Source organism: Microbulbifer sp. TB1203 (genome assembly GCF_030997045.1).
In the GTDB taxonomy this organism is placed as follows: Bacteria; Pseudomonadota; Gammaproteobacteria; order Pseudomonadales; family Cellvibrionaceae; genus Microbulbifer.
This window is the reverse complement of record NZ_CP116899.1, coordinates 5,130,162-5,187,832: the sequence shown is the minus strand read 5'-3', so window position 1 is coordinate 5,187,832 and position 57,671 is coordinate 5,130,162. Positions and strand designations below refer to the sequence as shown.

At 61.3% G+C, this 57,671-nt stretch carries 38 protein-coding genes and 1 tRNA gene (2 of these 39 cut by a window edge); 16 read left to right on the top strand and 23 right to left on the bottom strand.

Annotated features, from left to right (window positions below; translation table 11 throughout):
- Together PP263_RS21980 and PP263_RS21975 are read left to right on the top strand one after the other, a co-directional pair.
- Positions 1–494 carry the end of a trypsin-like peptidase domain-containing protein gene (locus tag PP263_RS21980; protein WP_308366218.1) on the top strand. It extends 559 nt beyond the left edge of the window, so the window shows 494 of its 1,053 coding nt (coding positions 560–1,053); its start codon lies off the left edge, out of view; the stop codon is at positions 492–494.
- Positions 495–542: 48 nt separating this feature from the next.
- Positions 543–899: a Rieske (2Fe-2S) protein gene (locus tag PP263_RS21975; protein WP_308366217.1), complete on the top strand. Its 357-nt coding sequence runs from the start codon at positions 543–545 to the stop codon at positions 897–899.
- A 43-nt stretch (positions 900–942) separates the two neighbouring features.
- Here PP263_RS21975 and sfsA read toward each other — a convergent pair whose 3' ends face one another.
- Positions 943–1,641, bottom strand: a complete 699-nt coding sequence (sfsA, locus tag PP263_RS21970) for a DNA/RNA nuclease SfsA (RefSeq protein ID WP_308366216.1) — start codon at positions 1,639–1,641, stop codon at positions 943–945.
- Positions 1,642–1,911: 270 nt separating this feature from the next.
- Between sfsA and dksA the strand changes: the two genes are divergently transcribed.
- From dksA to PP263_RS21915, 11 genes are all read left to right on the top strand, one after another.
- Positions 1,912–2,349 carry an RNA polymerase-binding protein DksA gene (dksA, locus tag PP263_RS21965; RefSeq protein WP_183456181.1) on the top strand — a complete coding sequence of 146 codons (438 nt, stop codon included), beginning with the start codon at positions 1,912–1,914 and terminating at the stop codon, positions 2,347–2,349.
- Between the two features lie 196 nt (positions 2,350–2,545).
- Entirely contained in the window at positions 2,546–3,415 is an 870-nt protein-coding gene (gene gluQRS, locus PP263_RS21960) for a tRNA glutamyl-Q(34) synthetase GluQRS (RefSeq protein WP_308366215.1), read from the top strand.
- A 198-nt stretch (positions 3,416–3,613) separates the two neighbouring features.
- Complete coding sequence (locus PP263_RS21955) at positions 3,614–3,790, top strand: hypothetical protein (RefSeq protein WP_308366214.1); 177 nt, start codon at positions 3,614–3,616, stop codon at positions 3,788–3,790.
- The gene (locus PP263_RS21950; RefSeq protein ID WP_308366213.1) at positions 3,780–6,758 is read left to right on the top strand and encodes an ATP-binding protein; all 2,979 of its coding nucleotides are present in this window, start codon (positions 3,780–3,782) and stop codon (positions 6,756–6,758) included. Before PP263_RS21955 ends, PP263_RS21950 begins: the two co-directional genes overlap by 11 nt.
- Positions 6,759–6,922: 164 nt before the next feature.
- Positions 6,923–8,308 (top strand): sigma-54 dependent transcriptional regulator, encoded by a 1,386-nt coding sequence (locus PP263_RS21945; protein WP_308366212.1) that lies wholly within the window; start codon positions 6,923–6,925, stop codon positions 8,306–8,308.
- Positions 8,309–8,947: 639 nt separating this feature from the next.
- The gene (locus PP263_RS21940; RefSeq protein WP_308366211.1) at positions 8,948–9,139 is read left to right on the top strand and encodes a hypothetical protein; all 192 of its coding nucleotides are present in this window, start codon (positions 8,948–8,950) and stop codon (positions 9,137–9,139) included.
- A gap of 112 nt (positions 9,140–9,251) precedes the next feature.
- On the top strand, positions 9,252–10,601 hold the full coding sequence (gene pcnB, locus PP263_RS21935) for a polynucleotide adenylyltransferase PcnB (protein ID WP_308366210.1): 1,350 nt from the start codon (positions 9,252–9,254) through the stop codon (positions 10,599–10,601).
- A complete protein-coding gene (gene folK / locus PP263_RS21930; protein ID WP_308366209.1) occupies positions 10,602–11,078 on the top strand; it encodes a 2-amino-4-hydroxy-6-hydroxymethyldihydropteridine diphosphokinase in 477 nt (158 codons plus the stop codon).
- Positions 11,079–11,187: 109 nt separating this feature from the next.
- Positions 11,188–11,874 (top strand): deoxynucleoside kinase, encoded by a 687-nt coding sequence (locus PP263_RS21925; protein ID WP_308366208.1) that lies wholly within the window; start codon positions 11,188–11,190, stop codon positions 11,872–11,874.
- 1 nt (position 11,875) lies between these two features.
- Positions 11,876–12,691 carry a 3-methyl-2-oxobutanoate hydroxymethyltransferase gene (panB, locus tag PP263_RS21920; RefSeq protein ID WP_308366207.1) on the top strand — a complete coding sequence of 272 codons (816 nt, stop codon included), beginning with the start codon at positions 11,876–11,878 and terminating at the stop codon, positions 12,689–12,691.
- 33 nt (positions 12,692–12,724) lie between these two features.
- A complete protein-coding gene (locus PP263_RS21915; RefSeq protein WP_308366206.1) occupies positions 12,725–13,516 on the top strand; it encodes a thioesterase family protein in 792 nt (263 codons plus the stop codon).
- Between the two features lie 28 nt (positions 13,517–13,544).
- Here the strand turns inward: PP263_RS21915 and PP263_RS21910 are convergent, their stop codons facing one another.
- The 12 genes from PP263_RS21910 to PP263_RS21855 form a co-directional block, all read right to left on the bottom strand.
- Entirely contained in the window at positions 13,545–14,009 is a 465-nt protein-coding gene (locus tag PP263_RS21910) for a DUF3291 domain-containing protein (RefSeq protein ID WP_308366205.1), read from the bottom strand.
- Between the two features lie 85 nt (positions 14,010–14,094).
- A complete protein-coding gene (locus PP263_RS21905; protein WP_308366204.1) occupies positions 14,095–14,847 on the bottom strand; it encodes a methyltransferase domain-containing protein in 753 nt (250 codons plus the stop codon).
- A gap of 285 nt (positions 14,848–15,132) precedes the next feature.
- Positions 15,133–16,005, bottom strand: coding sequence for a D-hexose-6-phosphate mutarotase (locus tag PP263_RS21900; RefSeq protein ID WP_308366203.1), 873 nt, complete (start codon positions 16,003–16,005; stop codon positions 15,133–15,135).
- A gap of 101 nt (positions 16,006–16,106) precedes the next feature.
- Entirely contained in the window at positions 16,107–16,751 is a 645-nt protein-coding gene (locus PP263_RS21895) for a hypothetical protein (protein WP_308366202.1), read from the bottom strand.
- 168 nt (positions 16,752–16,919) lie between these two features.
- Positions 16,920–19,043 carry a polyribonucleotide nucleotidyltransferase gene (gene pnp / locus PP263_RS21890; protein WP_183456207.1) on the bottom strand — a complete coding sequence of 708 codons (2,124 nt, stop codon included), beginning with the start codon at positions 19,041–19,043 and terminating at the stop codon, positions 16,920–16,922.
- Between the two features lie 157 nt (positions 19,044–19,200).
- A complete protein-coding gene (gene rpsO / locus PP263_RS21885) occupies positions 19,201–19,470 on the bottom strand; it encodes a 30S ribosomal protein S15 (protein WP_183456209.1) in 270 nt (89 codons plus the stop codon).
- 134 nt (positions 19,471–19,604) lie between these two features.
- A complete protein-coding gene (gene truB, locus PP263_RS21880; protein ID WP_308366201.1) occupies positions 19,605–20,546 on the bottom strand; it encodes a tRNA pseudouridine(55) synthase TruB in 942 nt (313 codons plus the stop codon).
- 3 nt (positions 20,547–20,549) lie between these two features.
- Positions 20,550–21,008: a 30S ribosome-binding factor RbfA gene (gene rbfA / locus PP263_RS21875; RefSeq protein WP_308366200.1), complete on the bottom strand. Its 459-nt coding sequence runs from the start codon at positions 21,006–21,008 to the stop codon at positions 20,550–20,552.
- Between the two features lie 175 nt (positions 21,009–21,183).
- Positions 21,184–23,922: a translation initiation factor IF-2 gene (gene infB, locus PP263_RS21870; protein WP_308366199.1), complete on the bottom strand. Its 2,739-nt coding sequence runs from the start codon at positions 23,920–23,922 to the stop codon at positions 21,184–21,186.
- 70 nt (positions 23,923–23,992) lie between these two features.
- Positions 23,993–25,495: a transcription termination factor NusA gene (gene nusA / locus PP263_RS21865; RefSeq protein ID WP_308366198.1), complete on the bottom strand. Its 1,503-nt coding sequence runs from the start codon at positions 25,493–25,495 to the stop codon at positions 23,993–23,995.
- A gap of 37 nt (positions 25,496–25,532) precedes the next feature.
- Entirely contained in the window at positions 25,533–25,997 is a 465-nt protein-coding gene (gene rimP, locus PP263_RS21860; RefSeq protein ID WP_183456233.1) for a ribosome maturation factor RimP, read from the bottom strand.
- 323 nt (positions 25,998–26,320) lie between these two features.
- A tRNA-Met gene (locus PP263_RS21855) sits at positions 26,321–26,397 on the bottom strand.
- A 302-nt stretch (positions 26,398–26,699) separates the two neighbouring features.
- Here PP263_RS21855 and PP263_RS21850 point away from each other — a divergent pair.
- From PP263_RS21850 to PP263_RS21840, 3 genes are all read left to right on the top strand, one after another.
- Positions 26,700–28,796 (top strand): TonB-dependent receptor, encoded by a 2,097-nt coding sequence (locus PP263_RS21850; protein WP_308366197.1) that lies wholly within the window; start codon positions 26,700–26,702, stop codon positions 28,794–28,796.
- 112 nt (positions 28,797–28,908) lie between these two features.
- Positions 28,909–30,069, top strand: coding sequence for a PepSY-associated TM helix domain-containing protein (locus tag PP263_RS21845; protein WP_308366196.1), 1,161 nt, complete (start codon positions 28,909–28,911; stop codon positions 30,067–30,069).
- A 36-nt stretch (positions 30,070–30,105) separates the two neighbouring features.
- A complete protein-coding gene (locus PP263_RS21840) occupies positions 30,106–30,630 on the top strand; it encodes a transposase (protein WP_308366195.1) in 525 nt (174 codons plus the stop codon).
- 132 nt (positions 30,631–30,762) lie between these two features.
- Here PP263_RS21840 and PP263_RS21835 read toward each other — a convergent pair whose 3' ends face one another.
- The 10 genes from PP263_RS21835 to PP263_RS21790 all read right to left on the bottom strand — a co-directional run.
- The gene (locus tag PP263_RS21835; protein ID WP_308366194.1) at positions 30,763–35,856 is read right to left on the bottom strand and encodes an OmpA family protein; all 5,094 of its coding nucleotides are present in this window, start codon (positions 35,854–35,856) and stop codon (positions 30,763–30,765) included.
- Positions 35,857–36,065: 209 nt separating this feature from the next.
- A complete protein-coding gene (locus tag PP263_RS21830; protein ID WP_308366193.1) occupies positions 36,066–48,986 on the bottom strand; it encodes an isopeptide-forming domain-containing fimbrial protein in 12,921 nt (4,306 codons plus the stop codon).
- A 512-nt stretch (positions 48,987–49,498) separates the two neighbouring features.
- Positions 49,499–50,872, bottom strand: a complete 1,374-nt coding sequence (locus tag PP263_RS21825; protein ID WP_308366192.1) for an AgmX/PglI C-terminal domain-containing protein — start codon at positions 50,870–50,872, stop codon at positions 49,499–49,501.
- Positions 50,873–50,881: 9 nt separating this feature from the next.
- Positions 50,882–51,421 (bottom strand): biopolymer transporter ExbD, encoded by a 540-nt coding sequence (locus PP263_RS21820; RefSeq protein ID WP_308366191.1) that lies wholly within the window; start codon positions 51,419–51,421, stop codon positions 50,882–50,884.
- Complete coding sequence (locus PP263_RS21815) at positions 51,418–51,999, bottom strand: biopolymer transporter ExbD (protein ID WP_308366190.1); 582 nt, start codon at positions 51,997–51,999, stop codon at positions 51,418–51,420. Before PP263_RS21815 ends, PP263_RS21820 begins: the two co-directional genes overlap by 4 nt.
- Complete coding sequence (locus tag PP263_RS21810; RefSeq protein ID WP_308366189.1) at positions 51,999–52,769, bottom strand: MotA/TolQ/ExbB proton channel family protein; 771 nt, start codon at positions 52,767–52,769, stop codon at positions 51,999–52,001. The genes PP263_RS21815 and PP263_RS21810 overlap by 1 nt, the downstream gene beginning before the upstream one ends.
- A gap of 120 nt (positions 52,770–52,889) precedes the next feature.
- Complete coding sequence (locus PP263_RS21805; protein ID WP_246394327.1) at positions 52,890–53,171, bottom strand: hypothetical protein; 282 nt, start codon at positions 53,169–53,171, stop codon at positions 52,890–52,892.
- A gap of 11 nt (positions 53,172–53,182) precedes the next feature.
- Positions 53,183–53,779, bottom strand: coding sequence for a tetratricopeptide repeat protein (locus PP263_RS21800; protein WP_308366188.1), 597 nt, complete (start codon positions 53,777–53,779; stop codon positions 53,183–53,185).
- Between the two features lie 48 nt (positions 53,780–53,827).
- The gene (locus PP263_RS21795; RefSeq protein WP_308366187.1) at positions 53,828–57,043 is read right to left on the bottom strand and encodes a tetratricopeptide repeat protein; all 3,216 of its coding nucleotides are present in this window, start codon (positions 57,041–57,043) and stop codon (positions 53,828–53,830) included.
- Positions 57,040–57,671 carry the end of a tetratricopeptide repeat protein gene (locus tag PP263_RS21790; protein WP_308366186.1) on the bottom strand. It continues 1,387 nt past the right edge of the window, so 632 of the gene's 2,019 nt are visible here — the last part of the coding sequence; the start codon falls outside the window, past its right edge — the gene reads right to left on this strand; it ends in the stop codon at positions 57,040–57,042. The genes PP263_RS21795 and PP263_RS21790 overlap by 4 nt, the downstream gene beginning before the upstream one ends.

Genomic DNA, 57,671 nt, shown 5'->3' with positions numbered 1-57,671 from the left:
AGACCGACGCCGCGATCAACCCGGGCAACTCCGGCGGCCCACTGCTGGACAGCCGCGGCCGGCTGATCGGCGTCAACACCGCCATTTACAGCCCCAGCGGCGCCAGTGTGGGCATCGGTTTCGCTATCCCGGTGGATACGGTGAAGAAGATAGTGCCGGAACTGATCGCCCACGGCCGCCTGGTGCGCCCGGTGCTGGGAATCGAATCGGCCCCGGACCAGTGGGCCAGCCGCTACGGCTTCGAGGGCGTGGCGGTGCTGCGCACCGCGCCGGGAATGCCGGCGGAGCGCGCGGGCCTGCGCGGCGTCTACCGCACCAGCCGCGGCGGTTGGCAACTTGGGGACGTGATAGTGGCGGTGGGCCGGCAACCGGTGCGCAACTACGACGACCTGATGAACGCGCTGGAAAACCACCGCGTCGGCGAGGAGGTGGAACTGAGCTACCTGCGCGACGGGCAAGAGCATCGCACTTCCGTTACACTCGCGGCTCCATAATCACCGGCGGGCCTGGGGCTCGGCGTTCCCGGCGAGTCAAAATCCGTTATGCAGAAACATTTTCTTTGTCGTTACGATGAACTGACCGAGGGCCAATCCAAGGGGTTTTCCGTGGGCTCCTCATCTGAACAGGGCGCCGCGGGCACTGACAATGTGTTCGCGGTGATGAAGGATGGCGAGGTCTATGCCTACAGAAACCGCTGCCCCCACCAGGGGATCAACCTGGACTGGCAGCCGGACCAGTTCCTGGACCCGGAGGGGGCGCTGATCCAGTGCGCCTCCCACGGCGCGCTGTTCCTGATCGAGACCGGCGAATGTATCGCCGGCCCCTGCGCCGGCGAGGCGCTGATGCCGGTGCCAGTGGAGCACTCTCAGGAAGGCCTGTACGTATTATTGGCTGATTGATTACTACTCTGTAGGAGCGGCCGCTCCTATCAACTGAAGCGATTCAGCGAAAAGGAATCGCCTCGCGCAGGGCAATCTCATCGGCACTGACCCCCGCCCGGTAGGCAATTACCTCCACCCCGGCCGCCAGCGCCGAATCCAGGGCGGCGGCATAGCCCGGATCTATCTCCCGCGCCGCCGCCACCGTTTCGATTCCGGTGTGCTGCACGCAGTAGAAGAGCACCGCCCGCACGCCGCTCCCGGCGAGCGCCTGCAGTTCGCGCAGGTGCTTGGCGCCGCGGCTGCTGACCGCATCGGGGAAGAGCCCGCGAGCGCCCTCGGCGAGGGTGACATTCTTCACTTCCACATAGCAGTCGCCGGCCGGCCCTGACAGCAACAGGTCGATACGGCTGTTTTCGCTGCCGTAGCGCACCTCGCGGCGCAGGGTTTCATACCCCTGCAACTCCGCAACTATTCCCGCGCCAATCGCCTCCTCCACCAGACCGTTGGCACGCCCGGTATTCACCCCCGCCAGCGCCGCCTCGGGGGTGGTGGTGATTTCCAGGGTATGGCGGTACTTGCGCTTGAGATTACCGGAGTCCGAGTACCAGCAGGGAGTATTTTCCGCCCAGCAGTTTTTCATCGAACCGGTATTGGGGCAGTGAACGGTCATCAATTCGCCGGTTTCGGTCTCGATATCAGCAAGGAAACGCTTATAGCGGCGCAGCAGCGTCCCCCGCTGCAAGGGTGGATTAAACTTCACGGATGAGTACCTGCTGACAATCTGGGCGCCACAAAATACTACACCCGGCTGCGGTGTGGCGACCCCGGCTGTCCGTGGGGCTCCTGCATCCGCCGCACAACATTTTGTGGCGCGAACCGCAGAGATTTGATAGCTTCCTCGCTCTCGGTCGCCAGGGTGGTGCCTTTCGCTCAAAAAAGCACCAACCGGGAAGATTCCGACTAAGCTAGATTGAATTTGGTGGTGGTGCCCCCATATCCGGGGGCCCGTATACAACGAGAGGCAACGACTATGCCCAAAACTGCTGCGAGCACCGATTCTCTGCACGGCTTTGAGCCCTATAAGGAGAAGAAGGGCGAAGAGTATATGAATGAGAAGCAGCAGGAGCATTTCCGCAACTTGCTGTTGGCCTGGAAGGCCGAGCTGATGGCGGAAGTGGACCGCACCGTTTCCCATATGAAAGACGAGGCAGCCAACTTCCCGGACCCGGCGGATCGCGCCAGCCAGGAAGAGGAGTTCAGCCTGGAACTGCGCACCCGCGACCGCGAGCGCAAGCTGATCAAGAAAATCGATGCCACCATCGAGTTGATCGACCAGGACGACTACGGCTACTGCGAAGCCTGCGGCGTGGAAATCGGCATCCGCCGCCTGGAGGCCCGCCCCACCGCAACCCTGTGCGTGGACTGCAAGACGCTGGCGGAAATCAAGGAAAAGCAGATCTCAGGTTGACCGCCCCTACAACGCACAACTTGTGATGCAGAAAAGTACCCAAGCGCTGATGCGAAGACCCTGATGCCGGGGGCTTTGTGTCAGACCTTTCACGGCCATGGATGGCCGTGGAGAGCGTACAGGGACGTATTCACAGCGTGTCTGACACAAAGCCCCCGGCAGCAGGGTCGCCACTGAGCTACCCAAGAACCAACTGTTGAACTCTTCTCACTCTTACGTCGGACGCTTCGCCCCCTCCCCCACCGGACCGTTGCATTTCGGCTCCCTGGTGTGTGCCCTGGGCAGCTACCTGGACGCCGTGGCTCACGGCGGGCACTGGCTGGTGCGTATGGAGGACCTGGACCCCCCGCGGGAGGAACCCGGCGCCGCCACGCGCATCGTCAAATCGCTGGAGGCCCACGGCCTGCACTGGCACGGCCCCCTGGAGTGGCAGAGCGGGCGCCACAAGCTCTATGAAGCCACCCTGGCGGAACTGGCGGCGAGGGAACTGATCTACCCCTGCCGCTGCTCCCGGGCACAGATCCGCGCCGCCGGCGGGCACGACAACGCCCGCTGCCGGGGTACCCGGGAGGAACAGGGCCCCAGCGCCCTGCGACTAATATGCGCCGGCGGCGAGGAGCACTTCGTCGACCTCTGGCGCGGCGCACAGACCCAGGCGATCGCCGAGGACACCATTCTCAAGCGCCGCGACGGCCTCTACGCTTACCAGTTGGCGGTGGTAGCGGACGATATCGACCAGGGTGTGACCCATATCGTGCGCGGCGCCGACCTGATCGATACCACTGGCGCCCAGCAGTTGCTGTTCCGCCTGCTGGGCGCGCCGCCACCGCAGTTCGGCCACCTGCCCCTGGTGATGGGGCCCGCGGGCCAGAAGCTCAGCAAGCAGAATCACGCCCCGGCGATAGACGACACACGCGCACCGGAAAACCTGTGCGTCGCACTAGGCTTTCTCGGCTTTCACCCACCCGAAGAACTGGCGCGGGAAGAGCCGGAACATATTCTCAAGTGGGCCGCGGCGCGCTGGCAGCGCCACCAAGTGGATATGCGCGATCGGCAATTGCGCTGAGGCCCTTCGGCAATTAACATTTTCCCGCCAATTTTGTGGTATTGAGAAATACCCTGTAGGAGCGGTCCGGCCGGGAGCGGCCCATGGCCGCGATCGATTTTTCCGGGTGTGAAGTGGGTGGGCCTGCGGCTCCCCCCTCCCCCAGCCCCTCCTCCGCAAGCGGGAGAGGGGAGCCACAGGCCCCGAGCCCAGGTTCCAATGACCAACCGCACTCTGTTAATCCTGCTGGTACTGGTGGGCTACGTCTTCTCGCCGACGATCTTTACCTGGATGATCAATCCCTCCGGCGCCTGGTACCGGCCGTTTATCCTCTGGTTCGTGCTGATTCTGCTGGCGGTCTTTATCCAACTCAGGCGCAAGTCCAATGAGCTTTGAGGTAGGCCATATCGCGCTGATCGGCGTGGCCTATATCGCCGCGCTGTTCTTCGTCGCCTTCGCCACCTCCAAGGGCTGGCTGCCGGCGCGCTGGGTGCGCCACCCACTGATCTACGTGCTGTCGCTGGGGGTATCCCTGTCCGCCTGGACCTTCTACGGCATCGTGGACCTGGCCTGGCAGTATGGCTACGGCGTACTGGCCTACTACCTGGGCACCGGCGCCATGTTCCTGTTCGCACCGGTAGCGCTGGAACCGCTGGCGCGTCTGGCGCAGCGCTACCAGCTCACGTCGCCGGCGGACCTGCTGGTGTTCCGCTACCACAGCCGTGAGGCGGGCACCCTGGCCACCCTGTTCCTGCTGCTCGGCCTGCTGCCACTGATCGCGCTGCAGATACAGGCGGTATCCGAGACCCTGGCGCTGCTGTCCCGGGACAGCGTGGCCACGCTGGCACTGGCGGAGAGCGGCGTCACCAGCAAGAACCTGATCGCCTTCTTCTACTGCGTGCTGCTGGCGGTATTTACCAGCATGTACGGCGCCAGCGGCGAGCGCCGCGCCGGCCTCGCCAGCGCCATGGCGCTGGAATCGGTGGTCAAGCTGGTGGCACTGCTGGCGGTGGGCTTCTACGCGGTGTACGGGGTCTTCGGCGGCCTCGGCGGCCTGGACCGCTGGCTGGCACAGAACAGCGATATGCAGCAGTTGCTCTACACCCCCATCAAACAGGGCTCTTCGCACACGCTGCTGCTGGTGTTTATCGCCACCGCGGTGGCTATGCCGCACATTTTCTACCTGAGTGTCGCCGAGCGCCCGGCGGCGCAGGCCCTGCGCACCGCCAGTTGGGGCTTTCCGCTGTTCCTGCTGCTGATGGCGCTGCCTATCTTCCCGATTATGTGGGCCGGCTTCGCGCTGGACGTCACCGAGCCGGTGCAGTACTTCGCCCTCGCCGTGCCCCGGGCCAGCGGCTCCGCGCTGCTTACGGTGCTGGCATTTGTGGGCGGGCTCTCCGCCGCCACCGGGGCGCTGGTGATGATCACCCTGGCGCTGTCCACCATGGTGATGAACCACTGGCTGCTGCCGGGCACCCGCTGGCACTCGGAGGACAATATGTACCGCCAGCTGGTGTGGCTGCGCCGCGCCCTGGTGGCGGCGCTGTTCCTGGCCGGTTTCGGCTTCTACCTGCTGCTCAACAATCGCCTGGCGCTGTCCGACCTGGCTCTGCTGGCGTTTATCGCCTCCCTGCAGCTCCTGCCGGGCATCTTCGCGGTGATCCATTGGCCGCGGGGCAACAAGCGCGGCTTTATCGGCGGCCTGCTCGCGGGGAATCTAGTGTGGGCAGGCGGCTTATTACTGCCGTCGGTGTTCGGCGCCAGCGGCATCACCCTGCCGGGGACTGAGATACAGATACCCCTCGGTATGAGTATCTGGACCCAGGTCACCACCCTGTCGCTGGGGGTCAATGTGCTGCTGTTCGTGGGGCTTTCCCTGTTCACCCGCAGCAGCAGCCTGGAACAGTACGCGGCGGACCTGTGCAGCGACGACACCCTGAGCCAGGCCCTGCGCCTGGAAATGGACGTGGAGTCGACCGCGGACTTCCGCCTGCGCCTGTCCGAGAGCCTGGGCGCCGCCACCGCCAACCAGGAGGTGAACCGCGCCCTGCGCCAGTTGGGGCTGCCCGACGGCGAGCGCCGTCCCTACGCTCTGCGCCAACTGCGCAACAAGTTGGAGGCCAACCTGTCCGGGCTGCTGGGCCGGGTGCTCGCCGGGCAGATCATCGACCGCCACTTCCCCTTCAAGGACAGCGGCCAGCCGGCCAACAAGGACATCCACCTGATCGAGACCCGGCTCAACCGCTACAAGAACCAGCTCACCGGCCTGGCCGCGGAACTCAACAACCTGCGCCTCTACCACCGGCAGATGCTCGAGGAACTGCCCCTGGCCGCCTGCTCCCTGGGCCGCGATGGCGAGATACTGCTGTGGAACTACGCCATGCAGGATCTCACCGGTATCGCCGCCAGCGAGGTGATCGGCTCCAAGCTGGACTACCTGGCGGAGCCCTGGCGCGCGCTGCTGACCGAGTTCGCCCAGTCCACGGACGCCCACCGCTTCAAGCAGCAGGTGGACCTGGACGGCAACAGTCACTGGCTGAACCTGCACAAGACCCACCTCAAGAGCCGCCGCAACGCGCGCGCGCGAAATGGCGAGCGCAGCAGCGACGGCCAGATGCTGCTGCTGGAGGACATCACCGAGACCCAGGTGCTGGAGCAGGAATTGATCCACAGCGAGCGCCTCGCCTCCGTGGGCCGCCTGGCGGCGGGTGTGGCCCACGAGGTGGGCAACCCGGTCACCGGCATCGCCTGCCTGGCGCAGAACCTGCACTTCGAGTCCGACAGTACGGAAGTGCGCGACACCGCCGACCAGATCCTCAGCCAGACCCAGCGCATCAGCCGCATAGTGCATTCACTGGTGAACTTCTCCCACAGCGGCAGCCACGACAGCGGCGGCGAGCGCGCCCCGGTGGACCTCTACGCCTGCGTACAGGAGGCCGTGCAACTGCTGTCGCTGCAGCGGGACAAGACCCAGGTGACCTTCGACAACGCCGTGCCCGCGGACCTGATCGCCCCCGGCGACAACCAGCGCCTGATCCAGGTGTTTATCAACCTGCTCAGCAACGCCCGCGACGCCAGTGAGGACGGCGGCCACATCCAGATCGAAGGCTACGCCGAGCGCGGCTGCGCCTGCGTGGCAGTCACCGACGAGGGCCCCGGCATTTCCCCCCAGCACCGCGACCGCATCCTCGAGCCCTTCTTCACCACCAAGGAGCCGGGCCAGGGTACCGGCCTGGGGCTGGCGATGGTGTACAGCATCGTGGAGGAGCACGATGGCCAGTTGGAGCTGGTCAGTCCCGCCAATCCCGAGACCGGGCGCGGCGCGCGGTTTATCGTGCAGCTTCCCATATCTAATGCGGAATGATGAATGCGGAATGCGGAATAAGTGCGCTGCAGCCCCCGATTTTGGGGCCCTGCACCCATTCCGCATTCCGAATTCCGCATTCCGCATTCCTCTGTGGGTTGCATCGAAACGCCCGAAAGGTAAAACTAGGCTCTTCCTGAGCATTTTGTAACCAGGCGTAACATATGAGCCACATTCTGATCGTCGAAGACGAAGCCATTATCCGAACGGCGCTGCGCAAACTGCTGGAACGGCACCGCTACCGGGTAAGCGAGGCGGGCTCTGTGCGGGAGGCAACCACCAAATACCGCCTCAGCGAAGTCGACCTGGTTATCTCCGATCTGCGCCTGCCCGGAGCACCGGGTACCGACCTTCTCAAGCTGGCCGGCGACGTGCCGGTATTGATCATGACCAGCTACGCCAGCCTGCGCTCGGCAGTGGATTCCATGCGCATGGGGGCAGCGGACTACATCGCCAAACCCTTCGATCACGACGAGATGATCGCCACCGTACGCCGGGTGATCGGCAAAGCCGCGCAGAGCCGCGCGCAGGGCCCAAGCAGCAAGGATCCGGGCCGCAGCATCTCCGGCATGATCGGCGACAGCCCGGTGATGCGGGAACTCTACGCCCGCATCCACAAGGTGGCCCCCACCGATGCCACCGTGCTGGTACACGGCGAGACGGGCACCGGTAAGGAACTGGTGGCGCGCGCCATCCACGAGGAGAGCCGCCGCGCCGACAAACCGCTGATCTCGGTCAACTGTGCCGCCATCCCCGAAACCCTGATCGAAGCCGAACTGTTCGGCCACGAGAAAGGCGCCTTTACCGGTGCCCAGACCGCCCGCGAGGGCCTGGTGGCCGCCGCTGACGGCGGTACTCTGTTCCTGGACGAAATCGGCGAGCTGCCCCTGGAAGCCCAGGCGCGCCTGCTGCGCGTCCTGCAAGAGGGGGAAGTGCGCCCCATAGGAGCGGTGGAATCGCGCAAGGTGGATGTGCGCCTGGTGGCGGCCACCCACCGCAACCTGCGCCAACTGGCCGGCGAGCGCAAATTCCGCGAGGATCTCTACTACCGGATCAACGTGGTACAGATGACCCTGGCGCCGCTGCGCGAACGCGGCAAGGACGTACTGGCGATCGCCGAGCATCTGTTGGAGAAATTCTGCGCCAAGGTGGAACGCGCCACCCTCAAGCTGTCCCCCGAGGCGGTACAGGCGGTCACCACCTACACCTGGCCGGGCAATGTGCGCGAACTGGAAAACGCCATCCAGCGCGCGGTGATCCTCACCGAGGGCAACGGGGAGATAGACCACCACACCCTGGATATCGACCTGGACCTGGTGCCGGTGGACGAAGCGGACCCGGATCGCCGCCCGCGCAGTCTACACACCGACCCCCGCGAAGACCTGTCCCTGGAGGACTACTTCGCCCGCTTCGTACTCGAGCACCAGGACACCATGAGCGAGACCGAACTGGCGAAGAAACTGGGCGTAAGCCGCAAGTGCCTGTGGGAGCGGCGTCAGAAACTGGGCATCCCGCGCAAGAAAAGCCGCCGCATGGCCGCCGAAGCCTGAGCCCCCGGGAACGGGGAGCTGTGTCAGTGGCGACAGGGCCAGCCCCTGGGGCCGCGGAGCTCCAGCTCCGCTTGCGGTCCGCAGGACCGTCTGTCACTCCGTAGCGACGTGGCCAATTCAGTGGCGGCCCTGCTACCGGGGGCCGTTCACTCAACAGCCTCATCGGTCTGTTTATCAGCCGCAGGCGCTTTTCATGAACGGCCCCCGGTAGCAGGGCCTTCACGTCTGACGCCAGTACTCTTCCCAAAGTCCCGAGTCTCTTTAAATACCCTTATCTGTTCCGCAGGGAGCGAACTTTGTGTTCGCCCGCATGTCTATCTTCCTGTCGGGCGAACACAAGTTCGTCCCGCGCACATCCTCCCCCGGCAAAGTGTTACCCCTGTCCCACCCGGGCGTAACAACTTCCGCGCCATCCGTAACGATCCCAGCCATCCTGAACGGCAGCTGAAACCACCTCAGAGCGTAACTCATTGATTATTAAGGGTTTATTAAAACTGGCACACTAAATGCTTTGTTTAGTACAAATAACAAAAACAGCCAAGAATAAAAATAAATGACTGTTAAAGCCCTAATAACAACTGACAATAAGCGGGCGAGCCAAAATAAAAATAATGGGGCGGTCGACAATAAAAGCAAACAGTGACCAAAACCAGCAGAAGAATAACAATAAAAAATAAAAATAAAGCAGAAGACAACAAAAATAACGACAAGCGCGTTTACAAACTGACTGATTGTACCTGGGAGAGGGTGTTTGCCAGACGGCAAATTGAGCGCAGGGAAGCCGCTGCCTTCATACCGAATAACAATAATTCCCTTCTTTATTTTCTTTAATTACCCCCAGTTTGCGCTGGCGCCCGCGGATAGCGGGGCGCTCGCTTGTGCCTGTGGTAGAATCCGCCCGCACAATAGACGGGCCCAGCCCCAGTAAGCAACAGACAGCCGTATGCTCAATTCCCTGATCAGCAGTATCAAACGCTGGCGCAAGCCAGGTAACCCCGCCACCCTAAGGATCGTTCCGCGCAGCGACCACAACCTGTCCCGCCGGAATATCAGCCGGGCGGCGCTCACGGTGATGAAACGGCTGCAGGAGGCCGGCTTCCGGGCCTATATCGTCGGCGGCGGCGTGCGCGACCTGCTCCTGGGCGGCCACCCCAAGGACTTCGACGTAGCCACCGACGCCACCCCGGAAGAGGCCAAGGAGCTGTTCCGCGGCTCGCGCATCGTCGGCCGCCGCTTCCGCATCCTGCACGCGCGCATCGGCCGCGAGGTGATCGAGGTCACCACCTTCCGCGGCCACCACAGCGAGGGCGAGGCCCACGAGGCGCAGCAATCGGAACACGGCATGCTGCTGCGCGACAACGTCTACGGGGACCTGGAGAGCGACGCGATACGCCGCGACTTCACCATCAACGCTCTCTACTACACCACCGACGGCTTCGAGATCCACGACTACACCGGCGGCATGCGCGATATCGAACAGCGCCTGATCCGCATCATTGGCGATCCGGTCACCCGCTATAAGGAAGACCCGGTGCGCATGCTGCGCGCAGTGCGCTTCGCGGCCAAGCTGGACTTCACCATTGAGCGCGCGACCGCAGCACCCCTCGGCGAGCTGGCCCCGCTGCTGCACAATATCGCCCCCGCGCGGCTGTTCGACGAAGTGCTCAAGCTGCTGATGAGCGGTTACGGCGAAAGTACCTTCGAGCTGCTGCACGAATACGGGCTCTGGCAACACCTGTTTCCCGACAACGCCGCCCAGTTGGAAGACCCGGCGGCGCTGGCCCTGACCCGCAAGGCCCTGCGCAATACCGACGCGCGCATCCGCGACGACAAGCGGGTCACTCCCGCATTCCTTTACGCTGCCCTGCTGTGGCCGGCGGTTCAGGCGGAGCAGCGGCAACTGGCCGAAAAAGGTGTCCCTCCGGTGCCGGCGCTGGCCCAGGCCGCACAGGAAGTCATCGGCAACCAGTTGGCGCACACCGCCATTCCCAAACGCTTCTCCATTCCGATGCGGGAGATCTGGGATATGCAACTGCGCCTCCCCCGCCGCACCGGCAATCGCGCCCAGCACCTGAGCGAGCACCCGCGCTTCCGCGCCGCCTACGATTTCCTGCTGCTGCGCGAGGAGTCCGGCGAAATCCAGCCGGGCCTGGGCCAGTGGTGGACCGAGTTTCAGGAGGCGGACGAAGAGCAGCGGCAAACCATGGTGAGCAAGCTGCAACGCGACGGCGGCGGCCGGCGCGGGAGGGGGGGCCGCGGCGGCCGCCGCCGGCGCTCCACCAGGGCCGAGTAAATGACCCGCTGTTTTATCGGCCTCGGCAGCAATCTGGCCGATCCGCAGCAGCAGTTGCGCAGTGCGCTGGATGCCATCGCCGCGCTGCCGCAAACCGCCCTGCTGCGCTGTTCCAGCTTCTATCGCAGCGCACCCATCGGCCCCGGCAACCAGCCCGATTACATCAATGCGGTGGCGGAACTGGAAACCCAGTTGGAACCTCTGGACCTGCTGGACGGACTGCAGGCGATCGAATCCGCCCATGGGCGCGAGCGCGGCATCCGCTGGGGTGCCCGCACCCTCGATTTGGATATACTAGTGTTCGGACAGCAGCACATCGACGAACCGCGGCTACAGGTTCCCCATCCGCGCATGGCCGAACGCAATTTCGTGCTTCTGCCGCTGGCGGAGCTGGAGCCGGAGCTGCAACTCCCCTCGGGAGAGTCGATACAAACCCTGCTGCTGCAATGCCCGCACAACCGCCTGGAAAAACTCTGACCCCGGGAGCGCGGAGCTTACTGGGGCGTGAAGGCTCCAGCTCCGCACGCGGCCATGGACCGCCCTACAAAAAACACCGGCGGCAGAAGGAGATAAGGAGTAGAGCCCAATGGCAACAGAACCCGGTGAGCCCAACACCCGCGAGCTGGATCTCTCCGGCAAAACCCTGCCCAGATTCATCGCCGTGGAAGGCAATATCGGCGTGGGCAAAACCACCCTGGCGAAAAAGCTCGCCGCCACATTCAATTACGACACCCTGCTCGAGCAGCCCGAAGACAACCCCTTTCTCGAACGCTTTTACCGAGATCCCAAAAGCGCGGCCCTGCCCACCCAGCTGCACTTCCTGCTGCAGCGGTCGCAGCAGATCCAGGCGCTGCGCCAGGACGACCTGTTCAAGCCGGTGCGGGTAGCGGACTTTTTGATTGAGAAAGATCGGCTGTTTGCCGAGGTCACCCTCGACAGCGACGAACTGGCACTCTACCGACAGGTCTATCAGCACCTGACCCTGGAGGCCCCCAAGCCGGATCTGGTGATCTATCTGCAGGCTCCCCTCAAGATTCTGCAGGAGCGTATCCGCAGTCGCGGTATCGCCGCCGAACGCGCTATCGGCAACGAGTATCTGGCCGCACTCAACGACGCCTACACGCAGTTTTTCCACTATTACGACCAAGCGCCGCTGTTGATCGTCAACAGTGAAGACATCGATATCGTCGACCGGCCAGAGGATTACCACCAGCTGGTGGAATACCTGCTCACTATCAACAGCGGCCGACACTATTACAATCCCGGAGTCTGATATGCCTTACGCTCCCTCCGAACTGGAAAAGCCCGTAACCGTGCAGACCCTGCGCAAGATGAAAGCGGACGGTGAAAAATTTATCACCGTGGCTCTGTATGATGCGCCCATGGCCGCAATGGCGCAGAAAACCGGTGTCGAGGCCGTGCTGGTGGGCGACTCCCTGGGCATGACCGTACTCGGCTACGACAGCACCATCCCGGTGACCATGGAGCAGATGATCTACCATGTGGAGGCCGTGGCCCGGGGCAACAGGAAATCGCTGATTATGGGCGATATGCCCTTTATGACCTACGCCACCCCCGAAAAGGCACTGACCAACGCCACCCGCATCATGCAGGCGGGCGCACATATGGTGAAAATCGAGGGCGGCGCCTGGCTGGCGGAAACGGTGAGAATGCTTACCGACCGCGGCATCCCCGTATGTGCACATCTGGGCCTTACCCCGCAGTCGGTGCACAAGCTCGGTGGCTACCGCGTGCAAGGGCGCGACGAAGAGCGGGCCGGGGAAATCCTCGACGACGCCGCACAACTGGACGAGGCCGGCGCGGACCTGCTGGTCCTCGAGTGTGTGCCCGCCTCCCTCGCCAGACGAATCACCGACACTGTCTCCATGCCCACCATCGGCATCGGTGCCGGCCGGGATACGGATGCCCAGGTGCTGGTGATCAACGACATCCTCGGCCTCACCGAAACGCCGCCGAAATTCTCCAAGAACTTTCTGGAAGAAACGGGAAATATTCCGGGCGCATTACGCAAATACGCGGAAGACGTAAAGAACGGCGTCTTCCCCGACGACAATCACACTTTCGAGTAAAGAATCTCCCCGCTCGCAATCAGATAATCCAAAATGACTTTTGATCAACTGCTCAGCGACTGGCGATCGAACCGGGACGCACAAGAGATCCCCGAAGGGTGGTCCCAGGGCCGCGCCACATTTGGCGGCTTGGTGGCCGCCATGCTGTATGAAAGAATGGCCGCGCAGGTAGAACCGGAAGCGAGCCTGCGCTCCCTGACCATTTCCTTCGTCGGCCCGATGGCACCGGGCCCTGTGGACACTGCCGCGGCCACTCTCAGGGCCGGGCGCTCGGTCACCCAGGTGGAGGGAAGAATCCGGCAAGGAGATTCAGTGGTACTCGCGGGGCTGGCCAGTTTCGGCAGAGGCCGCCTGTCAAAAGTGCGGGTGGACACGGATACCGCGCCCCGGTTCAAGGCGCCCGAGGACAGCGAGGCGCTACCCTATATCCCCGGCGTCGTGCCGGAATTTACCCAGCACTTCGACTATCGCATCGCCCGTGGGGAACAGCCTTTCAGCGGCAGCAAAGACAATCAACTGGGTGGCTGGGTGCGGTTCAAAGAAGCTGAAGAAAAACCGGTGGGCGTCAGTCACCTGCTGGCGCTGATCGACGCCTGGCCACCGGCGATACTGCCGATGCTTACAAAACCGGCACCTGCCAGCTCGCTATCCTGGACGGTGGAATTTATCGAGCCCCTGCCCAACTTCAGTGGTACACATTGGTGGCAATATCTGGCCGAAGTGCAGCAGGCGGCCGATGGCTACGGGGTTGTCCAGGCACGGCTTTGGGATGCCGGGGAACAGCTGGTCGCTTTTACCCGCCAGACAGTGACCGTTTTCGACTGAAATCCGCGCGCTGCGTTATAAACTGCTTTTACGCGGGCTGGACCTGCGGCGAAGGGTAAGGCTTGGCAAAGGAAAAGGCCTCCGGCGTGGGGCCTTTTGCTTCCAGGATCTGCAAAGCCCGCTTGCCGTCGTCGACCGTTGGTGTGGACCCCGCGGGTATCCACCACAACGCCAGGATCGGGCCCGGCATCTTCTCGAACCAGTTCTTTTTGTCTTTCAGTACCTTCAGGTGCCCACCGGCGTAGACATAATCCTTCAGCGCCTGGAAGGATTCCCACACCGACATATTGATGATAATCCGCTCATCGTCAAAGGCCTGCAGTGCCGTAGCATCGCCCTCTTCAGTTTGCAGGCGCCAGACAAAACCGGGGCTGCTCTCCGCCAGCGCATTGATCCTGTCCAACTGATCCACAAATCCCTTCATGACCGGGCTGTCCATGGGCCCCTTTGCCCGTGCGATATTGACCTGTGCCAGGTGAAATCTTTTTGCCAAAATCAACTCCCTTTACTGGTCGCTCCAGCGCGAAACCGCAAACAACAAAAAATTATCCAAGCGTACGTTCCCCGGCCGTCCAGACCTACCCTTTCCTGGCACAGAAGCGCAAACGCACATAATCCGCATGCCAATTCCCCTTCCGATCGCAAAGAACCGGGCGCAACGACTCCACCACCTCCCGCAGAAACTCCCCTCTCAGCGAATCGGGAATCACCGAGAGATAGGGCTGCGCCAGGGTTTCGATCCAGTTACCCACGTCGCCAGGCAAGGGCGTGGGGCGCGGAATCAAAGTTGCACTTTGCACGGAAAATCCGTTTCCTTCCAGCAACTTACTGTATTCCTCAGCCCCGGGAAAATACCAGGGGCACTCCGAATACAGACCCCTGGAGCCCAGCGCAGACTCTACCGCGGCAACAATAGCGGCGACATTGCCCCGCCCCCCGAACTCGCCGACAAAGCGCCCTCCGGGCTTAAGCGCCCGCTCCACCCCGGCGACCACGGCCGCTGGATTCTTCATCCAATGGAGGGCCGCATTGGTAAATACCGCGTCGAATTCTCTCTCGAATGGAAGTTCCTGCCCATCCACGATGCGGGCATCAAGGCCGAGAGCCTTTGCCGCTTCGATCATCTCCGGGCTTGAATCGACGGCGACCACTTCACAGCCATATCCGGCAAGTTTCACCGTAAGGGCGCCGTCACCGCAGCCCAGATCCAAAATACGTTCACCGCGTATCGGAGCGAGCAGCTCGACAACGGGCGCCCCCAGATCGGATACGAAGCGGGCATTTTCAGCGTACTGGTCAGGATTCCAGACCTGTTTACCGGATGTAGGCATAACAACAACTCCTGATCAATTCTCTGCAGGCAGGGCCCACAAAAGTCCATCGGTAATCAGCGACGGGGAAATACTTAGAGCCTGTTTGGAGTCTCGCGAGAAGCTCGCCCGGCCGGTATGGATGCCTCTTTTCCGGACCGTATGAGGCATGGATGCCGATTACGAGCGTACAAGGACGTATTTACAGCGTGTCCCGGAAAGAGGCATCCATACCGGCCCCGCACTGAGGTCGAATTTTCGAAGACTTTAAACAGGCTCTTAGGTGTATTTCATTTTCGATAACTTTTACCTGGTGAGCCGAAGCGACGCAGTTGCTGTTTGCCGGCTTTCCAGCTGCCAGCTGTTGGCAAACGCATTGCCGTGCTCCACGCAGACATACTCCCGGTAGTGATCGCCCACATCCTCCAGGGTCGTGGCCAGTTCTGCGCCCGGGTTCCAGGCGATTACGGTGTGGCAGTTTTCGCTGCGAGCGGTAATCGCATCACTGGTGATGATCTGCTGTTGTTCCGGGGCATTTTCAAAAACCCGGTCCACTTCCCCTGGGAAAGTGAGTACTCCCTCCTGGGTGAAGCGTTCCAGCCCGCGGGTTTTGTCCAGGTATTCGGTGTTTTCCAGCCCGCGTACCTCGATCTCGCGCACATCGTCCACCGGAAAATAGGTGTGCCAGGCCCAGCTGTACTCTGCAGTTTCCTCGTCCCGGTTTTCCAGTTCCAGATGCAACTCCAATTCCCTTCCCAGGCGCATGGTCATCGTGCAGAAGAAAGGTGCGCTAAACAGTTCGTTGCCGGGGTGCCGGTAAGTGAATACCAACTCCACTTCCCCGCCCTCCAGCTCCTTGCCGCTCGCCAGTTGCCAGGGCTCGGTGCGCACCAGTCCGTGCTTGGGTTTTTCCGGGTCCTGATTGTTGATACCGAACCAGGGCAGGCACAGTGGGATACCGCCTCGCACGGGTTCGCCGGGCTCGAAACAGGCTTTCGGGCTGAGCCAAAGCAGGGGCTCGCAGCCGGCGGCCTGAAACTCCAGCAACTGGGCGCCCTGCCTGGCAATCACCGCGCGGCACAGGGGTGTCTGCACCAGAAACAGATCCAGGCCGGGCTTGCCGTAGAGTGTGCCGCTGTCGGTAGGGCTAATGGTTTGGGTTTGTATCGATTCACTCACTTGGATTGCAACCTTTTTTGTAATTACTCAATCATAGGGGATCTGCATTGGTTTAAGCGAACCACCCCGCCGCTCCTGCAGGGTGAGCAGTTACCCTTTATTCATTCGTTTTTCTCTCGCCGGAAAATCGGAAGCGCGCACAGTAGTGACATCACTCCCAATGCCAGCATCAAGTGGAACCAGTTGATACGCGCCAACCCCAGCACCCGCCTCGCGCCGGTTCCCACAAACAGCCCGGCGATAATCACCAGCAGAGCGCCCGCGGCGAGCAGCAACACCTGCAACCGGGACAGGCTGTGCCGCCCAAACAATTCCATCGCAGCCACCAGCAGCCAAAGGGAAAGCCCCACAGCGCTGTACAGCCTGTTTACGGACTGCGCATCGAAGCCGGTGGTCTCCGCCAGGCCCAGCGCAGAGCCGACCGCCAGCGCGAAGATCGCATAGGCCGGTGCGCGGCCGCGATATCCCAGGGGCAGCTGCAGCCGGGCCCACAGCAGCCCCAGCCCGATCGACAGAAATGAGACGGCGCCGGACAGGCGCGACAGCGCGCGGTGCAACCCGGTAATCCCCGGGTCGATGCCGTAGCGGTAGGCCCCGACGGCGGCTGCGAGAGCGAGACACAGCAGGCCCCCGGTCACCAGCAGGGCCGGTGTCTGAAGACGATAGCGGGAAATATGCCAATACTGGGTGGCAACCAGCGTGGCGGCCAGTGCGAGCAGGATTTCCACAAGCCAGTAGTTGTGCAAGGCGGGCTCCCCTTTTTTCTTTATAGGGGATTCTAACGGGTTGGGGTGGGGAGTGGCGAGTGACGTGATCGCTGGTCGTCATGCCGGCATGACGCTCCTGCACCGGATTAGCCTGCGTCCATAAAAAAACCCGGCAATTGCCGGGTTTTTTTAACGAGCGACAAAGAATCAGGTTTCGTCAGACGCCTGGGCCTGAGTAGGCTCTTCCGCCTGATCGGCCTTCGCTTCCTTGATGGACAGCTTGATACGGCCCCGCTGATCCACGTCCAGTACCTTCACGAATACCTTCTGGCCTTCGCTCAAGTAGTCAGTGACTGCGTTGACACGCTCCTCCGCGATCTGGGAGATATGCACCAGGCCGTCTTTGCCCGGCAGGAAGTTGACGAAAGCACCGAAGTCCACGATGCGCACCACGGTGCCCTCGTAGATGGCGCCGATCTCGGCTTCCGCGGTGATCTCCTCGATACGGGTAACCGCCGCTTCCAGGCTCTCGCCGTCCTCGCCGAACACCTTGATGGTGCCGTCGTCCTCGATATCGATGGATGCACCGGTCTCCTCGGTGATGGAGCGGATGGTGGCACCGCCCTTACCGATAACATCGCGGATCTTGTCCGGATGGATCTTCAGGGTCGCGTAGCGGGGTGCGTTCTCGTTGACGACCTCGCGGGAGGCGCCGATCACCTTGTTCATTTCCGCGAGGATATGCAGACGCGCGTGCAGGGCTTGCTCCAGCGCGGTCTCCATGATCTCTTCGGTGATTCCCTCGATCTTGATGTCCATCTGCAGCGCGGTCACACCAGAAGCGGTGCCGGCCACTTTGAAGTCCATATCGCCGAGGTGATCTTCGTCGCCAAGGATATCGGTGAGTACCGCGTAGCCTTCGTTCTCTTTCACCAGGCCCATGGCGATACCGGCTACCGGCGCCTTCAGCGGCACACCGGCATCCATCAGCGCCAGGCTGGAACCACACACGGAGGCCATAGAGCTGGAACCGTTGGATTCGGTGATTTCAGATACCACACGCAGGGTGTAGGGAAAGCTCTCCGGGTTCGGCAGCACGGCGGCGATACCGCGGCGCGCCAGGCGGCCGTGGCCGATTTCGCGGCGACCGGTAGCACCCACACGACCCGCTTCACCTACAGAGTAGGGCGGGAAGTTGTAGTGCAGCATAAAGTAGTCTTTGCGCTCGCCTTCCAGGGCATCGATGATCTGCGCATCGCGGGTCGCACCCAGTGTGGCAACAACCAGGGCCTGGGTCTCGCCGCGGGTAAACAGCGCGGAACCGTGGCCTTTCGGCAGTACACCGACTTCGACGTTGATCGGGCGCACGGTCTTGGTATCACGGCCGTCGATGCGGGGCTCACCGCGCACCACTGCGCCGCGCACGATTTTCTTCTCCAGCTTGCCGAAGTAGCTCTTGACTGTTCCTTCGTCCACTTCCTCGGTTGCCAACGCTTCCGCGGCGGCATTGCGCAGCTCGCCCAGGCGGGTGGTGCGCTGCTGCTTGTCGGTGATGCGGTAGGCTTCTGCCACCTGCTCGCCGAACTGGTTTTCCAGGGCGGCTTTCAGCTCTTCGTTGACGGCTTCAGGCTGCCAGTCCCAGATGGGCTTGCCGGCTTCGGCTTTCAGCTCTTCGCAGACTTTCACCACCGCCTGCATTTCCTGGTGCGCGAACAGCACCGCGCCCAGCATGATGTCTTCCGGCAGCTCCTTGGCTTCGGACTCCACCATCAGCACTGCGTCTTCGGTGCCCGCCACCACCATATCCAGCTCGCTGGTTTTCAGCGCGCTGTAGCTCGGGTTGAGCAGGTAACCGTCCTGTTGGGTATAGCCCACACGCGCGGCGCCGATAGGGCCGCCGAAGGGGATACCGGAAACGGACAGCGCCGCCGAGGTGCCGATCATGCCGGCAATATCCGGATCTACGTCTTTCTCCGCGGACAGCACAGTGATCATCACCTGCACTTCGTTCATAAAGCCGTTGGGGAACAGCGGGCGGATCGGGCGGTCGATCAGGCGGGAAGTCAGAGTCTCTTTTTCGGACGGGCGGCCTTCACGCTTGAAAAAGCCACCGGGAATTTTGCCGGCCGCATAGGCCTTTTCCTGATAGTGTACGGACAGCGGGAAGAAGCCTTGATCGGGCTTGGCTTCCTTGGCACCGACAACGGTACACAGAACCACGGTTTCGCCCATGGTTACCAGCGCCGCACCGGTGGCCTGGCGCGCAATGCGGCCGGTCTCGATGGTGACTTGCTGATTGCCGTACTGGAATGTTTTGCTTACTGGATTCACGGTATTTTCCTATTTCCTTCGGTCGCTGGCCCATTCCAGCAACCCCTACAGCATTCGCTCTTACCAGAACGAATATTAGCGGGCGTATGCCCGCGTGCGGAGGCTTCTCCGCGCTCCCAAAAAAACAATGCCCGCCAGGGGCGGGCATCGAGGAGTCTTATCGACGCAAGCCGAGTTTGGCAATCAGCTGTGCGTAACGGTTCAGGTCCTTGCGCTTCAGGTAGTCCAGCAGCTTGCGACGCTGGTTTACCATGCGAATCAGGCCACGGCGGGAGTGGTGGTCCTGCTTGTGTGCAGAGAAGTGGCCCTGCAGCTTGTTGATGTTGGCGGTCAGCAGGGCTACCTGGACTTCCGGGGAACCGGTGTCGCCTTCGGATTGGCCGTGCTCTTTGAGGATGGCTGCTTTTTCAGATGCAGTCAGTGCCATAACGAAATACCTCGTCGTAATATGCTTTGAAGATTCGGCTGGCCCGTGCATATTTACAGACCAGCTAACGGTTTTTTCCCTGAAGGAGCGGGCCATGCCCGCGAACAAACTCTGATCGCGGGCATGGCCCGCTCCTACAGGGTGCTTACCAGGCGGCGCGGGGCGACCCGCCCGTCGTCGGTAATTTCTCCAACGCCCAGAAAATCACCACTTTCCAGGAAGAGGCGCACCATATCACCTTCCGCGCCAATACGGTAGACCTGCAAGTCCATTACCGGCTGGCCCTGACGCAGATAATAACCGGAGTCGTCCGGCAGGGTCAGTCTGGGCAGCCCCGAGGCGGGTGAGTCCACTGGCAACAGGTGATGATCCAGGCTTTCCGCCCTGCCCTCGCCACGCTCTTCCGTCAGCTCATCCAGGGTAACGGCATCCGCTTCGTCGAAGGGGCCGCAGGCGGAGCGGTGTAGTTGATCCACATAGGCACCCACTCCCAGGTTGCGGCCCAGGTCTTCCGCCAGGCTGCGCACATAGGTGCCTTTGGAACAGTGCACCTCCACTTCGGCGCGGGGTTGGGGGCCGGGGGTGAAACCCAGCAATTCAAACGAAAAGATGTCCACAGTGCGCGCCTCGCGCTCCACTTCCAGTCCCTGGCGCGCCAGCTTGTACAGCGGCTGACCCTTGTGCTTGAGCGCCGAGTACATGGACGGTACCTGCTGGATACGGCCGCGGAAAACGCCCATTGCATCGCGCAACTTCTCTTCCGTCAGGCCCGAGGCATCGGCGCTCGCCAACACCTGCCCATCGGCATCGCCCGTATCGGTGGCCATGCCGAAACAGAAGGTGCTGCGGTAGCGCTTATCCGCGTCCAGCAGGTACTGGGAGAACTTGGTGGCTTCGCCAAAGCAGATCGGCAGCACCCCGGTGGCGAGCGGATCCAGCGCGCCGGTGTGGCCGGCGCGGTTGGCGAAGAACAGTCGCTTGGCTTTCTGCAGGGCGTCGTTGGCGGTGATGCCGGCGGGCTTGTTCAACAACAGCACGCCGTGAACCGCGCGGCCCCATTTAGGTCTGCGGCCCATAAATTACTGACTCCCACCGTCCTTGGTGGACGACTTCCGGGCGCCTTCGGCGTCCAAATCCGCTCCTGCGGATTTGTCTTCATCGTCGTCCCGGTGGTGGTCTTTATCAGACTTTACGGCCTTGTCGATCAGCGCGGACAACTGCTGCCCGCGCACGGAAGTCTCGTCGTAGCGGAATTGCAGGCGCGGAATGGTGCGCATCTGGATGGAGCGCGCCAGTTGGCTGCGCAGGAACCCGGCGGCTTTGTTCAACACTTCCATGGAGGTGTTGATCCTGGCCGGGTCGTCCTCACCCACCAGGGTCACGAACACCTTGGCGGTGGCGAGGTCGCGACTAACCTCCACGTCGTTGACATTGATCATACCCAGACGCGGGTCGCGCACTTCCCGCTGAATCAGCTGCGCCAGTTCGCGGCGCATAGCGTCGGCGACACGATCGGCGCGGTGGAATTCTCTTGCCATTTTTTACCTATATCGAATGGCGCTGATGATCTACGGAGCGCCCTGTAGGAGCGGGGGGGGGCGGCCATCCGCCCATGCCCGCGACCAGGCTCCGTTCGCGGGCATGGCCCGCTCCTACATCATCGGGGCTTGCGGTCCGAGACCCTCTCCCAGAGGGAGAGGGGAACAGGAGGTACTACAGCTCGCGGGCAACCTTGACGATATCGTAGACCTCGATCTGGTCGCCGGGCTTGACGTCGTTGTAGTCCTTGACGCCGATACCGCACTCCATACCGTTGCGCACTTCCTGCACATCGTCTTTGAAGCGGCGCAGGGATTCCAGTTCGCCCTGATAGATCACCACGTTGTCGCGCAGTACGCGGATCGGCTTGTTGCGGTACACAGTGCCCTCGGTGACCATACAGCCGGCGATGGCGCCGAACTTGGGTGAGCGGAAGACGTCGCGCACTTCGGCGATACCGACAATGTCCTCGCGCACTTCCGGCTCCAGCATGCCCGACAGGGCCTGCTTCACTTCGTCCAGCAGATTGTAGATCACGCTGTAGTAGCGGATCTCCACGCTCTCAGTCTCCGCCAGCTTACGCGCAGCGACATCGGCGCGAGTGTTGAAACCGATCACGATGGCACCGGAAGTCAGCGCCAGGTTGATATCGTTTTCCGCGATACCGCCCACACCACTGGAGACCACGTTGACGGACACTTCCTCGTTGCCGATGTCCGCCAGTGCGGACAGGATAGCTTCGAGGGAACCGCGCACATCCGCCTTGATCACCACCGGCAGTACTTTCCTCTCGCCGGCTTCCATGTCCGCAAACATGTTTTCCAGCTTGGCGGCCTGCTGACGCTGCATGCGCTCGCGGCGCTCCTTCTCGGCGCGCTGCTCGGCCACTTCGCGTGCCTTGCGCTCGTCTGCCACCACCAGGAACTCGTCGCCGGCATTGGGCGTGGTATCCAGGCCCAGCAGTTCCACCGGGGTAGACGGGCCGGCTTCTTTCACCTGTTTGCCCAGTTCGTTGGTCATGGCGCGCACGCGGCCGTAGCTCTGGCCGGCGAGCACGATATCGCCACGCTTCAGCTCGCCGTTCTGCACCAGCAGGGTGGCGACCACACCGCGACCCTTCTCCAGGCGGGATTCGATCACCACGCCGGTGGCCGGGACGCCGGTCTTGGCTTTGAGTTCGAGCATTTCCGCCTGCAGGGAAACCGCTTCCAGCAGCTCGTCGATGCCCTGGCCGGTGTGTGCGGACACATTGATAAACTGTGTGTCGCCACCCCAGTCCTCCGGGATCACGTCTTTTGCCGCCAGCTCATTCTTGACCCGGTCCGGATCTGCCGCTTCTTTGTCGCACTTGTTGATGGCGACAACCAGCGGTACGCCGGCAGCGCGGGCGTGGTTGACGGCCTCTTCGGTCTGCGGCATCACACCGTCGTCCGCGGCGACAACAAGAATCACCACATCGGTGGCCTGGGCGCCGCGGGCGCGCATGGCGGTAAAGGCGGCATGGCCGGGGGTATCCAGGAAGGCGACTTCGCCCTGGCTGGTCTTCACCCGGTAGGCGCCGATATGCTGGGTGATGCCGCCGGCTTCCCCGGAGGCCACCTTGGTCTCACGGATATAGTCGAGCAGCGAGGTCTTGCCGTGGTCTACGTGGCCCATCACGGTGACCACAGGGGCGCGGGGAACCTCTTCTCCCTCAACCTGCTGGACCTCGGCCACCAGGCTCTCCTCCAGCTCGCTCTCGGAACGGAATACCACCTTGTGGCCCATTTCCTCGGCGATCAGTTGCGCCGTTTCGCGGTCCAGGCTCTGGTTTATGGTAACCATCTCGCCCATTTTCATCAGGCGCTTGATCAGATCGCCGGCCTTGATGTTCATCCGTTTGGCCAGCTCGCCGACGGTGATGGTTTCGCCCAACTGCACTTCGTATACCTGTTTTGCCGTGGGCCTCTTGAAGCCGTGGGTAGGTTTGATTTTCAGGGTCGGGCGGGACAATGAGCGGGTACTGCGCTTTTCCGCCTCGTCGCTCTCAAAAGCTTCCAGCGCCTGCTCGTAGAGAGCGGTCTTGCTGGATTTTTTCGGGCCGGCCTTGGCGCCGCGGCGGCCACGGCGCTTGCGCGGCTCTTCCTCGTCTTTTTCCGCAACAGCGGGAGTCGACTCCAGCTTGCGGCGCAGGGAGGGCTTGACCGCTTCGGTCTTTTCCTTCTCTTTCTTTTCCAGCTCTACGCGCTGTCGCTCCGCCTCGAGCCGAGCCTTTTTCTCTTCCAGCTCCTGCTCTTCCTGGACGGCCTGCTGCTTGCGGCGTTCCATGGCGGCGATACGCATCGCTTCGATGTCGTCCACGTAAGTAGAGCGCACCGGCCGGGGTTCTGGCTTCTCGATCTTTTCCTCGGCGACCTCCGGCTCTTCCGCCTTCTCTTCGGCCGGGGCCTCCACCGCCACCTCGGTGGCCTCGGCTTCGGCCGCTTCGCGGGCAGCTTTGGCTTCCGCTTCGGCGCGGGCGCGCTCGGCCTCCGCCTGCTCGGCGCGGGCCTTTTCCAACGCAGCCTGTTCGGCGAGCGCCTTGTCCAGTTCAGCCTGCGGCGGCTCCGCGGGAGCCTCCGCTTCCGCCGACTCCGAAGGGCGTTTTACGTAGGTGCGTTTTTTGCGCACTTCCACATTCACGGTTTTGCGGCCTGTGCCGGAGCCGGTTTTCAACGTGGTGGTGGTTTTGCGCTTGAGGGTAATTTTGCGCGGCGCAGCACCCTGCTCCCCGTGGCTGCTTTTCAGGGAGTTGAGCAGGACCTGTTTTTCCTCGTCCGACACCACCGCATCTGCAGAAGTGTGGGGCAAACCCGCTTCCTGCATCTGCTTGAGCAGACGCTCCTCGGTGGCACCTACCGATTTCGCGAGTTCACTAACTGTTACTTCGGCCATTCTCTCTCCTAAAGGTCACTTGGTCGGAGGGTTCTATCTTTGTGCGACGGGCATAAGCTCATAAATCAGCTTAAGTTTTTTCGCCGCTGTCATCGGCAAACCAGGGCTCGCGCGCTTTCATGATCAGCGCGGCAGCGCGCTCCTGGTCCACACCTTCAATATCCAGCAGGTCGTCTACCGCCTGTTCCGCCAGGTCCTCCATGGTGGCAATACCGCGGCTGGCCAGCAAATAGGCCAGATGGCGGTCCATACCCTCCATATTCAGCAGGTCTTCCTGGGGCTCGGAGGCGTCCAGCTGTTCCTCGGAGGCCAGCGCCTGGGTCAGCAGTGCGTCCTTGGCCCGAGCGCGCAGCTCTTCGGCGATTTCCTCGTCGAAGCCCTCGATGGTGAGCATCTCCTCCAGAGGCACATAGGCCACCTCTTCCAGAGTCGTGAAGCCCTCTTCCACCAACACACCGGCCACATCTTCGTCGATATCCAGGCGCTGCATAAAGGTTTCCATGACGCCACTGGACTCGGCTTCCTGCTTGGCCTGCCAGTCCTCAATGCTCATCACATTGATCTGCCACTCGGTGAGCTCGGAAGCCAGGCGCACATTCTGGCCGCTGCGGCCTATGGCCATGGCCAGGTTTTCCTCGGCCACGGCCACGTCCATGGAGCCGGCGTCTTCGTCGACCACGATGGACTCGATTTCCGCCGGCGCCATTGCATTGATTACAAACTGGGCCGGATTGTCGTCCCAGAGCACAATATCCACGCGCTCACCGGACAGCTCGTTGGACACCGCCTGCACCCGTGCACCGCGCATGCCAACACAGGCACCCACCGGGTCGATGCGGCCGTCGTTGGTGGTCACCGCAATCTTGGCGCGCAGGCCCGGGTCACGGGCAGCGCCCTTGATCTCGATGACCTGCTCAGCAATTTCCGGCACCTCGATGCGAAACAACTCGACAATCATTTCCGGGCAGGAGCGGCTCAGCATCAACTGCGGACCGCGCGCTTCCGGCTGGATTTCCAGAAGAATAGCGCGCACCCGGTCACCCAGGCGGAAGATTTCCCGACCCACCAGCTGATCGCGGGGCAGGCGCGCCTCGGCGTTGCCACCCAGGTCCACAGCGATAAATTCGCGGGTCACTTTCTTCACGGTACCGCTGACCAGTTCGCCCACGCGGTCGCGGTATTCATCCACCACTTTGGCGCGCTCTGCCTCGCGCACCTTCTGCACAATCACTTGCTTGGCAGTTTGCGCGGCGATGCGGCCGAACTCAACATTTTCCACTTGCTCGCGGTAAATATCTCCAGCTTTCAGCGTGGGATCTTTCTCGTGAGCCTCTTCCAGGGTGAACTGGGTGCCCAGCTCCGCCAGAGTATCGTCGCCCACCACTTCCCAGCTGCGGAAAGTCTCGTAGTCGCCGGTACCGCGGTCAATGGTAACGGTAATCGTGGAATCTTCGTCGTAGCGTTTCTTGGTGGCTGTCGCCAGTGCCGCCTCGATCGCCTGGAAAATAATTTCCCGATCCACGCCCTTCTCGTTGGAAACCGCTTCGGCTACCAGCAAGATTTCTTTGTTCATGCAGCTGCCTCTTTAAACACGCTAAACGCTACGTTGATCACTTTTCAAATTGGGGAATGACATTGGCCCGCTCGATGCTGTCGATGGGCAACAGATATTCGTTCTCACTGTCGACGCGCAGCACCACTTCCTCGCCCTCTACGCCGACCAGCAGGCCGCGCCATTTGCGCTGGCCGTCCAACGGCATACGCAGGCGGACCTCGATCCGGGAGCCGGCAAAACGCTGATAATGATCCAGTTTGTACAGAGGGCGGTCTAGCCCCGGCGAGGAAACTTCCAGGGTGTACTTGCCGCTGATGGGGTCTTCCACGTCCAGCACGGCACTCACCTGGCGACTGACTTTTTCGCAGTCCTCTACGGCGATACCCCGCTCGGAATCGATGTAAATACGCAGCAATGCGTTGCGGCCGTGAGTCTGATACTCGATACCCCACAGCTCGCAGCCCAGTGATTCCACCACCGGGGCCAGAAGTTGTTCCAACCGTTCGCGCTTAGTCGCCATTAGCCGCCATACAAATCGGCAGGACAGCCGATTTGCACAGCTGTCAGCTGCCCCGAAAGGGGTGAAGTGCAAGGATGCACTTCGTGAAACAAAAAATGGGCCTGCGGCCCACTTCGAAGTATTCCTGCGCAATTTTTGGCGCAGATACGAAAAAGCCCCTGACGGGGCTTCGACCGCGCACTCGTGCAGCCAGTATGCACGAATGCAAATTTGGTAGCGGGGGGGCAGGATTTGAACCTACGACCTTCGCCCGGCCATGCCGGCCAGAGGTGAAAAGGGAGCCCGCGTCGGGCGTCTACCTAAAAACCACTGGCACCTGAATTTGGTAGCGGGGGCAGGATTTGAACCTACGACCTTCGGGTTATGAGCCCGACGAGCTACCAGGCTGCTCCACCCCGCATCAACTCTGAGAAACGAAGCCTGGTGCTCTTCGCTTCTCTGCGGTGGGTTGCCCCAACCGCTCAAGAGGCTGCGCATTCTAGGGGCACTGCCCAGGCGAGTCAAGTCACATCTGGCATTTATTTACACGCCACCTTAGGCCCGTCCGTCGCACAGTATAGATAGAAGAAACAGCAGCCGACGCCGCCATCACTCCTCAATAATGAAATTGATATAGATTCTCATTTAATTTAGTATCACCAGCCTTTCAAAACCCCATCAGCCCGTTGCCCGGGCGGCAGATTTATTTCGACAGGAGTTCCTATGCGCGGTGCAAAGACCACTCTGGCACTGGCCATTTTCCTCACCTCCATCCCGGCCCTGGCCGAAGAGCAGCGCATCGAAGAGGAAGTGGTGGTAACCGCCGGCCGCACCGAGCGGCCCCTCAGCTCTGTGCCCAACACCGTCACCCTGATCGACCGGGAGGCCCTGGCCGAACAGATCGGCGTAAGCAGCGACCTCTCCACCATCCTCGGCAACCTGGTGCCCAGCTTCTCCCCCAGCCGCCAGAAACTGACCAACTCCGGTGAGAGCCTGCGCGGGCGCAAGCCGCTGTATATGATCGACGGCGTGCCCCAGTCCAACCCCCTGCGCGACGGCGGCCGCGACGGCCACACCATCGATCCGCTGATGCTGGAGCGGGTGGAAGTGATTCACGGCGCCAACGCTATTCACGGTATGGGCGCCTCCGGCGGCATCATCAACCTGGTGACCAGAAAGCCCAGTGGCGAACTGCAGCAGAGCCTGAGGGTGGAATCCGCCTTCCAGCCCGAGGACACCGGAGAGAGCCTGAGCCACGGCGGCAGCTACAGCCTGTCCGGCGAGTTCGGCGGCATCGACCTGCTGGGCAGCGTCAGCTACCGCGAGAGCGGCCTCGGCTACGACGCCGACGGCGAAGTGATCGGCTTCGACAACACCCAGGGCGACACTATGGACAGCGAGGCCCTGAATACCTTTATCAAGCTGGGCCACAGCTGGGACGGACAGCGGCTGGAGCTGACGGTCAACCGCTACGAGATCGAAGGCAGCACCGACTGGGTTTCCGTCAACGGCGACATCGCCAACGGCGTTCCCACCACCGCCGAAGAGGGAAATGTCCCCGGAGACGCGCCGTCCAACGAGGTCACCACCGTCAACCTGCAGTACAGCAACGAGGATTTCCTCGGCCAGAAATTGCGGATGCAGGCTTTCCGCCAGGACTTCGCCGGTACCTACGGCGGCGGCAACTTCGGCACATTCCAGGACCCGGCCTACGGAGAAGATATTTTCGACCAATCCCAGAACAACTCGGAAAAGCAGGGGGTGAAAATCACCCTGATCAAGGACGAGCTGGCGGGTGCACCGGTGAGCCTCGCCTACGGCCTGGATATCCTCGCGGACGAGACCTGGCAACAACTGATCCAGACCAACCGCGCCTGGGTGCCGGAAACCCGCTACGAAAATATCGCGCCCTATGCGCAGGTGGAGTTCACCGGTATCGAGCGGTTGGCAATCACCGCCGGCCTGCGCCGCGAAATCTCCAAACTCAAGGTGGACGACTTCACCACCCTGGCCTCCAACGAAGGCGGCCAGTTTGTCGAGGGCGGCAATCCGGAATTCAGCGAGACCCTGGGCAATATCGGCGCTACCTACCAGTTCAACGACGCCTGGCGGCTGTTCGCCAACTACGCCGAGGGCTACTCCATGCCGGACGTGGGGCGCGTGCTGCGGGGCATCGATGTGCCGGGCCAGGATGTGGAAACCTTCCTGGACCTGAAGCCGATCCTCACCGATAACCGGGAAGTCGGCGTCGACTTCAGCCTGGAAAAATTTGCCGCACAGCTCGCCTATTACCGCTCGGATTCCGACTTCGGCCAGCGACTGCAGGCAGATGCCGACGGCATCTACGGCGTCAAGCGCGAGAAAACGGAAATTGACGGCTGGGAATTCCGCGGCCAGTGGTTCGCCACGGAATCCGATACATTGGAACTGCGCTATGCGGAGAGCGACGGCCGCTACGACTCCGACCAGGACGGACGTGTGGACAGCGATCTGGGCGGCCGCAATATCGCCCCCGATCGCGCCAACCTGAGTTGGTCGCGCAATTGGAGCGATCGCCTGAGCACACGCCTGCAGGCCAACTTCCTGCTGGACCGGGATTTCGAAAACGACGCGGGGGAAACCGTTACCGAGTTCGACGGCTACGCCACCATCGACCTGAGCGCCAGCCTCACCGCACTGGCGGGCGACTTTACCTTCGGCCTGCAAAACCTCACCAACGAGGATTACTTTACCTATTACTCGCAAACCGCCGGGCGTGACAACACTAACTTCAAGGGACTGGGTCGCAGTGTAAACCTGTCCTACTCGCGGTTGTTCTAACTCATTTTTTCGCCTGTTGTGACCGCCATGGATGGCGGAATACCGCCCAGCGGAAATGCAGATTTTGCAGGAGCAAAAATCTGTCAGGCGAAGAGTTCGTACGAAAACATAAATGCGAAAAATATTCTTTACCCTACACAAATACGCGGGACTGACTCTCGGCCTGCTGCTGGCGCTGATCGGCGCCACCGGCAGCCTGTTGGTGTTCGACCACGCGCTGGACGAAAAACTCGCACCGCAGACCGTCGACTTCACCCCTTCCGACAACCCCGCCACCTTCACCGAAGTAGTGGCCGCCGCGCGCGCAGCCGTGCCCGGTAGCATACCCCAGCGTGTCCATATCGCCCGCGCCGAAGGCAGCCCCCACGTGGTGCGCTTTCCCGGTCCCGAGGACGCGCCGGGGCCGATAGAGGTCAGCGTTTCCCCCACCGATGCCCGGGTACTGGCCGTGCGCGGCTGGGGCGAGTACACAATGAGCTGGATCTACCGGCTGCACTACACGCTGCTCGCCGGCAATACCGGCAAGACGGTGGTCGGTTTTATGGGTTTGGCGTTGCTGGTCTTTTGCATCAGCGGACTGGTGATCTGGTGGCCTCGGGGGAGGCGGTGGAAACGGGCTTTCACCATCAAGCGCAACGGCAACCGCTTCCGTTTCTACTTCGACCTGCACAAGGTGTGCGGTATCTACCTATTGCCGGTGCTGCTGGTGATCGCCTTTTCCGGTGTCAGCATCGTGTTTCCGCTGCAAGTGGAAAAACTGGTGAGCTGGATGATGCCGCTGGAGCCGCGCGGCTCCTGGGGTCAATCGCAGATCACCGGCGCGCCGCCCCTGGACCCCGACAGCGCCGTGGCCATAGGCAGGGCAATATTTCCGCATGGAGAGCTGAAGCGCATCTACCTGCCGCAAAACGCCGCCGACAGCTACGGGCTGAGCTTCAGGCAGGAAGGCGAACCCTGGCGCAACCACGGCGCCAGCTTTGTGCGCCTGGACCAATACAGCGGCGAAGTATTGATGGTCCACGACGTCACCAGGATCGCCGCCGGCAATACGTTTCTCACCTGGCAGTTTCCGCTGCACAACGGCGATGCCCTGGGTTTGATCGGGCGCTGGCTGGTATTGATTACTGGACTGGCGCCGGGGTTGTTGTTTTTTACCGGGTTTTATCTCTGGTGGAAGAAGCGGCGATTGAGTAGCAAATCGGCGGGGAAAAGATGGGCACGCTTTGCTTTGCCCATCCTACGGAATCCGAGTAGGATGGGCAAAGGAGCGTAGCGACGTGCCCATCAATAATACGACCAGGATGGCAATATGGATTATCGCCGTGCCTATGTACCAGGAGCCTGTTACTTTTTCACCGTGGTAACGGGGCATCGGCAACCATTGTTGGTAGACCATATAGATCGCTTGCGGAAAGCTTTTCGACAAGTGCACGCCAAACATTCATTCGAAATCCAGGCCGTTGTCGTTCTTCCCGATCACCTTCACACTATCTGGAAACTGCCGAACAACGATCTCGACTACTCCACCCGGTGGATGAAGATAAAACGTATTTTCTCCACTGGGCTTCCCAGCACAGCCCGTACGGCGTCACAGAAATCCAAGCGCGAGAAAGGAGTCTGGCAAAGACGTTTCTGGGAGCATCTAATTCGCGACGAGCAAGATTGGGGCAACCATCTGGATTACATTCACTACAACCCGGTGAAGCACGGATATGTCACGCGTGTCAAAGACTGGCCTTACAGCAGCTTTCACCGTTTGGTAGAGAAGAGGTGGTATACGAAAGACTGGGGCAGCAAGATTTCAGATATGGTGCGAGGCATGCATTTCGAGTGATTGATGGGCACGCTTCGCTTTGCCCATCCTACATCCACGTTATCCCGCGTTCCCTATTCCGCATTCCGCATTCCGCATTCCGCATTCCAATCGTAGGGTGGGCAAAGACCGCGAAGCGGTCGTGCCCATCAATTACAGCTTGCCGACTACGTTCAGGAACACGCCCTGGCTGTCGAAATCCAGCTGCGTCAGGTCGTCGGAGAAATCGGTGAAGTTGTAGCCCACACCCACTTTCAAGTGTTTGCCCATATGCCGGTAGAGGCCCACCAGGAAGCCGCTGCGGCTGTCCTCGGCGTCCGGCAGGTCGAGCAGGCGCCCTTCGACGAGCAGGTCCCAGCGGTTGACGAAGTGCCAGTCCGCGCGCAGGACGTACAGGCTGGCGCGGCTGTCGAAAAACTCCGGGTCCTGGCGGTCCAGGCTCACCTGGCCCAGGCGGTAGGCGTACTTGCCGCCCAGGCTCCAGCGGCGGCTGATGTCGTAGGTGGTGTCCACCGAAAAGATATGGCTCTTCTGGATAAACTCGGTGGCTGTGTTGTTCACCGTGACCTGGTCGGAAGTGGGCACGTTGTAAAAATAGGTGTACTTCAACAGGGTATTCCAGCGGTCATTGTCCACCGGGCGGTAGGCGTAGCCCACTACCCCTTCGGTATATTTACCGTCGTAGAATTCGCCTTGCGAGCTCTTGCTGTCGGAGTAGTTGAGCTTTCCCACCAGGCGCCAATCCGGACTGACCTGGTAGCTGAAGGTATTTTTCAGCAGCCAGGTATCCCGCTCCGATTCGGAAACGGTGCTTTCATCCACCGGTGTTTCCTGGATATCGGTGCGGTACTCGACGGCGGAGGAGAGACGGGTGTTTTCAGAGTCGTACCCCATACTCAAACCGACGGCGCGGCGCTCGGTCTGCGCGCCGGTGCGCGGGTCCTCGAGGGTACCCGCCTCCACACTGGTGCCGTAACTCCAGCGGTCACTGGGTGCCAGATCCACCCCCAGGGCGTGGGTCAGGCCGGTGGAGACGTCGCCGTGGCTGTACCGCTCCTCGCCGTAGATGCTCAGGGTATCGGAGTAGCGGCTGCGGAAGCCGGTGCTCATATTGCCCTTGCGCGCGCGCAGGCCGGTGTCGGTGCGCTCGTTGTCGAGGGCGTAGTTCAGGTACAGGTTGGTGCGGTCGGAGATCAGGTAATCGGTCCCCAGGCGCGCGGCGGTACCGGTGTCGCCGCCGGAGAGTTCGCTGTCCAGGGTCAGACGCTCGCTCACCCGATAGGCGCCACCCAGGCCCACGCGGTCGTTCTCCTCGCGGGTGCCGGTGACTTCCAGGGTGCGCTGCACGAAACCGAAGGCGCTCCAGTTTTCACCGGAGTTGTAGGCGGCCTCCACCGCCATATCGGTGCGGTCGCCCTGGGTCTGGGTGGCGGGCACCACCGGCGAGAAGTCCTCGCGGGTGTCGGCGCGGGCGGCAGTGGCGAGTCGCCAGCGGTCGCTGATCCGGTAGCCTACTTCCATATCCACAGCCTCGGTGTGCAGCCCCAGGTCCTGCTCCTTGCTGTCCGCCTTCAGGCCCACATCAAAGCGTTCACCGATGGGCAGATTGACACTGGCGCCATACTGGGTGGTGTCCCTGAGGGTTTCCTGGCCCGGCGCGGAGAATCCGGCCTCGCGCTCCTGGTGGTAGAGGGTGCCGGAGCCCCGCGCGCCCTCGAAGAAATCGGCCAGTTGCAGGCTGGCCTCCACCCGCGAGGCGCCGGCCTTGGCATCCGGGTCCAGGGCGCTCTCATTGCCGAAACTGTAACCGCCGTCGAGGGAGGAGTAGCGGTCCAGGTTGCCGCCCTGACTGTCCGCCACTTCCATTTTCAGCCAGCTGCCAGCGCTCTTGCGCAAGGTGAGGTCCACGCCCTGCAGGGAGCTCTCGTTGTCCTCCTCGTCCTGCTGGGTGCCGCTGATACCCAGTTTGACGTAATCGCCGAGCCAGTAGTGGGCCCGCCCGCCCACGGCGAGGGTATCCATTTCCTCGAACCCCGGGGTGTACTCGTAGCGCGCCACCAGGTATTGCGGGTTGCCGTTGAAGGCGCCGTCCTGGATCAGCAGGTTGTCGTTGGCCAGGGCGGACAGGGGTTTGTTCAGCAGTACGCGGCCCTGGATATAGTCGATATCGTAATCCACCACCGCGGTGAGGTTTCTCACCGCCAGCACGATGTCCGAATCCTTGTCCCGCACTTCCACCCGCAGGCGCTCGGAGCCGGTGGAAATATCCTGGTGGCGCAGGAAGTACAGCGAACCGCCGGTACCGCGGAATTCGTCGCGGCCGTCGACGGTGCCCGGCTCGGCGCCGAAGCCGTCGATCTGGAAGCGCTTTTCGCCGAAGCTGGTCACCGCATCGCTCTCGAAGTGCGCGTTGGCACCGTAGAGGGCACGGTCGATATGGGCCAGTTCATTGTCGGTGTAGGCGGCCTTGAAATTACCCCACAAACCGTAGTCGTCGTACTTGGACAGCTTGACGTAAAACTTGCCTGAAGTGGGTGCATCCTCCACTACCGTGGAGTCGTCACCGAAGGTCGGATAGTAGAGATCCGAATCCATGCGGCGGAAGAGTTCGTCGGGAGATTTTTCCATAAAGTTGGAAAAGAGCTCGTCCACCGGACCCTCTTCGGTATCCGCGCTGGCGGCCAGGCGCCAGCCCTCGCCAAAACCGCCGCTGGTGTAGAACGCCAGGCGGCCGTCGTAGCTGACGGAGTTGTCGTAGTGGGTTTCGTCGCCGGTCACCAGCGCCGCCGGACCGTTGGTCTTGTCGTAACCGATGGTGAGGTCGGCGATGCCCACGGTAAACCAGTCGTCGTTGGCGAAACGCAAATCGCGCAGGAAGAGATCGCCGTTGCCCTGCTCGTCCAGCACCGCCACTTCCACCGTGTGCAGGCCCTTGCCGAAAATCTGCTCGGCGACGAACTCGCCCTGCCCGCTCACCGGCACCGGGTTGCCGCCCAGCCACACGGTGTGCTCCGCGGGAATCTGCGAGCCGTTGACCAGTACCGTGTTGCCGTCCAGGGGAATATTGCGGTGTGCCAGGCGGTTTTCGCCGTAGCCCACCAGCAGCTCCCGTTCCACGTCGGTATCCTCCAGGGGGGCATCAAGGCGGTCCACCAGCCACAGGGTTTGCGGCTCGGTTTCATCGTAGCGGCCTTTTTCGTCGTAGACGCGCAACAGGTATTGCAGCTTTTTCAGCGGTGCGCGGAACTCTTCCAGCTCCGCTTCCCACTCGCCCCTGCCGTTCACATCCAATTCCACCACTGCCAGCGGCATGTCGCGCACCGACTGCTCCTCCTCGAACAGGCGCACTTCCGCGCGCTCGATAAAGGACGGGTAGTTGGTGTAGCTGCGGAACTGCACGCGGCTGTCCGCCACCTCCGTCTCCGGATCGTCGGCGTAGCGGATGGTGTTGGGCCAGGCGCTGACGTTCAGCCGCGGCTGCATTTTCTTGTTGTCGAAGCGGAACTGGATATTGGCACTCTCCAGGGCCACGTCGGTGCAGCGCTGCAGGTCGGCGGAGTTTTTATAGGGGTCGTACTCCGGTTCGCCGTCCACGGTGATGCGCATCAGGTTCAGGGCATAGGGGTTGTTGGCCCGGGCCTCGCGCTGGATACGCTCGATTTCCAGGCGATCCTTATCCGCGAGCACCGCCAGTTCGTCGTAGAGCACCTGCACTTCCACGCGGGCACCATCCAGTTGGATAAAGCCGGTGGTCACCACATCGTCGGACTGCACATAGCCGCGCCCTTCGAACTCCACCTGTTCGTCGCTGAGATTCAGGTGTTGCTGCACCGCTTCCATGGCGCGGCGCGCACGCGCGGAGGAAAGGCCCACGTCATCGCCGTAGACCATGGCCTCGCGGCGCTCCATGCGCTCGTTATCGCTGTAGCCGACAAAACCCACACGCACATTCGCCTTGTCCGCAACCTCCGCCATCAACCGGCGGATATGCTCCAGCTGCGACTGGGAAATCACCGGGTCGCCCTGTTCGAAACGGATCGGCTGCAGTGCGCCGGTGGGGGATTCGTGGGCGATGGTGATGCTTTCCGCGCTAGCCGCTTCCGGACAGGCCTGTACGCCGTCGCCGGCGGTTTCCATCGGGTCGTCGTACCAGAATTCCACTTCCACGCGGCGGTTCAATGCGCGGCCCTTGGGGGTATCGTTGTTGGCGATGGGCTGGCTGGCGCCTTTGCCGCTGCTGGTCACCGCGTAGCTGGGCAGCCCCAGCATATCGCGCACTGCCAGTGCCACCCGGCGCGCCTCGGCGCGGGACAGCGCCATATGATCCTTGTACAACTGCGCGGGCCGGTCCGGCAGCGGCAGGCTGTCGGTGTGGCCGACGAAATGAATCACCAGGTTGTTCTTGTCCGCCAGGTTGGCGCGCACCTCCCGGATGCGGCGTGCGAAAGCCTCGGGCAGATCCACCTGGCCCGGCTCTATGCGCAGGGGCGTGACCAGGTTTTTCAAACGCGCGCGATATTCGCTGCCGGCGGTGTAGCGCAGCCTGCACACGGTTTCCTGGCGGCATACCTTGACCCGGTTCAGCTGCAGCGCCTGGGCGCGGGCCTGCTCCGCCTGGGCCTCTTCGTCCAGCTCGTCGTAGCTGAGCTGGACCTGCACGCGGCGGTTCAGTCCGCGCCCGGTACTGGTGATATTGTCCGCAACCGGCTCTGCGTCGCCGCGCCCCTCGAAAGAGATCGCCTCTTCCGGCAGGTCCAGGGCCAGTTGGAAAAATTCCGCCACCAGTTGCGCGCGGGCGCGGGTGAATTCGGTTTTGTCCAGGTACTCCGCCAACTGCTGCGGCGTGAGCGGCTCGCTGTCGGTGTGGCCGATAAAGTGCAGTTTCAGGTTGTATGCGTCACTCAGCTCCGCCAGTTTTTCCTTCAGCGACTCGACGGATTCGGGGGGAATATCATCTTCCACTGCATCGAAAGACAGCGGTTCGATAATATTTTCCTCGATCACCGGTTCCATCGCCTCGGAGAACAGAGTGGCGTCCTGCACCCACTGGCGACGCGGCTGGCCCAACAGCATGGACTCGGTGTTGTTGCCGACGGGGTTTTCGGTGTATTCGACCCCGGGTGCCTCCTCGATTTGCGGGGACAGGCCGGGGAGTTTTTGCCAGATTTGCCACCAGGGGGTGGCGGGGGTTTGGGGTTCTTCGGTTTCCTGGGCGTAGGCGGGGAGTGCGAGCAGGAAAGCGAGCACGGTTAAATGCGGAATGCGGAATGCGGAATGCGGAATAAACCGCAAGCCCCAGAGCGCGCGGGTAGCCTTGTAGGATGGGCAAAGCGCAGCGTGTCCATCAGCCGTGGTTTGATGGGCACGCTGCGCTTTGCCCATCCTACGAATTTCTTCGGGCCCGGTTACCTTCATTCCGCATTCCGCATTCATCATTCCGCATTCATTAGAGGACATCACTCCAATCCTCCTTTGCTCGGCGGCGCGCCGCGGCGCCAGAAGACTTCGGTTTCAATCGTCAATTCGTAATCGCCATACTGTTCCGCCCAATCCCCGGCGATCTGTGCCTTGATGGTCTGCAGACGCCGCTCCACCAGGTCCGGATCTTCGTTTTCCGCCAGGTAGGAGAGACGCAGCACCGACGGCGCCTCGCTCAGTTTCTCCAGCAGCAGTTCGGTGCGCGAGTGCCATTGCGGGCGCAGTTCGGTGGTCTCGGGCTCGAACACGCCCTCGGCCATATCCAGGCGCACCACGCGGTGCAGGCTGGCCCCGAAGTTCACCTTGATCGCCTTACCGCGGGTGGCGCGCACCACACGCGGGTTTTCGCTGGTGAGGCGGTAGCCGCTGGGCAGGCTGCGGTCGTCCAGCTTCATGATGAAGTTGGAGCCGCGATCCCGGTTCGGCACCACCGCACAGGTGATATGGAAGCGGCCGTGGGCGTCGGTGGTGGCGTTGAGACCGGTGGCGGTAACCACCCGCGCGCCGGGTACGCCGCCCTCGCCCTGGTCCTGGTAGCCGTTCATATTCTTGTCGTCGTACACCTTGCCGATCACGTCGGAACAGTCAAAGGTGGGATCGGGCACCACGCGCACCGTGGCCGAGGCCTCGCCGGAGGCGGCCTGGCCGGAGAGCTGGTTGAACATCTGCGCCCGGTTGACGTACTTGCCCTCGCCCACGCCGGAGCCCACTACCAGCAGCAGTTTCACCGTGCGGGTCTGGTCCGGGTCCACGCGCAGATCGTTCCAGTGCAGTTGCAGCCCCTCCACTTCCGGCTCCTCGGCCAAGCCATCGAGGCGCGCGGAACCGGCCACGTATTTGAAGCCAGCAGGGAAGAAATCCACCAGCTGCAGGTCGGCCAGGGGCACCGGCAGGGTGTTGCTGAAGGTGATGGTGTAGGGCACCAGCTGGCTGCGGGTGACGTTCAGCATGCTCGCGGTCTTGGTGATCGACAGCGCGCCCTCCAGCAACGGGTCCACCGGAATGTGGTTGTTGAACAGCTGGCTCTCGCCGGGAATGCGGTCGTCGTCCAGGGTGAGGCGCAGGTAGTAGTCGGTGCGCGGATCCCGCGCGTCCACGTCCACGCCCGGCGCGGAGAAGGATTCCTGCACCTCGCAGTGGTCCGCAGTGCCCGGTACGACGTCGCCGTTGCTGCCCAGGCAAGCGCCCACATCGAAGCCCGCGGTCTCCTCATCGGTCTGCGGCGGGATAATCAGGGACTGGCCATCGACATAGCCATCCCCGGGCACCTGCACCTGAATCAGGTAATCCGCATTGGCCGGACAGGCGGCATCGCTGAAGTTGATATCGAACTTGTAGTAGCCGCCGTCCGGAACAACCTGGCCCTGCTGTTTTTCATCGTCGAAGCAGCGATCCGGCAGTTCCTGGCCGCCGGATGCGCGCAACAGTGTAAGCATCGCGCCGGAGACCGGCTGACGCAGCACCGAATCGTAGACCACGCCGTTGGGGGTAATCGGCAGGTTCAGGTTCTGCGGGTTGGAGCCGGAGCCGACAAAGATCTCGGTGATCTGCTGCGGGCCGTTGGTAAAGTCGGAACTGGTATTGCCCAGCGACGCCGTGGTCTCAGTGGCATTGGGGGCCTGGTATCTCAGCTCGTAGCTGGCGCCCCCGGCTGTTGTGCTCGAGGCGTAGTTCGGCACCAGGCCGGCGAACTGGAAGTAGCCGTCCTCGTCCGCCTGCAGGCTGTCGAGCAGGGCGTTGTTGAAGTACAGCTCCACGGTCCAGCCGGCAAGCAAACGCTCTGCCCCATCCAACTGGTCGTTGAAGTTCACATCGTGCCAGAGGAAACCACTCAGGTTGGCGATGCCCGGGGTACCGCCCACATCGATGATCACGCTGGCCTGCTCGGTGGAGGGCGGATCATTCCAGGCCACTTCCGCAGTGTTCAGTACCTGGTAGCCGATCTCCAGGTTTTCACCCAGTTTTGCCTGGAAGCGCAGGGTCGCCACTTCGCCTGCCGGCAGTTCGCCGTAGGTCGCACCGTAGTCGGCGGTAATCACCGAACCGGCCACGCTCACGCCGCCCGGCTGGCCGTTCAGCAGCGCGGAATCCGCGACGTAAGTAAGTACGCCCTCGCCGGCCACCAGCAGGTCGTCGGTGATCACTACCTCGGTGACCGGCACCGCGCTGATATTGGTGACGCGCACCAAGTATTCCAGGGTCGCGCCGGGCAGTGCCGCGCCGCCGCCCACGACCGCGACTTCCTTGGTAATGGAGAGCTGCTGCGCATCGCCCACCACCACTTCCGTGGGTTGGGCGCCGTTGGACGGATTGCCGTCGGCATCGGTCAGGGTCAGCGGCAGTTCCTCGGTAACCACGCTGCCCTGGTTGCTGATCACCGTGCCGGTGGCCGTGCCCGCTTCCACCTGCACGTCGAAGGTGATGGTGGCGGTCTGCGCGGAGGTGATCACGCCCTCGCCGGCGCCGGGCAGTGGCGGAGTCAGGTCGCTGGAGGAAATCGGCAGGCCGGTATCCAGCCGCGTCATGCCGCCGGCGTTGTCGGTGACTGCCATGCCGTTGAGCACAGTGGTGCCGGCCACATAGGTGGTGTTGGCGGGCACCTGGTCGGTGAGCACCGCATCGGTGGCGTCCACGCCGCCCATATTGGTGACGGTAATGGTGTAGCGCAGGGTATCGCCGGGATCGACGATGCCCGCGGATAAATTGTCCACGGCGATTTCCACCGTCTTCTGCACTATCAGCAGCGGCACGTCGCCGACGATATCGATGGTGGGATCGTCCGGTGTATCCGTGGTGGGATCGTCGGAGGGTTTCTCCGCGAAGGGACCGCTGCCGGCACCCTCGCCGTTGACGAAGCCCTGGTTGGAAATAATGGTGCCGTCGCGTACGTCGTTGATGGTCACGTCGAAGGTGACAGTCACCGGCTGCGTGCCCTCGGTGGCGCCGATGAAGCCTTCCTCTTCTCCCGAAGAGTTGATTGGCATTCCAGCAGACAGCGGCGTGCTGCCATCCACATCGGCCACCGCCGCGCCGTTCAGGGTGGTGGAGTTGACCACATAGGTGGTGTTGGCCGGCACCTGGTCGCGCAGGGTTGCCGCAATGGCATTTTCATCGCCGGTATTTTCGATGGTGATGGTGTAGCGCAAGGTGTCGCCAGGCATCAGCAGGTCGGCGTCGCCGGTGATGTCCTGGGAGATTTTCTCCACCACCAGTTCGGGAGCGGATTCGACCACTACCTGGGTGGGATCTTCATCGCCCGCCACATCCGGATTGTCGGCGCCGTTGATATTGGGATCGTCACTATCCGCCAGCAGTTGGCCGGGCAGTTGCACCTGGGCCTGGTTGAGCACGGCGGTACGGTTGTCGATCACTGCCGCCAGCGCGACTTCGTAGACGATTTCCAGGTTGTCGCCGGCCGCCAGGGACAGGCCAGCCGCACTCAGCAGGCCACTGCCGTGGGTGCCACCAGCGGCGTCGGTACCGCTGGTATCGGCGCCCGCCGGCGCAGAGACGATCTGCAGTGAGCCGGACTGGTACAGCGGCAGGCTGTTGAGACGGCCCAGCTCATCGGTAACCTCGACATTGTCCACATCGACAGTGCTGAGATTGGTGAGCGTCAGCGTATAACGCAGGGTATCGCCGGGGTTGGCGGTACTGGCCGGGCTATCGCCGCTGGTGACATTCTCCACCACTTTGTAGAAGGAGACACTGGGCACCGCGGCGGTGATGGTATAGGCGTCCTCGTGGTCCAGGGTTCCCGGGGTGCCGTCGGTGGGCGCGGCACGGGTGTACTGCCGCGCATCCGGGCCGGTGCTGTCCCAGCTATGCCAGAGCTCCACACCGGCGATATTGGTGAGCGAGTCGCTGTCGACGGTGTCCGCATCCAGATAGGCATCGTAGCTGAACAGCAGGCGGTGGTCCGCAGGAATGGCCGCGGTGGCGCCGACGGTGGTTACCGTCAGGGTGCAATTGGCCGGATCGAAGGCGGTATTGAAGTGTTCGCCGGCATTCAGGGTGGCGACGGTATTGCCAGTGCCGTCGGCGATAACCGCGGCAAAGTTTGCCGGCGGCGTCTCGCACATGCCGCCCGGATCGTTATTAGGCAGCAGGTCGGTAACGGTGATATCCCAGGCCGGGCCGGTGCCGATATTGTGCACGTCCAGGGTGAAGCGACCGGGCAGGCCGGACTGCACGCTGGTGGGGCCGGTCTTGGTCATGGTGAGGTCGGTGGGCTCCACCACGGTCATATCCGCGGTGGTGTTACCCGCACCGACGCCCTGCCCGGCCGCGGCGTTGTCATTTTCGTAGTTGTAGTTGTAGCTGGCGCTGTTGTTGAAGGTCAGCCCGTCCACGTTAGGCGGATTGACGTCGCGCAGGCGCACGGTGATATCCACCACCACCTGTTCACCCGGCGGCACGTCGATGCCATTGGTGGTGTCCTCGATCACCAGGTCGGTGTCGGAACCGGTATTGATCGGCGTAAAAGCCGCGCTGCCGGAAACTTTGGCCGCCTCGACGAACACCAGGTCCGCGGCGGAAGCACCCAGGTTCAGCAATACCCGCACATCGTGCAGCGCAGTGGTCTGCGGCGTTTCCGGAATAGTGACGCGATAGCGGAAAGGCTCGCCGATGGACGCGGTGGGCTGGGTATTTTCGATCAGCAGCGGCGCCGCGTTGGGGGTATTGAACTGCACGCTCTGTGGTGCGGTGGGACCGTAGTCCTCGCGCATATCCACGGTCGCGGTAGCGCCGGCAAGCGACGGCAGGTTGTCGTCGTCCAGCGAATAATAAATTTCGACAAAGGCAGCGTTCTGCATATTCAGGCCGGCGCCCAGGTTCGGGTCCGCCTGTACGCGATAGGTCATTACCAGCGCCTGGCCGGGATCGATGGCATAGGCAGTGCCCGTGCCGAAATTCCATACCGCCTCGCCAGTGGACGTATCGTAGGCGGGCGCCAGATCCGCGACCGCAGCGCCGTTGACGCTGGTGGATTGCACCGTGACACCGCCCTGGCGCAGGCCGAGCGGAATGGTGTCGCGGAACACCGTGTCGTAGGCGGGTGCCGAGCCGTTGTTGGTAATGGTTACCGTGTAGTCGACGGTGTCGCTGGGTGCGAGAGTAGCGCCGTCCGCCGGGTTGGAGATGATCGCCACGGCCAGCTCCGGCTGCAGCAGATCCAAAGTTTCACCATCGTTGCGGTTTTCGACACCTGTGGCGGCGTCGAAGTTGAAATCCACATTGTTGGTGAGCGGCGTATTGTTGGCCGGCCAGGGATGAACATCCTGGTTCAGCACGCGTGCGCGGTAGCGGATTACGAACTCGTCGTTGGCCGCATTGTTATCGCCGCTGTTGATCAGGTCGGCAATATTCCAGGTCACCGTGGTCGGCCCCGCAGCCGGATCGCCGGCCGGTACCGGCTCGATAATATCGCCGTGACTGAAAGGCGCAGCTGCAGCGAACGGAGCGCTGTTGTCGCCGTTGATCGCCAGAGTGCCGTCGAACACCATGCCTTGCGGCAGGGTGTCGATAATTGCCGCGTTGGGCGCACTACCCTCCGGCAGATTCAGGCGCAGTTCGTATTCGACGAAGTCGCCCACGCGCAGCTGCGCATCGCCGGTGCCGTAGCTGTCGTCCAGGCGGGTTTTGGCAATGGTGCTGTCGTTGGCGGCTGTGAGTTGGGCGATGGAGTTTTCGATCACGTAATCATTCAGCCCGCCCACACCGTCGGAACCGTTGCGCTCGTAGGGACTGGTGTTGTCTTCGTCCAGGCTGGTCCACTCGATGCGGCTGGTGCCGGAGAGATCGGTAGCGGCCAGCACACTGTCGAGCACCACTGCGTCGAACACCAGTTGGCTGTTGCCGCCGGCGGCGATATCCAGATTGCTGTTGGTGCGGTTCCAGTCCAGGGTCTGCGCGGTGTTGACTCCGTCGCCGGTCACTGCCGGGTCGGCAATCGCAGCACCGCCGAAAGTGACACTGCCCGGAACAAGTTCCAGTCCCAGGGACAGCTGTTCGTTGACGATCAGGTCGAAGGCATCGGAATTTTCCGGGTTGCCCGCGGCAGTCAGGTCCAGGGTAAAGCGCAGTACATCGCCGGCGTCCGGGTCGTTGCCTGGATTGGTCTGGTTGGCAACGGTTTTCGTCAGGGTGAGTTCCGGCTCGACGATGGTCAGGGTTTCCGCGGTATCGCTGCCGCCGTTTTCCGGCGTGCCGCCATCGAATTCCGCATAGGTATAGCTGGCTAGGTTGTCGAAGCTGTGAGCCGCCTGGGCAGTGGCATTGTTGGCCACCCGCGCAGTCACCTCGAAAATCGCCACCGAGCCGGCGGGGATCAGATCCACCGCCAGCGCAATATCGTTGCCACTGGTATTGTCGGTAAACGCGAAGCCGTTGATCTCCTGCACCTGGATCAGTTCCAGGCTGGGATCGAGGGTATCCGTAATCGCCACATCGTAAATTGCCGAGGTGGTGGCGCTACCGGGCACCTGGATACGGTAGACCACTTCCTCGCCCACCGCGGCGGTGCTGTCGGACTGCAGCGTTTTTGCCGGCGGCGTTACGCTGGTAGCGGCGGTGCCCATCGGATAGGGAGTCGGCAGCGGCACCGGCCCGTACTGCTGGCCGGACTTGGCCGGCAGGGACCAGTAGTCGTTGACGGTGAAGGTATTTTCCCAGGTCTCGCCACCGCCGATATCGGTGTGGAAACCGATCTCGTAGTAGATATCCAGGCAAGCGCCGGCGGGGACAGGTGCACTGAACTCAAACAGCATATCGCCGCCGCGGGCGGCCGGCGCGGTATAGGTGTAATCGCTGCCGTCGGCCAGCGGGTTGCCATCGACGGAAACCTGCATATTGGCGATGGAGGTCTCGTCCATCTGCGTGGCCAAATTGTCGATCAGCGACAGATCGTAAGCCGGCGCCAGGCCGGAGTTACAAGCCTGCAGGGTGAACTGCATCACGTCGTTGGCCGGGTCCACATTCATATGAGATGTGGGCCAAGTGGCGTCTGTCTTGGTCAGGCCGTCGATCACCGGCTGCAGCACCGTGATACTGGCATCGTCCTGCAACGTCGCGGAAGCGCCGGTGTAATTGAGCACCGCCGTATTGGTCAGCGTCGCGCTCGGCACAGCAATACCGGAGTCCTCGGTAACCCGCGCCATATATTCGATTAGGAATGCGTTGGTGTTGCCGAATTCACTGGTGATATCCCCCAGGTCCCAGGTCACTGTGCCAGTGGCGTCGGCGGCCGGCACACTGTTGGCGCTGTAGGTAAAGCCATTCAGGCTGTCGCTGTAGGGTGCACTGGTATCGCCGTTGACGCTGACCACGGATTCGAAAGTCAGGCCTGCCGGCAGCTGATCGCTCACGGTGACCGCCGGCGTGGTGCCGGATTGCAAATTCAGTTCCAGGCGGTAGGTGACGGTATCACCCACGCGCATTTCGCCAACTGTGGTATCGGTATCCGTATCGGCGATTACGGTTTTGGCGATGCTGGTGTTGTCCTCAGTATCGATACTCGCCTCGGCGGGGCCAGCGCAGTAGTCATCCGGGGCGGAAATGGCCGGACAACCTTCACCGTCACGCTCGTAGGCGGCGTCGTTGATGCTGCTGTCGTCCAGGGAGGTCCAGTCCAGCATTACGCTGTTGTTGATCGGCTGGCCGAATACTCCGGTTACCTGTGCATGATAGGTAAGCAGCAGGGTGCCGCCCAGGGGCAGGTCCAGATTGTTGTCGCCGTTATCGCGGCCCCAGACCAGCGGGCCGGCGGGCACGCCCGCCGGCGTAGCGACGAAGCCGGGAACCGCAGCTCCGTTAACCGTCGCGGTTGGGGTAAAGCTGCTGTCGAACTGCAGCTCCGGCGGGAGGGTATCCACCAGGTTCAGGTCGAAGGCGTCCGCGGTGGAAGTGCCGTCGTGCTGAATGGTAATCACATATTCCAGCACATCGCCGCCCACTGGCAGATTGCCCGGGTTAGTGGCATTGCTGACGATCATATCAATGATCAGCTGCGGCTCAACCACGGTTACTGCGGCGGTATTGTCGTTCAGGTTTTCCGTCGTGCCATCTTCGCCGTTGTTATAGGACAGCACCGCATTGTTCTGCCGCGAGTCACCGTCATCGGTGGCCAGGTCGTTTTCGACCCGGGCGAAATAGGTAATGCGAATCACCGGATCTATGGCACTGCCGGCAGTGTCGTTCTCGCTCTCGGTATCGACAGTGCCGACATCCCAAATTGCATTGCCGGCGGTGTTATCTCCTGGGAAGCTATTGAATGCGGCCTCATCCGGGGAGACGCCGTTAATCTGCTCGATGCCGATAAATTCGTAGGTGATATCGTAATCGGCGTTGTGGGTCAGCACATAGCCTTCCGGAACGCCGAGTTGGTCAGTCACCACCACGTTCTGGCTGAGACCCTCCGGCAACTGGATTTCCAGCTGGAACTGCTTGTGCGCACCGATGGTGGGAACCACAGAGGGATCCAGGTCGGTTTTGATGAACTGCAGCGGCGGGACTTCCGTCTGTGCCGCGGCATTGGTTTCGTAGTCGTTGATCGCATCGCCGGCATTTGGCAGCACGCCGATACGCATACCATCGGCGGCACCATCGGTACCGATGCTGTTGGAGCTGTTAAGGGCTACATCCTGCCCTGGCAGCGACTGCCAGCGGGCCTGGATGGTATTGTCGAGAATTTCGTGGGGTTCTACGTCCTGGTCTACCTGCACCTGGAACGTAAAGGACTTGGACTCGCCGGGTGCTATGGCGTAATCGGCATTGGAGCGGTTCCAGCTGAATATCGGTGCATTGGCACCGACAGTAGTCGTATCAATATTATTGGGCGGATCCGTTCCCGCAACGCCAGTGGCCTGCAGGAAGGTCAGTTTCTTGCCGCTGAGGTCATCCAGCACCTGCAAGTTGTAGGCGTTGGCGGTACCGGTATTTTCCGCGGTTACGGTCACCGTAAGGATATCGTCCGCATCGCTGCTGGGAACGGCGAAAGACTTGGTGAGCTGGATATTCGGCTCCAGCACCTCCACTTCGTGGGCGTCAAAGGGCACCACTACCAGGTTCCCGCCCTCATCGATATAGCGCACCTCCGCGACGGTGCCGCTGCCACCGTTGACCAGCACATTGCCGTTATCGGTATTAGTGCTGTTCTCTATGCGCGCGATAAACTCCACCGGGAAATCGAACAGGCTGCCGGTAACCGTGGTCAGCTCCTGGTCACCGAAGTTCCACTCGATATAGTCGCTACTACCGGTACTGGTACAGGTGGGTGTAAAGGTACCCCCGGGCACAAAGCCCGCGGCATCGTAGGGAGCCGCATCCAGGTCGACCATCTGCCCTTCGATACAACGCATTCCCGCAGGCAGTTCGTCGCGAATAATAAAGTTGCGCAGCTTGGCCGCGGGGATCTGGGTGGTCAACTGGTAGCGGATTTCCTCACCCACCACTACGGTATCGCGGCTGGTACCACTGGCGGTGCCGTTGGACAGTGCCAGGGCAGCCTTCGGCTGAGCCTGTACTTCGATAATGCGCATCTGCGCATCCGCATCAGCAGACTGGTAGTGGCGGGCGCGGCCCTCTGCCGGAGTGCCGTCCGCGTTGCCGTCGTTGTCCGCATCGCTGTCGATCTGCGGCGGGTTCTGGTTGCCGAAATCACCCTCCAGGCTGTCGTACTGCGCGAAGAAGGTATTGGTAAACAACTGCTGCGGCGCAACCGACTGGTGCGGCTTGACCCGGTAGTAGAGTTCCACCGTCTCGCCGGGATTGATCCGCTCCAGCGCCGAGGAGTGGGTATAGGAGAAGGTGACAATCGCCGGGGTACCGCCGTCTCCACAGTGAGTGGCCTCACTGTAGTCGTTGGCTCCGGCACTGGTACCCGCCAGACCATCGCTGCCACTGGTGGTTTCCGATGCGCCATCCGCGTCGTTGTCCATGCCATCGGCGTCCATTGGCTGCACACACATCTGGCCAGAAGGGTCCAGGGTGTCGGTAACCACTACATCGTAGGCCGGAGCGCGGGCAACCCCATTGTCCGCCGCGCGGTTGGTCAGGGTCAGGCGGAAGATATAAGTCTGGTCCCGGTGCCCTTCATCGGTGAGATCGACAAAATTGCTACAGGTGGTGCCCAGGCCGTAGAGGTTTTCGTTACAGACCTGTTTCTCTACTTCTATATTGGGCTCTGTGATGGTGAGATCTTCACGCCATTCGGACTCGGCAGGATATCCGGGAATATTAGCGGGCACCCCACTGTAGTTGTCGACCGTGATGGTCTCGCTATCGAATACCGCGGTGAACTGCGCCCGCCCGAAGTCAGTACTCACATTCGCGTGCTGGTTCGGGTCTGCGACGGCATCCACCGGATCGTTCAACAGCCGCGTAGTCATGTCGCTGAGGAACCAGTAGTCCCGCACTGAAACAGGATCGACAATATCCCATTCCAGATCCAGCTCACTCAATGGACTATTGAGCCCTCCCAATTCGTTAACGGTTCCGGTTATCTCATTACACTTTGAATCTGGGCTGGGAAGAGTCACCTCGCTACAGGCAAGCCGGTTGTCGGCAATATAGCCCTGACCGTCGGGCATATCATCCCTGACGGTGATGTCCCTGACCTCGATCAGATTATACCCAGGGGTATCGAAACCAAACCAACCGCCGGCATAGATTTCGAAACCACAATCTTCGCCGATAATAATTTGGTCATTGGGGAAAGCGGCCTCAGCGGTCAGCTCGGTACACTCGTTTGCACGCTCTTTGACGAGATTAAAGCCCAGCGCCTTGGCCCGGATACCGTCCAGGGTATAGTTATTGGCCTGCTGTTGGTCGGGGAAGGTCCCGGAAACACTAGCCGGTGCAGGGAAGCCCAGCTCTGTACCGTCTGAGAGAGTGATCACACCCACAACATCCGCACGGAAGGTCAGATCGTCATCGACGGCGGAGTGGTTTCTCTGCACATCGAAATTCAACGGCACTACTTGTCCTGGCTGTATAGCCCCAAGGTTGTCGCAGAGATAAACACTGGAACTGTTAGGCAAAAAAACCGGCAGTTCCCACAGGGGATGAGTACTACTTGAGTTTGGATAGTCCGGAGTCGCTACCGGGCTACAGCTGCCGGGGTTCACCACTGTCATGGCCTCGCCAAAGGTGACGTAGACATAGTGGTCGTTGGCCTCATGGCCTCCGTTATTTATAAGCTCGACAGTCATTGTGGTGGTGCCACTGTCACGCACAATATAGAGCGGCGGCTGGGCGAGGAAGTCCAGGTCCTCCGGGTCCGGTTCGACCGGTGTATTCTCGATTTGAGTAGGCGGATTGTTGACGGAGCAGAAATCCTCAAAGTCAATGCTCAGGACATTGTCCGCGAGAGGGATGTTGCTATTCGGGTCGCCCGCACCCGCCACTTCTTCCGGCACATCGAGATCGGCAATTTTATCGTAGAAGTTCGGCTCAATTGTGACGATACGGAAACGAATCACGATTTCGTCCCCCTGTCGCATCATGTTTTCCTGATCCGGGTAATCCGGATGTGCGGTGCTGCTCAGGAGGCGGAATTCAGGCTGGTTGTTGGCGAGGGGGTCGGAATCCCACTGATTCCAGGTGGAGCCTACACGCCACTCCAGTATGTCCGCCATACCGGGGTAGGTTGCGTTGTAATTTGCGCCATGACCGTCTACACCACGGTTTATCGCGAGGATCTGCGGATCGTAGGTGGTATCCACTACATATTCGTCAGGCAGGTCGTTGGTAAAGACAATGTCCTTGACCGAACCGCCACTCTGGTTGTTGAGCGTGATGGTCACATAGCCGGCGGCCCCTAGCGGCTGGGCAGTATTGGTACCGGTAATGTCCACGGTGACATTGAGATTGTTGTTGGAAAGGGAGATAAGGTCCTCGGTTTCCGGTTGGTTCCCGACGGAGCCGCTGCTGGGGCTCAAGATTCCGCCGGGGCCGTTGCCGGTGATATCACAACCCCACTGCAGGTCATCGACTGTATTGGTGCTGTTCTGACAGGAGCTGGTGACTTTGCCCACCAGATAGAGCACGTTGTAACCGCCGACAGGCACATCCGGGGTACCGGAAGCGCCAAACGGCGAGTTGATCTCGAAATCGTTCAGGGTCTGACCAGCCGAAATACAAGGCGATCCGCCAGGGGCGACGCCGTCGTTGTTCGCCACCGCCAATGCGGACGACTCCGAGGGACAGGCGTAGTCAATATCCGTATTGGGATCTGGGACCATGGTGTCCAGGCGCACATCCTGCATGGCCACATCGCCGTCGTTATTGATGCGCACTCGCCAGACTACGTCGTCGTTGATATTGCCGTAGACGTCGTTGGTCCAGTTGCTCTGCCCCGCATCGACATTTCGCCCCTGGTTCTGAATCGACGGCTGCGGTTCGCGGAGATACAGGTCTAGACTGTCGGTATCAGTTGTTCTGGGAAAACTACAGTAGTCAAAAGAGGCTGTCGCATTGAGTACGCGGCTGTTGCTGACTATATCCTCTTCCGTGCCGGCGCGGCTGCGCACACCGAAGGTTATGGTCATTGTTGAGCTTTCATTGCGGGAAGCCAGTGCCGACAACTGTGCCTGAGTCCAGGTCAATGTAGTCCCGCTGATTGTGGGGTCACCGGCTGCGCCGGCACTTGTCGTTGTCGAGCCGGGAATATACTCAAGCTCTGAGGTACCGAGGTCCTCGGTTACCACGATATTCTCGATATGCTGGGTGCCCTGCCCCCCGCTGCGGATACCTGGCAGATCGATTTCTATGGTCACCTGCCCGTCGCCACACAAGGTGCACCAGCTGTCGTTAAAGCGATGGTCCAGGATATTAAAGAATTCGGGATCGTCCGCGTTGGAGGGGCAGTTGTGGTCGGCCAGCGCTTTCGGCGCGGCCAATAGAACCCCACAGCAGGCAAGCACAAAGCCAACAAGCGCATTCTTCAATGATTTCCGCCCCATTACATCCAACATCATTGTTACTTTTCAGCCGCCATTCTTGTTTGAGGTTTCCTGCCCGCAGTGCCGGCACGGCACCGCCGCCGGGCGGACACTACCCGGTGGTGGAACTTTATTCAGAAACACAAGAGGCGGCCGTGAAGCAGGTCAAAAATACTTGGGTTGACAGGGAACTTTTTTAGCTTTGCCAAGCAGTTCTCAAGGGAACTTGAGGTGAATTCTTAAGTGGCGGGTAGGCGGGTGCGGGGTGGCTGCCTGGGTCACCCTCGGTTATTGATTTGCTCCTCGTCCCCGGTGAGAGATTGATCGCGGCCATGGGCCGCTCCGTTGCCCAACCGTTGGCAGGCTTATGTGGCGGGCCTTTGGCCCGCTTGCCGAGCTGGGGCTCGGCGTTCCCGGCCCTCTCCCCCAGCCCCTCTCCCATAAATGGGAGAGGGGAACTAAGGGCGGCACTAGGCCGCGGGGAGGAAGTCGATCGGGTAGAGGATGGTGATGGTCGGTACGCCTTCTTTGGGGCCGAAGTTGAACCGCTTTACCCTCGCCACGATCTTGCTGTTCAGGGTCGGCGAGTCCATATCGCTGGATTCCACCTGCGCCAGGGACACCGAGCCGTCCGGTTCGATGGTGATTTTCAGCACCATCTTGCCCTGGAGGGCCGGGTTGTTGCGCAGCTCTCGGTTGTAGATCCTGTACAGTGAGGCCTTGTAACGGTCGAAGACGATCTGGATCTCCTCGTCGGTGCGGGATGGGCCCACACCATCGCTGAGCGGACGCTCTTCGCCGGCGAAATCTCCCTCGGTGCCGATTGAGCTTTCAACCCGTGAGAAGGCTACACCTTCCAGCGACGATCCCGTTCCACCCACATTGCGGCTGAGTTCGGCAGTGTTGATACCACCACTGCCGGCAGTGGCGGCCGCGGTGATAAGCGAGCGCTGACTGCGGTTCTCCTTCTTGCCCGCGGTGCTGAGCTGGGTGCGCTCCCCGAGGCGATTGTCCAGGTCGTCCTCCATCAGGTCCTGGAAGTTGTCCTTGAAGGCCAGTACCCCGGCGCGCTCGGCTTTCTTGCGAGCCTGCTTTTTCTCCACTTTGCTGGGCTTGGGCTCTTCCTTGGCCACCTCCTGCTTGGGCTCGGGCTTTTTCTCTTCCTTCTTCTGCTGGGGTTTTTCCGGCTCCGGTGGCGGCTTGGGCTTGGTTTTCTTCTCGATCACCAGCTTGGCCAGACGCTCGGGAATCTCCACCACCTCGTCTTCTTTCTCCGGGAGCTGCCAGAGGGGCACCGTATAGCCCAGCAGCAACGCCACCAGCAGGGAAACGAGCAGACAGAGGCGGAAACGCCGCTCGTCCTCGCCCCGGGTATGCCAGGGCATGTTCATGGGCCGGTATTCCTCCGGCTCCATCTCCCGGGTTATTTCGAACTCATAGTGGACTTCCTCTTCCTGCCGGCGCAGTTCTTCTGCGCGGTCGTCCAGCTCGAAAATTTCTTCGTTGCAGTCCTCGATCCTGCTGAGCACCCGCCGGCGCTTTTCCTGCAGCAGGTTGAGGCTGTCGTTATAGACGCTGACGGTGTGCTGTATGCGGCGAATAACAGCATCGGAGGCACCTTCCCGGTAGTCGTCTGCCCAGAAAAGCTCTCCGGCACCGGCTTCTTCCAGCTTGCCGAGGCGCTCGGAGATTTCGTCCAGCAACTGGTGCTTGGGCTCATCCTTGCGCAGTTCCGCCAGCTGGGCATCGATCAGCTGCTGCTCCTCTTCGAGCACACTGATGCGGTGCCGGACTGTCTCCAGCTCACCGCTCACTGCCTGCCTTTGTTGTTGAAAATTACTCACGAACTTCTACTAACCTTGAGATGCTTTCTGAATAACCGCCAGGGAGACCCGTGTGTAGCCCGCATCAGTACAGCTGGACATCACCTTCTTCAGCAGACTGAACGGGATGGTCCTGTCGGCGAGAATGTTGACCTCCGGCGGTTCCGGTTGGACTTCTTCTTCGCCTGTATCCTCAGCGCCCTCTTTCACTTCGGCGGCAGCGACGGTTATCGCCTTGTCCATCTCCGCAATCATTGCCTCCCTGATGGCCTGGATTATCGTCTCCTCGCTATCGATCACTTCGGCGGTGGCGATGACGGATCTGGATTCGACCAGTATCTCTTCGTCTGTCACCATCAGTGTCACGGTTTCCCGCGGCTTGGACTCCACAACCGAATCCGGCAGGGTGATCACCTTGGGCGGCTCCAGCGCCTCGTTGCTCGAGGTGTTGGTGAGCAGGAAAAACACCAGGATGGTGAATACATCCATCAGCGATGTCAGGTTCATGCCCGGGGTTTTGCGCTTATGGCTCCGGGCCATACGCTTCATGCGTCGGCTTTCACGTTTCACGGCGCATCTCCTATGGATATATCCGGGAAGAGAACCACTCTTTCCACCGCTTCCGGATCATCCGGGTCGCTGCCCTCCTGCCGCACTTCGGCGCCGCGTACGGCGTCCATCACTCCCACCAGATGTTCGTAGGCAACTTCCGGCTCCATCAGCAGGATCGAATCGGTTTTTTCCGGATAACTGGCTTTTACTTCCAGTAGGAATTTGGCCAGCTTTTTCAGGTCGTAGACTTCTTCCGTGGGCAGTATGGGAGTGCCTTCGCCCTCTTCTACCGGAGCGCTCTCCGCGCCTTCCTCCGACGGCTGCCCGGATTCAATCAGGTTGGGAAAGCGGGCGATCACCTTTTCGCCGTCGCTGATCTCCAACACGTCTTTACGCACCACCACTTCCACGGTCACCGTGGGGTCGTCAGGTGCACCGCCGCCCGCGCCGGACGGCATATTCAGCTCCAGGATGGTGACTCGGGAAAAGACTGCCGATACCAACAGAAACGGCACCAGCACCACCATCAAGTTGAGAAAGGCGGTGATGTCCAGCTCTGGAGCTTCTTTGCTTCTAGCGTGACGCCGACTTCTCATTACACTTTTTCCAGCTGCTGTTCTTCGCCAGTGGATTCATCAGTCTTATCGGCCGCAGTTTCCTGCACAGCGGCTTCTTCCCCGGCCTGCGCGGCGGCAACCACCGGGTCGTTGTCCGCAGCCACTTCGCTGCGACGGCGAGTGGAGGTGGAAATAATGTTCAGAGCTTTTACCGAGGCCATCTCCAGGCTGTCGACGATCTGGCCGGTCAGGGAGTTCAGCAGCGCATGGACCACCAACAGAGGAATACCGGTCATCAGACCGAAGGCGGTAGTGTTCATGGCCACGGAAATACTGGCGGATAGGAGATCCGCTTTCTCCGCCGGATTGGCGTTGGCTACCGCGGTAAAGGCTTCGATCAGGCCCATAATGGTACCGAGCAGACCCAGCAGGGTGGCGATATTGGAAAAGAGAGCGATATAGGGAGTGCGCTTTTCCAGTTGCGGAATAATCTCCATCATCTCTTCTTCCATGGCGATCTCGATATCCTCGCGGCGGCGCACAGTGCCCTGGCGGGCCAGCCCCATGGCCAGCACTTTGCTCACGCCGGAGTTATCCTGCTTGACCAGGTTGCGCGCGCGGTCGAAATCCCCTGCATTCAGGACCGGCTGCAGCTTGTCCCACATGGCGCGGTTGGTGTGGCGTTCATAAAGCAGGCGGATATAGCGTTCGACTGCCACCGCGGCCCCCAGCGCTGCCACCACAAGAATGGGGTACATGAAAGTACCACCAGTCTGGAAGAACGCGATTACGCTGTTGAAAAAGTCCATTACAAACCCTCTTTATAAAAAATACTGCGGTAAATTCTTGTTAACCCGGCGCGCCTGCATGCCTACGTTTTTTTTCGTAGGATGGGCAAGCGAAGCGTACCCTTCAGGAACCCGGTTTATTTATTCCCCGGAGAGGCTGAGCTCGTAGAACTCCAGTTCGCGCATAAAGACCTCTTTGTCCAGGGGTTTCATCTTGCCGTCCATCAGGCTGGACACCAGATCGCTCTCCACACCCACCTCGGAGCTCTTCCAGGGGACGATGTACAGCGACTTGGGAGCTTCCTTGTTGCCGATAATGGAAATACCGGACAACTCCTTGACCTCGTTATCGACTTTCTTTTCTTCCTCGGCCCACAACTGGCAGGGCAGCAAAAGCAGGAAACACGCAAAGAGTCTTTTCATAGTCTTGTACCTCAGTTACCGGCCCGTCTCTTGATATCGGCCATCCAGATACTTACGTCTTTATCATCCGGCTCATGCTGCAGGTACTGCTGGAACTGGGCCATGGCACATTGCAAATCCTGCAGGTACAGATCGCAGAGAATACCCAGGTTCTTGATCAGCGGCAGGTAGTCCGGATTCTCCGCCAGCGCATTGGTATAGGCCTTCTTCGCTTCGGCGAAGCGGCCCTGTTTGCGGTAGAGCACCGCCAGTTCATTGGTGGCCACCGGGTGTTGCGGGTCCAGCTCCAGCGCTTTCAAAAAGGCCTCTTCCGCGTGCTTTTCGTCGCCGCTCTTGTAGTAGGCGATACCCAGGTTGATGTAGGGAGCCGGCAGACGCTGTTCGCGCTCGATAACCGCTTGCAACAGTTCAATGGCCGCCGCGTATTTCTCTTCCTGCAGATACTCCAGCGAGCGTTCGAAATCGCGGCTGACACTGCCGGAAACCCGCACCGAGGAATAATCGGACACCCTGCCGGTCTGTGGGCCGGAGGCGCAGGAGGCCAGCAGCAATGCCAGAGACAGTGCGGCGAAGCTGTGCAAAATTATTTTTACGGCCTTCAAATTCATAGGCTATCTCTTCTGCTGTAGGAGCGGCCGCTCCTACAAGACGGTTTGTCAGGAGCCCTTGGGTTCTTCCGGCTCAGGAACTTCGGGTACGGGCACTATGGTCTGCAAAAACTGACCGGCATCCTCGGCCCTGGCGTAGCGCGCCGGCACCAGGCCGGCCAGCTTGCCGATGCTCTTTTCCACCCAGGCGTTGTAGATACCCATACCCAACAGCTCGACATTTTTCTCGTGCACGGAGATGGCTTTTTCCTCGAACGGGTAGATCTGGTCTTCCAGCGCCAGCTCGTACTCCTCCAGCTCCAGCGGGCTGAGATTTGTGGGCCGCTCGGACTCTTTCAGCGCGCGGCTGAAATGGAAGTAGATCTCCGCCAGGTAATAGGTGGCGGCCGCCGTGACATCGGCCACCTGGTAATCGATCAGGTCGGTATAGGCACTGATAGCGCGCTTCATACGTATGCGCTTTGTATTCAGGTTCTGTTCGATCGGTGCGACCAAACGCACCTGGGTAAAGGCTTCGTATTCGGGTTCCGCCAGTACCAGCGCGGCGTTGCCGGCCAGGTAGCGGGTGCGGTCGTTGCGTTCCTCGCCACCGCGGCCCTCGATGCGCACCATTTCCCGCAGCTCGCCCATATAGTTCTGCTGATCGCCGGCGGCTTTATACAGGCCGGCAATTTTCTGCCGGGTTTCCAGCGCCGGCTCCATAGGCGCGGGGAAAAGTTTTACATAGCGGCGCAGCACGCGCAGGGCCTTTTCGCTGTCTTTGGCCGCGCTGTACAGGTCCGCCGCCTGGGTAAGCGCTTCACGGCGCACATCTTCGTCTTCGGACTCCCGCTCGATACGCTCGAATTCGGCCGCGGCCAACAGCAGCTCCCCGCTCTCCTGGTAAACCACGGCAAGTTTTTTGGTGACTTCCTTGGTCAACTCGTGCTCAGGGAAATGCTGGCGAAAGCCGTTGAGTACCGATGCCGCCTGGGTCCAGTCTTTGAGCACAATCAGGGATGCCGCCGCATCGTATTCCGCAGTAGCCAGCACTGAGGCGCCCGGCGCCGCCTGTCGGATGCGCAGGAAGTGCCGCGCGGCAAGGGCGTGATCTTCCTGTTTGCGCGCCTGGTCGCCCTGCTGGTAAATGGATGCCGCCAGGTTGTCGATCAGGCCTGCGCGGTCCTCGGCGTCCACTGTAGTGAGAACCAGTGCCTCGCCGTAGGCGGCTTCCGCCTCCACAAAAGCCTCGGTATCGAAGGAGGCGTGGGCCACCAGCATCCAGGCGGAACGGCGGATTTCCGTTTCCGCGGTGGGGAATTTCTCCAGCAACAGCCGGCCATTTTGAATGGTCTGCGGGAAGTCCTTGAGACTGTAGAGGTCTTCCACCGCGCCCACCATCACCTGCGGCGCCTTGGCGTGCTGCGGGAAGGTGTCGGCGAATTTCAGTGACGAGCGAATAATCTCCCGCTGGAAGGGCGCTCGCTTCGGCGCGCCCGCGTCCTTGAGCGCGGTGCCCAGGTGTTCCCGGTAGGCGTAGACCGCGGCGTAACCGGCCTCGCTGGAATCCTTGTGCGCCGGGTATTCGTAGGCCGTGCGCTCATACTCCAGGGCGGCGTTGTGGAAGTCGCGGTTTTCCAGCATCAGGCCGGCCATCTGGTAATTGATTTCCGGCGCACGGGGTTTGTCGCTAAACGACTGCAGGTAGGCTCGGTACCAGTGAATGGCTTCTTTGTAGTGCTCCGCTTTCTGGTCCTTGAGGCGCTTATCCTGGTAGGCGGCATGGTAGTGGCCGGCCAGGTCGATCAGGTTGCCCTGCAGGAATTCCACCGCTTCGCTGTATTCGGCAATATCGAATACGGTCCAGTACTGGGCGTTCAACGCGTAAGTGGTGGCAAAGTCCTTTTTCGCATCCAGTACCAGTTTGGGGAAGCCGCCCTTCTGGTAAATTTCGATCACGCGGATGGAGAAATCCGGTGCGACCTTGTGCAGCGGGTTGCGGTCCACGAAGGCGTTGTAGGATTCGGCCGCGTCCTGGTAGCGGCGCTTGTCCAGGTAATACTCACCCAGGTGGCTGTAGACATAGGATTCGTAGTCCCGCGCGCCCTTGCGCGAGAAGTAGTCCACGATGGAATCCGCCCCGCCCAGGTAAGAGAAACTCAGGCTGATTACGCGGAAGGTGTCTTCAACGTGCTTGCGCTCGACGTCGTTGGTCTGCTGTTCAAAATCGTAGCCCTGGGACACCTTGTAGTCGAGCATGGTGACGTAGTCGTCCAACGCCAGCTCGTACATATCCTGCTTGAACAGGGACCAACCGCGCTTGTACAACGCCAGTTCGTAGAAACTTGAGGCGACGCCGATTCCGATCACCTTGCCGTAGGATTCCTCGGCGTCCAGATATTTCTTGCGGATAAAGTAATATTCGCCCAGGCGGAAATAGGCCTCGTCGATATGCCGCGAGTTGGGGTATTTGGCCACCATCTGGCGCAACACGTCCACCGCGTTGTCTATTTCCCCGGTCTCTTCGTAGGCGCGGGACAACTGGTACATCACCTGGTCGTTGCGGTCGTACAACGGGTACTTCGCCAGCAGGTCTTTGTACAGCGCGATTGCCTCGCGCGCATTGGCAGAAAGGACCGACTCGGAATCGCCACCGGGCACGGCCAGCGGGCTGTCATCGGCAGCGATATCCACACCGGCGCTGGCGCGCTCCTCGAATGCGCGGTCGGACTCACCCCCGCGGCTGGCAATGCTGCCGGAGGCGGCTGCGGCTGCGGGTGGGACTGCGCCTACCGGGGCGTCAATACGGCTGGGGGCGTCGAGACGTTGGTCGTTGCCGTCCGCCGCCTCAGCGTCAATGGAAACCACCGCACCGCTGCTGTTTGCCGCGGTGACGGCATTGTCGATCACCGCATCTTCCGCGCGGTGGGCCTGCTTTATTTTCAGGTCTGCGATACGCCGCATGGCCTCCGGCGTCAACGCGGTTTCCGGAGTTTCCTGCAAATATTTCTGGTAGCTGGCCAGGGCTTTTTCCAGACTGCCGTCGATATGCTGTTCCTTGATTTCGATATCGACTTTCTTGAGACTGGCGATGGTCTTGCCGCTGTTGGTCGCGCAGGCGCTCAACAGCAGGGCCAGTGAAGCGGCGGTGGCGCACTGTAGGAGCGGCGGGGCGGCCCTCCGCCGTTGGCCGCGATGAATTTTTGCCAGCCGGAAAGACGGTTCGCGGCCAACGGTGGATGGCCGCCCCGCCGCTCCTACAGAGAGGGACAATGGCAGTTTCACGCGTCGCCCCCCTCTTCGGTGGGCGCTTCCAGTTCCGGCGGGTTGTCCTGCGGTAGAGCTTCCGGCTGGGAGCTGCGGTGCTGCTCAATCTTCCTCTGGTCGAGGCGCTGTTCCTGCAATTCGTTGGCGCGGTCGTAGCTGTCTGCCAGGGCGAAGCGGGCTTTGATCTGGTAGCTCTCCAGTTGCGCGCGACGGCGGTCCAGTTCGTTGACGGCGAGGGTTTCCAGCATGGTGCCCTGGCGCGCCATCAGGGTTTCCAGCTTCGTCTGTGCCATTTTCAGGCGGCTGCGCAGCTGTGCGATGGTGTCGTTATAGCCCTTATAGCTGTGGGTCGCCGCCTGGCGGCTGCGGACAAAGGAGTGATACACCACCTGCAGTTTTTCAATTTCTTCATTGAGTTGCTGCAGGTGCTTGTAGGCTTCCGTAAGGCGCTGGTCGTACTCGGTGGACAAGCGCCACTCGAGAACACCTTCCAGGCGCGCGATACGCGCCTCAGCTTCCTCGCTGTAGTGCCGGGGACCGCGGGCGAGTATTTCACGCATGCGCGCGAGCTTCAGGCGCGCCTGCTGCTCATCGGCGAATGCGAGATACTCCGGGCGGCGGCTGACCAGCATCTGTTCGATGCGGC

Bases quoted from the DNA above. Each gene is read 5' to 3' on its own strand.
- PP263_RS21805 (WP_246394327.1), bottom strand. From the start codon at position 53,171: ATGAAAAGACTCTTTGCGTGTTTCCTGCTTTTGCTGCCCTGCCAGTTG.
- pcnB (WP_308366210.1), top strand. From the start codon at position 9,252: ATGCTCAATTCCCTGATCAGCAGTATCAAACGCTGGCGCAAGCCAGGT.
- panB (WP_308366207.1), top strand. From the start codon at position 11,876: ATGCCTTACGCTCCCTCCGAACTGGAAAAGCCCGTAACCGTGCAGACC.
- infB (WP_308366199.1), bottom strand. From the start codon at position 23,922: ATGGCCGAAGTAACAGTTAGTGAACTCGCGAAATCGGTAGGTGCCACC.
- PP263_RS21845 (WP_308366196.1), top strand. From the start codon at position 28,909: ATGCGAAAAATATTCTTTACCCTACACAAATACGCGGGACTGACTCTC.
- PP263_RS21975 (WP_308366217.1), top strand. From the start codon at position 543: ATGCAGAAACATTTTCTTTGTCGTTACGATGAACTGACCGAGGGCCAA.
- rbfA (WP_308366200.1), bottom strand. From the start codon at position 21,008: ATGGCAAGAGAATTCCACCGCGCCGATCGTGTCGCCGACGCTATGCGC.
- PP263_RS21810 (WP_308366189.1), bottom strand. From the start codon at position 52,769: ATGGACTTTTTCAACAGCGTAATCGCGTTCTTCCAGACTGGTGGTACT.
- rpsO (WP_183456209.1), bottom strand. From the start codon at position 19,470: ATGGCACTGACTGCATCTGAAAAAGCAGCCATCCTCAAAGAGCACGGC.
- PP263_RS21850 (WP_308366197.1), top strand. From the start codon at position 26,700: ATGCGCGGTGCAAAGACCACTCTGGCACTGGCCATTTTCCTCACCTCC.
- PP263_RS21815 (WP_308366190.1), bottom strand. From the start codon at position 51,999: ATGAGAAGTCGGCGTCACGCTAGAAGCAAAGAAGCTCCAGAGCTGGAC.
- PP263_RS21800 (WP_308366188.1), bottom strand. From the start codon at position 53,779: ATGAATTTGAAGGCCGTAAAAATAATTTTGCACAGCTTCGCCGCACTG.
- folK (WP_308366209.1), top strand. From the start codon at position 10,602: ATGACCCGCTGTTTTATCGGCCTCGGCAGCAATCTGGCCGATCCGCAG.
- PP263_RS21955 (WP_308366214.1), top strand. From the start codon at position 3,614: ATGACCAACCGCACTCTGTTAATCCTGCTGGTACTGGTGGGCTACGTC.
- PP263_RS21905 (WP_308366204.1), bottom strand. From the start codon at position 14,847: ATGCCTACATCCGGTAAACAGGTCTGGAATCCTGACCAGTACGCTGAA.
- PP263_RS21925 (WP_308366208.1), top strand. From the start codon at position 11,188: ATGGCAACAGAACCCGGTGAGCCCAACACCCGCGAGCTGGATCTCTCC.
- PP263_RS21945 (WP_308366212.1), top strand. From the start codon at position 6,923: ATGAGCCACATTCTGATCGTCGAAGACGAAGCCATTATCCGAACGGCG.
- PP263_RS21950 (WP_308366213.1), top strand. From the start codon at position 3,780: ATGAGCTTTGAGGTAGGCCATATCGCGCTGATCGGCGTGGCCTATATC.
- nusA (WP_308366198.1), bottom strand. From the start codon at position 25,495: ATGAACAAAGAAATCTTGCTGGTAGCCGAAGCGGTTTCCAACGAGAAG.
- dksA (WP_183456181.1), top strand. From the start codon at position 1,912: ATGCCCAAAACTGCTGCGAGCACCGATTCTCTGCACGGCTTTGAGCCC.
- PP263_RS21915 (WP_308366206.1), top strand. From the start codon at position 12,725: ATGACTTTTGATCAACTGCTCAGCGACTGGCGATCGAACCGGGACGCA.
- truB (WP_308366201.1), bottom strand. From the start codon at position 20,546: ATGGGCCGCAGACCTAAATGGGGCCGCGCGGTTCACGGCGTGCTGTTG.
- rimP (WP_183456233.1), bottom strand. From the start codon at position 25,997: ATGGCGACTAAGCGCGAACGGTTGGAACAACTTCTGGCCCCGGTGGTG.
- PP263_RS21840 (WP_308366195.1), top strand. From the start codon at position 30,106: ATGGATTATCGCCGTGCCTATGTACCAGGAGCCTGTTACTTTTTCACC.